The sequence below is a fragment of the Methanobrevibacter sp. UBA212 genome, assembly GCF_905233225.1.
In the GTDB taxonomy this organism is placed as follows: Archaea; Methanobacteriota; Methanobacteria; order Methanobacteriales; family Methanobacteriaceae; genus Methanocatella.
Genome location: NZ_CAJODJ010000016.1, coordinates 1 through 57,671 on the forward strand (window position 1 = coordinate 1; position 57,671 = coordinate 57,671).

The 57,671-nt window shown below is 37.2% G+C and carries 59 protein-coding genes and 1 pseudogene (1 of these 60 running past the window's edge); 19 read left to right on the forward strand and 41 right to left on the reverse strand.

The features are described 5' to 3' along the window. Positions 1 to 298: 298 nt before the first annotated feature. From QZ138_RS05290 to QZ138_RS05315, 6 genes are all read right to left on the reverse strand, one after another. Entirely contained in the window at positions 299 to 547 is a 249-nt protein-coding gene (locus QZ138_RS05290; RefSeq protein WP_292600429.1) for a hypothetical protein, read from the reverse strand. A gap of 360 nt (positions 548 to 907) precedes the next feature. Then, positions 908 to 1,498, reverse strand: coding sequence for a DUF998 domain-containing protein (locus QZ138_RS05295; RefSeq protein ID WP_292887106.1), 591 nt, complete (start codon positions 1,496 to 1,498; stop codon positions 908 to 910). Beyond that, positions 1,495 to 2,433 carry an SAP domain-containing protein gene (locus QZ138_RS05300; protein ID WP_292887109.1) on the reverse strand — a complete coding sequence of 313 codons (939 nt, stop codon included), beginning with the start codon at positions 2,431 to 2,433 and terminating at the stop codon, positions 1,495 to 1,497. Before QZ138_RS05300 ends, QZ138_RS05295 begins: the two co-directional genes overlap by 4 nt. Next, on the reverse strand, positions 2,426 to 3,541 hold the full coding sequence (locus QZ138_RS05305) for a low temperature requirement protein A (protein WP_292887111.1): 1,116 nt from the start codon (positions 3,539 to 3,541) through the stop codon (positions 2,426 to 2,428). Before QZ138_RS05305 ends, QZ138_RS05300 begins: the two co-directional genes overlap by 8 nt. Before the next feature lie 181 nt (positions 3,542 to 3,722). After that, complete coding sequence (locus tag QZ138_RS05310; protein WP_292887113.1) at positions 3,723 to 5,012, reverse strand: hypothetical protein; 1,290 nt, start codon at positions 5,010 to 5,012, stop codon at positions 3,723 to 3,725. Between the two features lie 253 nt (positions 5,013 to 5,265). Further along, a complete protein-coding gene (locus QZ138_RS05315; protein ID WP_292600437.1) occupies positions 5,266 to 5,523 on the reverse strand; it encodes a hypothetical protein in 258 nt (85 codons plus the stop codon). A gap of 50 nt (positions 5,524 to 5,573) precedes the next feature. Here QZ138_RS05315 and QZ138_RS05320 point away from each other — a divergent pair, with 50 nt between their 5' ends. Continuing rightward, positions 5,574 to 5,735: a hypothetical protein gene (locus QZ138_RS05320; protein WP_292887116.1), complete on the forward strand. Its 162-nt coding sequence runs from the start codon at positions 5,574 to 5,576 to the stop codon at positions 5,733 to 5,735. On the opposite strand, the gene QZ138_RS05325 is transcribed toward QZ138_RS05320, so the two are convergent. Further along, positions 5,730 to 6,056, reverse strand: coding sequence for a hypothetical protein (locus tag QZ138_RS05325; protein ID WP_292887119.1), 327 nt, complete (start codon positions 6,054 to 6,056; stop codon positions 5,730 to 5,732). The two genes, QZ138_RS05320 and QZ138_RS05325, sit on opposite strands and share 6 nt — an antisense overlap. Before the next feature lie 140 nt (positions 6,057 to 6,196). On the opposite strand from QZ138_RS05325, the gene QZ138_RS05330 reads away from it, so the two are divergent. Both QZ138_RS05330 and QZ138_RS05335 read left to right on the forward strand, forming a co-directional pair. Next, positions 6,197 to 6,664, forward strand: coding sequence for a MarR family winged helix-turn-helix transcriptional regulator (locus QZ138_RS05330; protein ID WP_292887121.1), 468 nt, complete (start codon positions 6,197 to 6,199; stop codon positions 6,662 to 6,664). A gap of 1 nt (position 6,665) precedes the next feature. Beyond that, positions 6,666 to 8,030: an MATE family efflux transporter gene (locus QZ138_RS05335; RefSeq protein WP_292887124.1), complete on the forward strand. Its 1,365-nt coding sequence runs from the start codon at positions 6,666 to 6,668 to the stop codon at positions 8,028 to 8,030. A gap of 29 nt (positions 8,031 to 8,059) precedes the next feature. Here QZ138_RS05335 and QZ138_RS05340 read toward each other — a convergent pair whose 3' ends face one another. Then, positions 8,060 to 8,419, reverse strand: coding sequence for a hypothetical protein (locus QZ138_RS05340; protein WP_292600446.1), 360 nt, complete (start codon positions 8,417 to 8,419; stop codon positions 8,060 to 8,062). Then, on the reverse strand, positions 8,409 to 8,729 hold the full coding sequence (locus tag QZ138_RS05345; protein ID WP_292600448.1) for a hypothetical protein: 321 nt from the start codon (positions 8,727 to 8,729) through the stop codon (positions 8,409 to 8,411). Before QZ138_RS05345 ends, QZ138_RS05340 begins: the two co-directional genes overlap by 11 nt. Positions 8,730 to 9,044: 315 nt before the next feature. On the opposite strand from QZ138_RS05345, the gene QZ138_RS05350 reads away from it, so the two are divergent. Then, entirely contained in the window at positions 9,045 to 9,566 is a 522-nt protein-coding gene (locus tag QZ138_RS05350) for a hypothetical protein (protein ID WP_292887126.1), read from the forward strand. Here the strand turns inward: QZ138_RS05350 and QZ138_RS05355 are convergent, their stop codons facing one another. The 11 genes from QZ138_RS05355 to QZ138_RS05405 all read right to left on the reverse strand — a co-directional run bounded on the left by QZ138_RS05355 (position 9,567) and on the right by QZ138_RS05405 (position 19,109). Further along, on the reverse strand, positions 9,567 to 10,589 hold the full coding sequence (locus QZ138_RS05355) for an alcohol dehydrogenase catalytic domain-containing protein (RefSeq protein WP_342765668.1): 1,023 nt from the start codon (positions 10,587 to 10,589) through the stop codon (positions 9,567 to 9,569). Beyond that, entirely contained in the window at positions 10,576 to 11,286 is a 711-nt protein-coding gene (locus tag QZ138_RS05360) for a 2-C-methyl-D-erythritol 4-phosphate cytidylyltransferase (RefSeq protein WP_292887129.1), read from the reverse strand. The genes QZ138_RS05355 and QZ138_RS05360 overlap by 14 nt, the downstream gene beginning before the upstream one ends. Before the next feature lie 6 nt (positions 11,287 to 11,292). Further along, complete coding sequence (locus QZ138_RS05365) at positions 11,293 to 11,880, reverse strand: class I SAM-dependent methyltransferase (RefSeq protein ID WP_292887132.1); 588 nt, start codon at positions 11,878 to 11,880, stop codon at positions 11,293 to 11,295. 90 nt (positions 11,881 to 11,970) lie between these two features. Continuing rightward, positions 11,971 to 12,573, reverse strand: a complete 603-nt coding sequence (locus tag QZ138_RS05370) for a class I SAM-dependent methyltransferase (RefSeq protein WP_292887134.1) — start codon at positions 12,571 to 12,573, stop codon at positions 11,971 to 11,973. Positions 12,574 to 12,816: 243 nt separating this feature from the next. Then, positions 12,817 to 14,079 (reverse strand): bifunctional ornithine acetyltransferase/N-acetylglutamate synthase, encoded by a 1,263-nt coding sequence (gene argJ, locus QZ138_RS05375; protein WP_292887137.1) that lies wholly within the window; start codon positions 14,077 to 14,079, stop codon positions 12,817 to 12,819. 15 nt (positions 14,080 to 14,094) lie between these two features. Continuing rightward, the gene (locus tag QZ138_RS05380) at positions 14,095 to 14,502 is read right to left on the reverse strand and encodes a hypothetical protein (RefSeq protein WP_292887139.1); all 408 of its coding nucleotides are present in this window, start codon (positions 14,500 to 14,502) and stop codon (positions 14,095 to 14,097) included. 21 nt (positions 14,503 to 14,523) lie between these two features. Then, positions 14,524 to 15,726: a hypothetical protein gene (locus QZ138_RS05385; protein ID WP_292600463.1), complete on the reverse strand. Its 1,203-nt coding sequence runs from the start codon at positions 15,724 to 15,726 to the stop codon at positions 14,524 to 14,526. Next, a complete protein-coding gene (locus tag QZ138_RS05390) occupies positions 15,719 to 16,744 on the reverse strand; it encodes a Zc3h12a-like ribonuclease (protein ID WP_292887142.1) in 1,026 nt (341 codons plus the stop codon). The genes QZ138_RS05385 and QZ138_RS05390 overlap by 8 nt, the downstream gene beginning before the upstream one ends. A 63-nt stretch (positions 16,745 to 16,807) precedes the next feature. Next, positions 16,808 to 17,551 (reverse strand): metallophosphoesterase, encoded by a 744-nt coding sequence (locus QZ138_RS05395; protein ID WP_292887271.1) that lies wholly within the window; start codon positions 17,549 to 17,551, stop codon positions 16,808 to 16,810. Positions 17,552 to 17,556: 5 nt separating this feature from the next. Continuing rightward, complete coding sequence (locus QZ138_RS05400) at positions 17,557 to 17,907, reverse strand: nascent polypeptide-associated complex protein (RefSeq protein ID WP_292600467.1); 351 nt, start codon at positions 17,905 to 17,907, stop codon at positions 17,557 to 17,559. A 62-nt stretch (positions 17,908 to 17,969) separates the two neighbouring features. Further along, positions 17,970 to 19,109, reverse strand: a complete 1,140-nt coding sequence (locus QZ138_RS05405; protein WP_292887145.1) for an aldo/keto reductase — start codon at positions 19,107 to 19,109, stop codon at positions 17,970 to 17,972. A gap of 111 nt (positions 19,110 to 19,220) precedes the next feature. Here QZ138_RS05405 and QZ138_RS05410 point away from each other — a divergent pair, with 111 nt between their 5' ends. Further along, positions 19,221 to 19,757, forward strand: a complete 537-nt coding sequence (locus tag QZ138_RS05410; protein WP_292887147.1) for a DNA-3-methyladenine glycosylase I — start codon at positions 19,221 to 19,223, stop codon at positions 19,755 to 19,757. Between the two features lie 55 nt (positions 19,758 to 19,812). Here QZ138_RS05410 and QZ138_RS05415 read toward each other — a convergent pair whose 3' ends face one another. From QZ138_RS05415 to QZ138_RS05465, 12 genes are all read right to left on the reverse strand, one after another. Then, complete coding sequence (locus QZ138_RS05415) at positions 19,813 to 19,953, reverse strand: hypothetical protein (protein ID WP_292887150.1); 141 nt, start codon at positions 19,951 to 19,953, stop codon at positions 19,813 to 19,815. Between the two features lie 25 nt (positions 19,954 to 19,978). Beyond that, positions 19,979 to 20,119 carry a hypothetical protein gene (locus QZ138_RS05420; RefSeq protein WP_292887153.1) on the reverse strand — a complete coding sequence of 47 codons (141 nt, stop codon included), beginning with the start codon at positions 20,117 to 20,119 and terminating at the stop codon, positions 19,979 to 19,981. A 140-nt stretch (positions 20,120 to 20,259) separates the two neighbouring features. Further along, positions 20,260 to 21,294 carry a sulfate/molybdate ABC transporter ATP-binding protein gene (locus tag QZ138_RS05425; RefSeq protein ID WP_292887156.1) on the reverse strand — a complete coding sequence of 345 codons (1,035 nt, stop codon included), beginning with the start codon at positions 21,292 to 21,294 and terminating at the stop codon, positions 20,260 to 20,262. A gap of 28 nt (positions 21,295 to 21,322) precedes the next feature. Beyond that, a complete protein-coding gene (gene modB / locus QZ138_RS05430) occupies positions 21,323 to 21,997 on the reverse strand; it encodes a molybdate ABC transporter permease subunit (protein ID WP_292600479.1) in 675 nt (224 codons plus the stop codon). 88 nt (positions 21,998 to 22,085) lie between these two features. Then, positions 22,086 to 22,913, reverse strand: a complete 828-nt coding sequence (gene modA, locus QZ138_RS05435) for a molybdate ABC transporter substrate-binding protein (RefSeq protein WP_292600481.1) — start codon at positions 22,911 to 22,913, stop codon at positions 22,086 to 22,088. A gap of 297 nt (positions 22,914 to 23,210) precedes the next feature. Further along, positions 23,211 to 24,596, reverse strand: coding sequence for a glutamate synthase-related protein (locus QZ138_RS05440; protein ID WP_292887160.1), 1,386 nt, complete (start codon positions 24,594 to 24,596; stop codon positions 23,211 to 23,213). Positions 24,597 to 24,645: 49 nt separating this feature from the next. Continuing rightward, positions 24,646 to 25,365, reverse strand: coding sequence for a carboxymuconolactone decarboxylase family protein (locus QZ138_RS05445; protein ID WP_292887171.1), 720 nt, complete (start codon positions 25,363 to 25,365; stop codon positions 24,646 to 24,648). Between the two features lie 100 nt (positions 25,366 to 25,465). Then, positions 25,466 to 26,989 (reverse strand): MFS transporter, encoded by a 1,524-nt coding sequence (locus tag QZ138_RS05450; protein WP_292887173.1) that lies wholly within the window; start codon positions 26,987 to 26,989, stop codon positions 25,466 to 25,468. Between the two features lie 1,107 nt (positions 26,990 to 28,096). Further along, a complete protein-coding gene (locus tag QZ138_RS05455) occupies positions 28,097 to 29,266 on the reverse strand; it encodes an MFS transporter (protein ID WP_292887175.1) in 1,170 nt (389 codons plus the stop codon). Positions 29,267 to 29,316: 50 nt separating this feature from the next. Then, positions 29,317 to 29,430: a symporter small accessory protein gene (locus QZ138_RS11380; protein WP_330024877.1), complete on the reverse strand. Its 114-nt coding sequence runs from the start codon at positions 29,428 to 29,430 to the stop codon at positions 29,317 to 29,319. Then, entirely contained in the window at positions 29,430 to 31,040 is a 1,611-nt protein-coding gene (locus tag QZ138_RS05460) for a sodium:solute symporter (protein WP_292887177.1), read from the reverse strand. Before QZ138_RS05460 ends, QZ138_RS11380 begins: the two co-directional genes overlap by 1 nt. Before the next feature lie 106 nt (positions 31,041 to 31,146). Beyond that, on the reverse strand, positions 31,147 to 31,947 hold the full coding sequence (locus tag QZ138_RS05465) for a lipopolysaccharide assembly protein LapB (protein WP_292887179.1): 801 nt from the start codon (positions 31,945 to 31,947) through the stop codon (positions 31,147 to 31,149). Positions 31,948 to 32,175: 228 nt separating this feature from the next. Between QZ138_RS05465 and QZ138_RS05470 the strand changes: the two genes are divergently transcribed. Together QZ138_RS05470 and QZ138_RS05475 are read left to right on the forward strand one after the other, a co-directional pair. Further along, complete coding sequence (locus QZ138_RS05470) at positions 32,176 to 33,477, forward strand: phenylacetate--CoA ligase family protein (RefSeq protein WP_292887181.1); 1,302 nt, start codon at positions 32,176 to 32,178, stop codon at positions 33,475 to 33,477. An 8-nt stretch (positions 33,478 to 33,485) separates the two neighbouring features. Further along, positions 33,486 to 33,898: pseudogene (locus tag QZ138_RS05475) on the forward strand (amino acid-binding protein). Between the two features lie 59 nt (positions 33,899 to 33,957). On the opposite strand, the gene QZ138_RS05480 reads toward QZ138_RS05475, so the two are convergent. The 4 genes from QZ138_RS05480 to QZ138_RS05495 form a co-directional block, all read right to left on the reverse strand. Then, positions 33,958 to 34,236 (reverse strand): hypothetical protein, encoded by a 279-nt coding sequence (locus tag QZ138_RS05480; protein WP_292600499.1) that lies wholly within the window; start codon positions 34,234 to 34,236, stop codon positions 33,958 to 33,960. Positions 34,237 to 34,289: 53 nt separating this feature from the next. After that, positions 34,290 to 34,874, reverse strand: coding sequence for an indolepyruvate oxidoreductase subunit beta (locus tag QZ138_RS05485; protein WP_292887183.1), 585 nt, complete (start codon positions 34,872 to 34,874; stop codon positions 34,290 to 34,292). Between the two features lie 4 nt (positions 34,875 to 34,878). Next, positions 34,879 to 36,771, reverse strand: coding sequence for an indolepyruvate ferredoxin oxidoreductase subunit alpha (iorA, locus tag QZ138_RS05490; protein ID WP_292887185.1), 1,893 nt, complete (start codon positions 36,769 to 36,771; stop codon positions 34,879 to 34,881). 107 nt (positions 36,772 to 36,878) lie between these two features. Beyond that, positions 36,879 to 37,565 (reverse strand): hypothetical protein, encoded by a 687-nt coding sequence (locus tag QZ138_RS05495; RefSeq protein WP_292887187.1) that lies wholly within the window; start codon positions 37,563 to 37,565, stop codon positions 36,879 to 36,881. Between the two features lie 163 nt (positions 37,566 to 37,728). Here QZ138_RS05495 and tfrB point away from each other — a divergent pair, with 163 nt between their 5' ends. The 5 genes from tfrB to glyS are packed head-to-tail and all read left to right on the forward strand — an operon-like array spanning position 37,729 to position 43,271. Then, on the forward strand, positions 37,729 to 39,204 hold the full coding sequence (gene tfrB / locus QZ138_RS05500) for a fumarate reductase (CoM/CoB) subunit TfrB (protein WP_292887189.1): 1,476 nt from the start codon (positions 37,729 to 37,731) through the stop codon (positions 39,202 to 39,204). Positions 39,205 to 39,216: 12 nt separating this feature from the next. Beyond that, a complete protein-coding gene (locus QZ138_RS05505) occupies positions 39,217 to 40,125 on the forward strand; it encodes a TrmJ/YjtD family RNA methyltransferase (protein ID WP_292887191.1) in 909 nt (302 codons plus the stop codon). Further along, entirely contained in the window at positions 40,122 to 40,949 is an 828-nt protein-coding gene (locus QZ138_RS05510) for a DUF362 domain-containing protein (protein WP_292887193.1), read from the forward strand. The genes QZ138_RS05505 and QZ138_RS05510 overlap by 4 nt, the downstream gene beginning before the upstream one ends. A gap of 27 nt (positions 40,950 to 40,976) precedes the next feature. Then, entirely contained in the window at positions 40,977 to 41,561 is a 585-nt protein-coding gene (dcd, locus tag QZ138_RS05515) for a dCTP deaminase (protein WP_292604176.1), read from the forward strand. Positions 41,562 to 41,576: 15 nt separating this feature from the next. Then, complete coding sequence (gene glyS, locus QZ138_RS05520) at positions 41,577 to 43,271, forward strand: glycine--tRNA ligase (protein ID WP_292887195.1); 1,695 nt, start codon at positions 41,577 to 41,579, stop codon at positions 43,269 to 43,271. An 8-nt stretch (positions 43,272 to 43,279) separates the two neighbouring features. On the opposite strand, the gene QZ138_RS05525 is transcribed toward glyS, so the two are convergent. Further along, entirely contained in the window at positions 43,280 to 44,056 is a 777-nt protein-coding gene (locus tag QZ138_RS05525; protein WP_292604172.1) for a winged helix-turn-helix domain-containing protein, read from the reverse strand. A 186-nt stretch (positions 44,057 to 44,242) separates the two neighbouring features. Here QZ138_RS05525 and QZ138_RS05530 point away from each other — a divergent pair, with 186 nt between their 5' ends. Continuing rightward, a complete protein-coding gene (locus QZ138_RS05530) occupies positions 44,243 to 44,998 on the forward strand; it encodes a TatD family hydrolase (protein ID WP_292887198.1) in 756 nt (251 codons plus the stop codon). Beyond that, positions 44,999 to 45,904, forward strand: coding sequence for a TDT family transporter (locus QZ138_RS05535; RefSeq protein ID WP_292887201.1), 906 nt, complete (start codon positions 44,999 to 45,001; stop codon positions 45,902 to 45,904). It begins immediately after the preceding gene. A gap of 19 nt (positions 45,905 to 45,923) precedes the next feature. Here the strand turns inward: QZ138_RS05535 and QZ138_RS05540 are convergent, their stop codons facing one another. Both QZ138_RS05540 and QZ138_RS05545 read right to left on the reverse strand, forming a co-directional pair. Then, positions 45,924 to 46,454 carry a cell division protein SepF gene (locus QZ138_RS05540; RefSeq protein WP_292887204.1) on the reverse strand — a complete coding sequence of 177 codons (531 nt, stop codon included), beginning with the start codon at positions 46,452 to 46,454 and terminating at the stop codon, positions 45,924 to 45,926. A gap of 5 nt (positions 46,455 to 46,459) precedes the next feature. Continuing rightward, complete coding sequence (locus QZ138_RS05545) at positions 46,460 to 47,512, reverse strand: DUF1611 domain-containing protein (protein ID WP_292887206.1); 1,053 nt, start codon at positions 47,510 to 47,512, stop codon at positions 46,460 to 46,462. 194 nt (positions 47,513 to 47,706) lie between these two features. Here QZ138_RS05545 and QZ138_RS05550 point away from each other — a divergent pair, with 194 nt between their 5' ends. Both QZ138_RS05550 and QZ138_RS05555 read left to right on the forward strand, forming a co-directional pair. Further along, the gene (locus tag QZ138_RS05550; protein WP_292887208.1) at positions 47,707 to 48,651 is read left to right on the forward strand and encodes a 3H domain-containing protein; all 945 of its coding nucleotides are present in this window, start codon (positions 47,707 to 47,709) and stop codon (positions 48,649 to 48,651) included. Then, positions 48,644 to 49,225 (forward strand): ZPR1 zinc finger domain-containing protein, encoded by a 582-nt coding sequence (locus tag QZ138_RS05555; RefSeq protein WP_292887211.1) that lies wholly within the window; start codon positions 48,644 to 48,646, stop codon positions 49,223 to 49,225. Before QZ138_RS05550 ends, QZ138_RS05555 begins: the two co-directional genes overlap by 8 nt. Positions 49,226 to 49,236: 11 nt before the next feature. Here the strand turns inward: QZ138_RS05555 and QZ138_RS05560 are convergent, their stop codons facing one another. Further along, complete coding sequence (locus tag QZ138_RS05560; protein WP_292887214.1) at positions 49,237 to 49,662, reverse strand: hypothetical protein; 426 nt, start codon at positions 49,660 to 49,662, stop codon at positions 49,237 to 49,239. Positions 49,663 to 49,928: 266 nt separating this feature from the next. Next, a complete protein-coding gene (locus QZ138_RS05565; RefSeq protein ID WP_292887217.1) occupies positions 49,929 to 54,854 on the reverse strand; it encodes a hypothetical protein in 4,926 nt (1,641 codons plus the stop codon). A gap of 461 nt (positions 54,855 to 55,315) precedes the next feature. On the opposite strand from QZ138_RS05565, the gene QZ138_RS05570 reads away from it, so the two are divergent. The 3 genes from QZ138_RS05570 to pyrH form a co-directional block, all read left to right on the forward strand. Continuing rightward, the gene (locus QZ138_RS05570; protein WP_292887220.1) at positions 55,316 to 56,449 is read left to right on the forward strand and encodes an adhesin; all 1,134 of its coding nucleotides are present in this window, start codon (positions 55,316 to 55,318) and stop codon (positions 56,447 to 56,449) included. A 20-nt stretch (positions 56,450 to 56,469) separates the two neighbouring features. Continuing rightward, the gene (locus QZ138_RS05575; RefSeq protein ID WP_292887223.1) at positions 56,470 to 57,153 is read left to right on the forward strand and encodes an MIP family channel protein; all 684 of its coding nucleotides are present in this window, start codon (positions 56,470 to 56,472) and stop codon (positions 57,151 to 57,153) included. Positions 57,154 to 57,273: 120 nt separating this feature from the next. Continuing rightward, positions 57,274 to 57,671, forward strand: the 5' portion of a protein-coding gene (gene pyrH, locus QZ138_RS05580) for a UMP kinase (protein ID WP_292604149.1). 280 nt of this gene lie beyond the right edge of the window; 398 of the gene's 678 nt are visible here — the first part of the coding sequence; it begins with the start codon at positions 57,274 to 57,276; its stop codon lies off the right edge, out of view.

Sequence of the window (57,671 nt, forward strand, 5' to 3'; positions counted from 1 at the left end):
TAAAACACAATAAAATTAATTAAAAAAGACAGTACACCCAATAGTGCAATTCATCCACAACTTGCAGAAGTTGTGGTATTCTTGCATTTTAAAGATAAACTGTTAAAAAAACATTGCTGTTCAGCTTAAAATTTGGAATATACTTTAATTTTTATCAAGGAAAATATTTATATGTACCTATTTAAGGAAAATAATGTTTAAAATTACAAAAAAGAACAAAATAATTAGTTAAAATAGGAAAAAGAATAAAATAATTTGAAAAATTATTAAAAAAAATAATAGGAGTTTAATGAAACTCCTATAATCCGCATTTGAATTTAAACCTGTATTCCTGGTTTACTATTTCCATTCCAATGAAGGAACCTTTTAAAATGTCTGCGACTTTTTGTAAGTCTTCTGCTGTTATTGCCTTACCGTTTGCCAATGGAGAGAAAAAGGTAATCTCATCATCAGTTATAAGATAGTTTAGAAGTTTTGTGTTCTCTTTTTGGTATTTTTCAACAATAGCTAAAATTTCTTCTTCAACAGATTTGTCAAGGTTTGTCATAATATCACCTTTAATTTAAATTAATCGATGTAGTATTTAAACTTTTCCTTAAAAATTTAGGCATACCTAAATATTTATATGTAATGAATAATATACTAATTAACAAGAACCAAAACCAGGAGGTAAAACATGATTATTGGAATTGAAAACCTGAAAGAAAAACAAAAAGAAAAAGAAGAATCAGAATAATGTATGAACTATCACTACATTATTCATTCTAAAACACCACATGCATATCCAACAAAACACACCCATTAATTTTTACAAAACACTTAAGATAATCAAATATCCAATCAAAATGATGATAAGCCACTTGCTATTATGAAATATAATTAAAAGAGAAATTAAGGAAAGCATGCCTTAAGATTTTACCAGAAATAGACCGGTTATAAAACTCCAAATGATCAGGGTGTAAACTGAAAGTCTCTCGAAAACAGGCATGTAGGCATTTCCAATGATGAAAAACATTATCCAGAAGGAAATCAAACCGAATATTCCCAAAATGAGAGTTGTTTTTTGATAATCTCCAAAATCATCCATGGACCTTGAGATTAAAATAAGCATGACATTTCCGCCTAAAATCGCCATCACAGCTCCCAATGTGTGATATCCGGAAGTGAGAGGGTTTCCGCCATGAATCATGCCCACAATGATGACTCCCAAACCTGTGATTAATGTAAAAATAGAAATGATGGCCTTATTTTTAACGATGAAATCCTTGAATCTGTAAAAATATCCAAATATCAAAGCCAAACCGACCAATATGAAAGCGGAATTCATCAGCCAGAACAAAGGGGAATTAAGATTTGGAATTCCCAACTCTGAAATGGCATGAAAAACATAAGCATTAGAAAATGAAGCATTGAAAAAAGTTGCAGAAACAGCTTCCGCTACAACATAGTACAAACTACCTATTATAAGGGCGATTCCGGCAACTTTGGACTTCATCATTGGATACCGAATTTCTTATTGAAGAATTTTTCTCTCAACTCAAAGTTCAGCTCTTCAATATCTGCACCGTCAATGGCTTTAAGCAAGGTCTTATAGCAGGTCTTTTTAGGTACAGTGACATTTTTGATATGGGATTTGTTCCAGATCTTATCAAATCTTTTCTTCAGGCTGCCCATCTTAAGCTCTTTCAAAACGTTCCTTAAGTTAATCACATTGTTTTCGTTGATGATTTCATATGTGGCATAGCTTTGAGAATCCAGGGAAATCGGATTCAGTCCTAAAATAAAATGCTGCAAATCATAGTCAAGGAAAGATTCATAATCACCAGCATATGCATAAACATGAGCCTTTGCAGACAATGCAAGTCTGAACACATCAAAATGATTGTTCACCAATGCCCTTGAAATAACTTCATCACAGAAATTCAGGCCTGTTTCAATCATTCCAGCAGAAGATCCTTCAACATAAGTTTCATAATCCTCAAATCTGAACTGTATAAGAGCAAACAGGTATAGGTCTATCCACTCGTTTTCCTTTAAAAACTCATGTGCCTTGTCGGTTAACTCCAAGTTTTCAAATGACTTGTCATTGCTGGTTGACACATTCAAATTGCTTGCATCTTTAGCTTCCTTCAATAAAGGCAAAACCCTTTCCACGAGTTCCTGTTTTTTACCTGAAACTTTCAAGCCGTTTTCTCTCAAGATATCCTTTAGCTCGGAGACAATATATTTTTTGGAAATGTGTTCAGCAGTTATTTCAACGTCAGCTGTTACTTCAACATCCCCTTCAAGATAGCCTTCATCAACCAAATAGCTGATGCATTCCTCAGCTGATGAAAAAGTTCCGAATTCGCCTTCATTTAAAATATTTTCCAATTCATAACCATTATTTAAAAAATTCAATACATTGAATATTTCTAATTTTTGTTCACTCACTTAAACACCTTTTATACTTCATTTGCAATATTGAAAAATTGCCAAATGTTATGATTAAGCTTCCAATCAAGAAAGCATATAAATTTGAAATAAATGTCAGAATAATAGCTATTCCAAACACAAAAACTATTGTCATCTTTAATATATCTTTTTTAGTTAATTTAATGTTTTGCTTATAATACTCCTTGTTGACCAATATCGAAACATAGAACACAATCAGTGAGACAATCATGAGCCCACTTGCAAAGGCAGGATTTACCTCACCGGAATGGATTAGCTCCAATGAAACCGTAACCAGGTTAATGCTGATTACAATGAAATAGTGGCTGAACATCAATCTCAATGACCTCTCAACCCTTTGGTGGTCCATCAGACGATGAATCTGAATGACATATGAACCGAACATTGTCAAGATTATCAAAAACAATAGGATTGGAACCATATTGAAGTGGGACACATCAAAGAAGTGGGTAAGACCCACAATAGCTTCGCCGAATGTGATGATTGTCAGAAGTTCAAACCTCTCAACCAGATGGGGAAAATTGATGATGCTTTTGTCGAAATTCCCTCTAATGAAAAACGGCAGGAAAGCACCTGCGAGAACCGCCAAAACATTAATCCAAAGCACAAAATCTGTGAAATTGAAAACTGAACATAGAATGGCTATAATGTAAATTGTACATACAATGCTCAGAATCGTAATGGAATTGCCTGCAGCTCCTTTAAGTGAATTTTCCCGTCTTGCATGAACCGAATACAGAACAACAATCGTCAAAAGGATTATCAGCATGGACACGTCAAATGCAAAATACATCCTTGCCCAATTAAGAGAAATCGTATTTGCCATGAAAATAACGGCAATCATGTTAATGCCGACTATCAGATAATCCTGCCATTCCCACTGCCCGTAGCGGTTAACGTAATTGGTGAAGTATAGCCATGCCTGCAATATTACAAAGCATGTAATCAAATAAGCAAAAAAGTTATATGGAGGTATTATGCCTCCAATAGGTTCGTTTATTAGGCCCGTCAGCTGTGATATTGCATATACAAATATCAAATCATAGAACAATTCTATCAGTTCAACGGGCTTTTTAGCTATTTCCATATGTAATTATATATACATTATTATTTTTAAATTAAAAGGATTAGCAAAAAGCAAGCAATAACTACTGCAAAAAAGACTATAAACATCGGCTGATTTTTCCATGTCCTGTTTTTAAAGAGCAGAATCGCTGAAAAAATAATTAGAAAAATGTTAAATATCAAAAATATATCCAACATCCCCCTCACCTTTTCATTAATGAAGATAAAATCCGATAGGCAAATCTGGAGTCCTTTTTCTTGCTTGGATAAGTCTTTGCAAATTTCTTAAGCAAATCCTGAATGCTGGCATCAGGGTTTTCTCGAATCAGTTCCTCGCAGATATTCTGAAGGCTTTTTGGAGGAACCTTGGAATCCCAAACCTCCATGAAAATCTTTTTGATTCTGCGGCGTGTTCTCGGATCTTCAATCTGCTCGTATGTGAACTCTTCCCTCAGCTGATGCTTAACATATTTGATATAGTGGGTTTCGTCCTCATCATAGATTTCCCTGACCTGTGATCCGTATTCATCAAAGTATTTCTGGATTTCCTTTAATATGAATCGGCGGGGAACGGAATCAAGGGTTCTTGCCTCCATTTCAATGTCTTTCGGCTTGATTTTGAGATACATCTGTCCGCCTTTGAAATGCTCCCCGTTGATGACGACTCCCTCAACGACCCTTCGGCCGTTATGCTCCATGTATTCCTTATTTATCTTTTCCAATAGTGATTTCACCTCATTGACTGCATCGAACAATGTTGGAAATGTTTGGTCGCTTGTTACTTCATAGTTTTTCAGCTTATGATTTACGCCGCACCATTTTACTGAAAATGAGCTTTCATATGGGTATTTTTCGATTGTGTAAATTGTTTCGGGTGTCTTGAAATCCTCCAAATCGCAATAGCATTTAATGGCAATGTAGTTTAGAAATGTCTCATCAACATAAGCTCCGATTAACCTGATGTCGATGTAGGTGTCCATGTGAGCGATTTCATGCTTGTTCAATATTCCATACAATTCAAACATCAGAGTGTCATTGGAGTGATTGTTGTTTTTGAAAAACTCTTCGATTGCCTTTTTATCAACCAGCTTGAACATTTCAAGTATATGCTCATCAGCCACGGCCATTGAGCGAGTTTTAGGTACAAGCTCAATGGTTTGGCCCATATCATCCTTTAGAGCATAGATTATCAGACAGGTTCCGTCAAGCTTTTCCTGGCAGTGATAAATCAGGCTTTCCTCATCTTCCTTTAGCTGATGTCTCCTATCCCAGTAATGTATTTTTGGAAATGACTGCACGAACTGCTCTGTATCATAGCATTTCCCATCTTTTTGCGTAATGTGAGTTATTACCATAGACCCCAAAAATCTATTCGGTTTTCTTGACAGATACCCCTCAATGACATTTCCCTTTGGAGTTCTTGACTTGAATTTGCTCAAATGCTTTGGCTTTACGGTGCCGTTAAAATATTTCTCGCATAACATTTCCTTCATGGATTTGCCCTCCTTCAAGATTATTGTTATTAATTTGTGGTTAAATTTTTTGCTCAAAATCCAAATCTGAAACAATAACATATTTAAAATTTCAAAAAATGAATTCATTAAAGCATATTTAATTAATAAAGTAATATGAACCCAATAGTATTTAAAATAAGCAGTTTTAAACGAGAACAATTTTTTAAACTCAAATCAACATTACAAAATGAGGGCAATTTTACAAAACCGGACAATCAAAAAAATAAAAAAATTATGGATTGCATGCCTCGTCAGCCGCACCCATAACAACTCTAACTTCATCAGATAAGTTTATTTCTGATATTTTTTTATCGGATTCCAGCTTGGCAGTGTAGTATGCCTGTGCAAAATTCATTGTAACAAACATTACTTCCTTGAAATCGATTATAAAGTCATCCTTAGGGATTTTATTTAAAATGTCAATCAGCTCTATCGCATCGTCACTGGATTCCAAATGAGTGCCGAATTCGGCACCTAAATTAATCATCATTTTAACACCTACATTAATATTTAAGATTAATAATTAATATAATAATTCACATGAAATGTCCGAAATGTGAGAGAAAACTGAAAAAAGTGTTTCACGGCGCAAGCGATGAAATGGCAATAGAGTCATTGAACGGAGAAGTGATACTTGGAAACTGCTGTGAAAGCGAGTACAACTACTACTGCGAGAATTGCGACGAGTTCTTTCAATTATAATCCTAAAACATCCCTGTCAGGATTTGAGTTTTTGAACAGATTGATGTTTATGTCCCTTCCGTATGTGAATTTCAGAAGACCTGCATGGATTGACTTTAAATCCTCATCGGAAAAGCCTTCAAGATAATAGATTTTGCCTTTTTCACCCACATTCATCAGAAAACGAATCATATGCCTGTAAACCATGATGGAATGAGGCCTATACACTATAATATCATCGGTAATATATTCAACAAGCATATCCATCTCCAAAAAGTCAGGTTCAATCACTTCAACATTGCAATTTGGAAATTTCTCTTTTATAATAGCTTCATAGTCCACTGCATCACCTAATAAAGAATTTTGAAAACAAACATTATAAATATTTCAGATTATTGTTTATCGATAAACAGTTTCCGAGGAAACATTTATATATCATCCCCTACAAAATAATTTTGAAGACTGAAAAATCTTACATAAAAATGCTAGTTGAAAACATGACAGATGAAAATAATACTGATAAATTTGATTCAATGCCTTTTATTGCATTAATTGAACACATTTCTAAAAACAGACTGAAATACTCTCTCAGAAATCCGAATCAAATAGATATGATTCATGAAGGTCGCTATCTACTGGAAATACACAAAAGAAGTGGTTTATCACAGGATGATTTGGCAAACACATTTGGCCAAAGCAAAGGAACCATAGCCAAGGCATTAAAGAAATTTGAAGATAAGGGTTATGTTGAACGAAGTGTTGATGAAAACAACAGAAGAAAGTACATTTTGAAAGCAACAGAAAAAGGAGAAGACCTGGCTATCCAACTAAAAAACGATCTGGAAGAATGGGAAAAGAATGTTGGAATTGATGAACTGGATGAAAGAACAAAAGACCAGTTAAAAAACATAGCCAGAAAAAGTGAAGATATTTTGAGGGACAGTGATTGATATGGCAAATAAGAACGTTGAGTTGATGAGGGGAGAACCGGAAAGGGCAGTTAAGAAGCTTGCCATTCCGATAATGATATCAATGATTTTAACCGCATTGTACAATATCGTTGACGGAATATGGGTGGCAGGTCTCGGACCGACTGCAATTGCAGGAATAGGATTCGTAACACCAATTTTCATGATTTTGAACGGAGCAAGCGTCGGACTTGGAAACGGTGCTACAAGCAGCATTTCCAGATTCATTGGAGCAAAAAACAAGGAAATGGCAACCGAATCCGCAAAACAGTCCATGTTCATATTTCTGATAGCCTCAGTCGCCTTAACAATCATTTTTCTGATTATACAGGAACCATTGCTTAAAAGCTACGGTGCAACAGGACAAACATTAAACGAGGCCATTGCATATGCTACACCACTGTTTTTAGGTCTTGTTGCCTTGATGTTTGGAAACGGATGCAGCGGAATCCTTCGTGGCGAAGGGGACATGAAACGTGCAATGTATGTTGTTGTTGCTACAGTCATTCTAAATGCAATCCTTGATCCCATATTCATCTACACTTTAGGCTTCGGTTCAGCCGGAGCATCACTTGCAACAATCGTGAGCTCAGCAATATCAGCAATAATAATCCTGTACTGGATTCTGATTAAAAAGGACACTTATATTGACGTTACCCTTAAAAACTTCAAGTTCAACCAAAAACTGGCAAGAGACATTTTGAAGGTTGGAATTCCCTCTGCACTGGACATGCTCATTATGGCGATTGCGATGTCAATCTATCTGATAGTGATATCCCAGGTCGGAGGGGACTACGGAATAGCAACATTCACCTCAGGCCAAAGGCTATACCTCTTTGCAATAATGCCACTTACGGCTATCGGATCAGCGGTTATCGCAGTGGCCGGAAGTGCATATGGTGCCCGAAACGGAGATTACCTTTCAAGGGCACATAAGTTTGGCTCAAAGTTCGGTTTGGCATTGGGAACAGTCATTACATTAATCCTTGTGATATTTGCAACTCCGCTCGCCACAATATTTGCATATACTCCCGAAACTGCAAATCTGGTTCCTGGAATTGCACAATACCTCCAGCTGGTATGCCCATGTCTGATTTTAACCGGAATCGGAATGCCTTCAAGCTTCTTCTATCAGGGAATCGGTAAGGGAATATATAGCCTCATGTTTACAATACTTAGGGAAATCCTCTTCGTTGTTCCATTGATTTACGTGTTTGTATTCATCTTAAATATGGATTTGGTCGGTATCTGGCTGGGATTATGTATCGGAAGGGCAATAGCAAGCATACTCAACTATGCATTTGCAAGATACGAGATTAAAAGAATAAGAAAAAACTTTGGAAATTGAATAGATTAGAAAATATTTTCTAAATCTATTCAAATCAATGCAAGATTAGTTTCAGAAACAGAAAATGGTAAATCATTTAAAACCTTAAAATTAACCAGTTCATCACCATCTTCAAATTTAAATAATACATTAACTTCAATTACATCTGAACCAACAATGACTGTGACATTACCATTAGGATTGCACAAAGATTTTTTATCGGCATTGATTAGTTTTGATGCACTGATAATTTCAAGATTAATTGGAAGATCATTTTGATTGAAATCCATGAATACACCAAATTCCAGCTCAATAGTTTCTTTATGAGGAATATCTTGCTTTACTTCAATATTGATAACATCTAAATTACTATCATAAGTATATTCTGCATCATATTCTTTAATTTCCATAATGACACCTCTTATTAATTTTTTTTCCGATAATAGTTATAATTACTATTTCTTCCTCACTTAATATATTTATAACTATTGCCAAATCATGAGTTTCAGTATGTTCATACAATAATTGGAATATACTGTTTTCATTTAATGATTTCTCAATTCCTACAAGACTTCCATGACCTATATAATTATTCACATCATTTAAATTAATATCTCTTAATTTTGCTCGATTTACTTCATGAAAAGAATCTTTAATCCCATAGGGATTCCTATTTACATTATCCAATACATCAATTACATCTTTTACATAGTAATCCATAGATTCATCTCCATTAACATTTTAAATTTCAATATTACATTAAACAAAGACGTATATAAAACTAATTATTTTTAAAAATCAATATTGATTTTAAAATATAAATATACAAAATAAGATAAAATTACAAATATAATTCAAAAATGACAAATAAATATAATCATTACATACATATAAAGACATGTTCAGTATAAAAAAATTGATTTTACTTTTTAAAATTGATTTAACCTCTTTAAATTGCTTTAATTTAAAACTTAACCATTTATAAGCGATGAAAACTAATATAGAAAACACAACTAAATTTTAGAGGTTAAAAAAATGAATAAAACAGAATTCGATTTTAAAAGCAGAACAATAAGAGAAGTCTTCAGCGACACAAGAAAAATATGCATCGCCCCAAAACATGAAATAATGCTTGATGAAGGAGTTCATCCTGGAGGCGACATTTTTACAACTGAAGACGGAGAATACATTGATTTTGAAACCCAATTAAAAGACTTTGATGCAGAGGAACTTGCAAAATATGTTGAATTTGCGGAAAATCTCTATGAAAAACATCAAAAAAAGGTATCCGTCTACATCCTATGCCCAAAAAACATCAGCGTTAATGTCAGGGAATGTCCATTGAAATCAGATGCTGATTTCACAATTAAGCTTGCATGCTCACAGGACGACATCTGCCATCTGATTTTAAACCGCATCAAGAACAAACTTAAAAACGAGATTGCTCTTGACTGTGATGACATCAATGCCGTTGAAATGCTTCCAGTAATGTGCAACAGATACGACAGGAACTATTTCAGGGTGGAATCAATAAAAATTCTGAATATGGTCTATTGATTATTTGTTCCATTTCAGGACGGTTTTGCCGAAGTGTGAAATGTAATCCTTATCAAAGGCCTCCTTCAAGTCGGCCAGAGTGTTTATTTCACAGATGTTTGTAACCAGCTTTTCAAGATATTCAAAAAGCTGAGGATTTTGTTTGAGGGTCTCCACCACTCCAACAAAGTCTTCCCTTTCGGACCTGCTGTTTCCCTGTATGGTCAATCCCTTTTCCAAAACCATTCTTGTATTGACGGGTATAGGATATTCGCTTACTCCAAAGAGGTTTATTGTCCCTTGAGGATTGATCAAATCGATAATCTGTTCGATTGCTGATTGGGAGGCGCTTGATCCTACACATTCAAAGCCGTGGTCGATTGCAAGGGTATCGGGAACATTGTGTATCTGATGGCTCTCATCTGCAAATGAAAACAGGTTCAGGTTTTCAAGGTGCTTTCCGAAAACTATGACTTTGGAATCCGGAAACCTATTCTTTAAAAGAAGTGCAGTTATGAAACCAAGATTTCCGTCACCCCAAACTCCCAATGTGTCCTTTGGGGTTATTGCAAGTTCTGAAAACTTGGAAATGCCCTGGTAGGCAACTGTTATAAGTTCTATGAATGCTGAAACCCTCGGGTCAAAATCATCAGGGATTTTGACGACACGGCTTGAATCGAGCTTTATCAAATCGGACGTAAAACCGTCAAATCCGCTTCCTCTGAATTTGGATTTGTATGAATAGTTGGCTCTGCAGACATCTTCTCCCATAGGAGTGTTTGGAATCATGACAACCTTGTCCCCAGATTCAAACTCGCCTGATTTGTCATATATCACTTCCCCAATTCCTTCATGAATCAGTGCCATCGGCAATTTTTCTTCAAGAACCTCAGCAGGCCTTGAACCCTGATAGTATCTTTGGTCAGCCTGACAGATTGAAAGATAGGTCGGCCTTACAACCACACCGTCAAGTTCAACCTCATCAATCGATTCCTCGAAAAATTTTGGGGATATCAGCCTATAAACAATGTTAATCATTTCCATCCTCAAGTATTGTATTTGCTAATTTCAAGTCATAAGGGTATGTAATCTTGATATTTGTCACTTCACCATCAACCAGATGTACATCTTCATCTTTAAGTGTGAATATCTTGCATGCATCTGTCAGTATATTGGTTTCAGCTTCCGTTAAACTGTTGATCAAATTGAAAAGTTTCTTTATATTGAAGCTCTGTGGCGTTTGGCCTTGGTAATAATAATCCCTCACAGGGATGCTTTCGATGGTCTCACCGTTGACGCTTTCGACAATGGTATCGGTAGCCGGAATGACCGTATCGCAGGCACCATATCTTCTTGCCGCATCGATATTGTCCCTGATGATCCTGTGGGTTACAAACGGACGCACTGAGTCGTGAGTAATGATGATTGACTCGTCATCGATGCCGAAATTGTCTTCAATATATCTGATGCTGTTCATGATTGTGTCATTTCTGGTTTCTCCACCTTCAATGACGATTATGTCTTCATTTTCACCGATATATTCATTGATAAGATTATTGGTATGGTTTATAAAGTTTTTTGGAATGAGAACAATTGTTTTGTCAATGTTTTCATTGATTACAAACTTTTCAATAGTATGAATAATTACAGGCTTATTTCCCAAAGTCAGAAATTGTTTGGGAGTGTCTGTACCCCCCATTCTTGAACCTATTCCGCCTGCAAGTATAGCTGCAAAAATCATGTGAATTTACTCCTTTTTAAATATAATCATGTAGTGGGATTTGCCTTGGGGATTTTCTTCACCAATGTCAACAGTCAAATGGTCCCTTTTAAGGCCATACCGGTTGAATATCTTTTCCATCTCGACATGTGAAATTCTGATGTCTATAGGTGGACCTTTAGTCATTTCTATAGGCTTGAAATCCATTATGGCAATCCTGCCGTCTGATTTGGTGATTCTTTTTAATTCATTAATGACATCTTCCTTTTGGCCGGATTCCCTGAATCCATGGAAAACATTAAGCATCAAAACAACATCGACAGATTCATCGCCTAAACCGGGAATGGTTTTGGTAATGTCCGCTTCGATAGGAATCAGATTTTCAATATTGTTCTCATCAACGTATTCCTCCAATTCCCTGACAGATTCCGGATAAGCGTCAACTGCATAAACTTTTCCTTCGGGAAGATAATCCTCAATTGCCTTTTTAGAAATATAACCATCACCACATCCCGCATCCAAAAAAGATTCATTGCCGTTGAGATTTAATTCTGTCAATATCTCATCAGAATCCAAGAAATTTGCACTTGATTTTCCATGATGTCTATGCTCCATAATTACACCTTTAATAATAATCTTTAAAAAATAGTATTTAAAATTTTCAAAAAAAGTTCGGGAGAGTTAAAAACTCTCAATCAAAAAAAGCTATTCCTTTTCAAACATGATTAAATAGTGGGATTTTCCTTCAGGAATATCTTCACCTATCTCTTCATTTAAATAGGTCATTTTAAGGCCATGTTTATTGAACAATTGCTCCAATTCTTCAGGAGAAGACCTCACTGGTGTTGGAGGTCCTTTTGGAACATCCCAAGCCTTATAGTCCATGATTGCAATTTTTCCATCATTTTTGATGATTCTTGAAAGTTCAATGACTGCCTCATCAAGTTTTCTTGACGCTTTAAAACCGTGGAAAACATTCACCATCAATACGACATCAACGGATCCGTCATCGACTCCGGGAATCCCTTCTGTAATGTCTGCTTCGATATTTATCAGGTTTTCAACATTGTTTTCTCTTTTGTATTTTTCCATATCTTCAATTGAGGCGTCATAGACATCAACTGCATAGACTGTTCCCTTGTGATTGTAATCTTCAAGAATCTTGATTGCATTATGGCCATCACCGCATCCGGCATCCATAATTGTTTCATTTCCATTTAAGTTTAGCTCTTGAATGATTTCATCTGAATCCAGGAAAAATGCGCTTGAAAATCCATGAGCCCTGTGTCCGTTTTCAGGCATCATCATATTATCACCTAAGTAATAATATCTAAAAAATAGTATATAATTATTGTCAATGTGAAAATTAGTAAATAACACTTAAAAATTAGTTAAAATAAGAAAAAAAAGTTATAAGAGGATTATTTTTTCCAGGTTTGTTTTACTCCTCTTCCTCTTTTACTACCAGGTTTGGTATAACTTCTTTTTTGTCTGGTTCTTCTGTTAGTTCCTTTAACTTTTGCCATATTTTCCCCTCCTTAAAATTTATCATTACAAAATTAGAATTAAATCTATAACAAAAAAATATTTGTTTTCGGTGTATTCTGCATTGATTTTAACATAATCGTAAGTTAAATCACAACCCCATGCAGTAGCTTCGCCATCACCCAAATCCATGTCAATGTTTACTGTGATGTATTTTGACTGCATTATCTTTTCAGCCCTTTCAAGATAAGGTGTGTCTTCAAATGCAAGGATTTCACCGTTTTTGACCAAATCAACATCATCAGCGTCATCTGCAATGGATATTGTTACAATATCTGGATTCAAATCGCATCCTGAGTATCCGATAGCTGATACGATTCTTCCCCAATTTGGATCGCCTCCGAATACTGCGGATTTAAATAAGCTTGAAGATATGATTGATTTTGCTGCAAGACGTGCATCCTCATCATTTCTGGCATTGTAGACATTGGCTTCAATGAATTTGGTAGCTCCTTCACCGTCACGAGCCATCTTTTTGGCAAGGTCAATGCACAGGTAATCCAACGCTTCCTGGAAGTTTGAATCTATTTCCCCATCCTTTACGACTTCAACGCCTGATGAGCCGTTTGCCATCATCAGACATGTATCGTTGGTACTTTCATCACCGTCAACGACAATCATGTTGAAACTGATATTGGCTGATGCCTTAAGTGCCTTTTTGATTTCATCTGCAGGAATTACGGCATCGGTTACGATGAATGAGAGCATTGTACCCATATTAGGAGCAATCATTCCGCTTCCTTTGGTGATTCCGGCAATTCTGACTGTTTCACCGGAAGTTAATGTGACTTCCAAAGCGCATTCCTTTGGAAATGTATCGGTTGTCATGATGGCCTTGGCGGCTGCAAGTGAGTTTTCAGGATTGCTTCCAAGCTTGGATAAGGATTCATAAGCCACCTTGGAAATGATGTCTATCGGCATTTCACGTCCTATGACTCCTGTTGATGAAATTGCTATTTCATCCTTAGGTATTTTCAAGTCCTTGGACACCAATTCGACTAAAGTCTCACAGTCTTCAAATCCCTGTTGGCCTGTAAAGCAGTTGGCATTTCCACTGTTGACAAAGACAGCTGAAATGATGCCCTTCTTTAAAACATTCTGAGTGTATTTTACAGGAGCCGCAACAACTTTGTTTGAAGTGAAAACCGCTGAAGCAGTACTGTTTGGTGAAACAATTATAGTAACACCATATTTTCCTTCACGAGCCCCGGATACCTTAAGATTTTCAATTACTGAAAATCCTCCATCAATTTCCTTAATAAAATTCATATAAATCACAAAAAATTACTTTTCCTTGCTTTGTATATACTGCATGTCAAGTTGGGAAGTTCCATTTTCGTTAAAGTCCTTTCCATCAACTGCCTTATCATAAGTGACTTCATTTGCACTTACGTTTTCTGTCATTTCTTTCGTTACATTTTCATAATGAGGCTGACTGCTGTCATCATTGTCAAAACTTAAGGAGACGCCTATTCCTGCACCTATGACAAAGGCGACCAATGCAAGTATCACAATGAACATTAGAGTTCCGCTGCTTTTTCTCGGTTGTTTAGGTTTTCTCTGCCTTTGCTTTCTAGGAGCTGATGGACGATTAACGAACTTACTTTTATTTCTTCCGAATTTTCTATTGGAAGTATTTTGGCGACCATTGCCTGATCTTAAAACTCTTTTATCGTCTTTTCTTCGTCTCATGTTTTTTCTCGTCTTAATTGATTAAGTGATAACCGCATAAACTAAAGCCAGGATAATTCCTATAAAACTGAACATTCCAAGTCCCAAAATTGACATCACATAAGCGAATATGAATACGAATGCAAATACCCCAATCAATTTCGCCTTCTCATTCTCAACCAGATTGATGAGAGTCCTTATGAATTCGGATGGAATGTTATAAGCATATAAACCGTTGGCCAATTCAAACACGACAAGTGACAATGGAGAAGTTGAATCCAAATCATCTACAAGTTGAGCCCTTTCTCCGGCTTCACGTCTGCTTCTTCCAACACCTGCCCTGATTTTTGCACCGTTGTCCAATGCAAACCAAGCGGCATCAAGACCTGCACGAATTGCCAAATCCTTTGATGGGAATTTAGCAATGAAGTCATCTCCGCCTTCACGGTAGCCTTCAAGTTCCCCTTCACATTCTGTTTCGATGAAATTTTTGATTCCTGTCATCAATTCCACCAGCTGATTCCTTCCGTTCTTGTTGATGAACTTGGTGGAATCAATCAAATCAATGAAGAGATAATTTTCCAAGTCAACCGGCCTTGATTCCTGAAGAAGGAACGGTGAATCAAATACCAGCGCATATTCTCCACCCAATTTGGTGAATGCGATACCTGGAAAGCTTCCAACGCTTTGAGTATAGTGAATCGCCCTTTCAATTGAAGCGGCACCTGTCATTCCCACAGCGGAAATTATTGGAATTCCTTCGGACAATCCTATTCCAATGAGTTCAATAGCCACACGAATTGCATCGTTTTTACTTAGCATTCTTGCAACAAGCTCTGTAGCTGTCTTTTCCACAATTTCCCCCTTTTCATTCTGAATGATTTTGACAAAAATATCAATCAAACGGGACGGATGGGGAAGTTCAATGTAAAAATAACGGTCACTACCCATGATAATGTTACTTACCAATGCATACTCCTCAATCTTATTTTCAGCAGGTTTCAATTCATGGAATGTATAATCCTTCGGAAGGTTTTCAGCACCCACGTCACGAACGAGGTTTTCCAGAATAGTGTCGGATGTGATTTCGGCCTTTTCTAGTTCAAACAGAATGGTTTGAGTATAGTTGAATAGCTCCACATACTCTGTTTCCAGTGAGTTTGTTGGAAAAAATTTAGTTCCGACCGCAATTGGAGTGAGCCTTGTGGAAAGTCTGATAATGAATTTAGTTAAACTATTAACCATCCAGGTCTCCTCCTCTTTCCAGCTCTATTTCAAAATCTCCAGGTTTTTCCAAAAGCATGTCCGGTTTCACGGATACGAATGGGAATTTCCAAGATCCGAGCCTTCCGGCAATGGTACTTGCAATATTTCTTGAATTCCTTTTGATGAACACTTCATCATGCTCGCTTACGCGCACCTGAATATTATATGGTGCAGTTTCGGTAACTTCATCTGCAAGCAGTATGTTCAGTTCAAAGGTGCCCGGTTTTGTAAACAAATCATTTCTTACTGCGATTAAAGGTTTTTTCTCAAGACCTAACCTGTCTGCAACTGTAACTGAGATGTTACCTGCATTTTTCACAGCAATCTTATAATCTTTAGGATGCACCAATACGAAAATAACATATGGAGCGGCGATTTCCACATCGTCCACCATCTCTACAATCTTGTTGAACATAGGTATTTTGGAAAAGATGTTTTCCAACTTGGATTCAGCATTATTTTCATTGTCGATGCGGATGATAGCCTGTTTGGCTATGTTTAATGGGGAAATTTCCAGACCTTCCTTGCCTGTGTAGATTTCCCATTTTTTGAAGGTCAATTCCTTGATTATTTCGTCACAAATGTGCTGTAGGATGTTTCTATCTTTTTTAGGTTTTTTCGGTTTTCCAAAAGTGAGCCTGCCGTTGTCAATTATGAATGGTATTCTCATTGAAGCGATGTTCCTGAATTCGGCAGCATAATCTCTGAATTTGTCATTTGATAGGATTTTTGCTTTTTCACGAGTTGCAATTTCCAATATGAAATGATCCGCATCATTTCCTGCCGGAACTTCCTCTACATTATCGCTTTCCAGCAATTTTGCAAATTTCTCCTTATCATCAATATCATGACGAAGTGATGCATCAGCAATAATTACAAATTCATCTTCACTTTCTTCCAATGCTTTAACAGCAGCAAGCACATTGGACATTTGAGGCTGTCCGTTTTGATTTTTAACATGATAAGCTACATTAGAAGCATCTACAACCACTTTCATAATATCACCTAAAAATTCAATTCAGTTTATTATATATATTTTATTCTTATATTTAAATTTAATTTATAATTTATTTCTTGGATATTTTCCAAATAAAAATCTTTCGCCATTTACTTCATTCAAATAGATTTCAATCTCATTTTCTGAGATGTTATAAACATTATATGAGTTTTTGTTCTTGCCCCTCAGTTTTAAAGAAGCAAGAGACCCCGCATTGACAATAACGGTTTCATTTAATTTCCATATATTCGGAACATGCTTATGTCCTGACAAGACCAAATCGACCTCATGAGTTGTCAGAGTCTTTAAAACATCCCCTGCATCAGACAGGACATTACGCTCACGTCCTGTTTGAGGCAACGGCACAACATGATGGTGCAGAGCAACAATGGAGAAATTTTCATTGATTACACATTCATCCAACTGATGTTCAAGCCACATATGCTGAGGAGTTCCGACATGACCCTTGTCCTCATCCGGAGAACTGCTGTCAAGTCCCATTACAGTGAAATTACCATCCATTGTTAATTTCCAACTCTTTTCGCCGATTAATTCTTCAAATGTCTGATAACCCAAATTACGGGCATCATGATTTCCCGGAACTGCAAATAATGGAGCTTCAAACATTTCCAAATATTTTGTTGCCCTTTCAAATTCAACATAATATCCGTGTTCAGTCAAATCTCCGGTTAGGATTATCATATCCGGCTGCAAATTGTTAATTTCGCTTACAGCCTTCAGGAACTTCTCCTCATCAAAGGTTGAATCGGAAATGTGCAAATCGGAAATGTGTGCAATCAAAGTCATGTTATCTATTGATTCAATTTCATGATGGCTTCTGCAAGATCGCCTTGACATTCCTCTAAAGCCTGTCTTGCCTCATCTTCACTGACGCCTGCGCTGTTAGCCACCATTTCCACATCTTCATCAGGGATTTCAATTTCGTATTCCAATTCCACTTCACGGGCCTTACCTTCGATTTGATAGGTTTCCTGTCCCATCACATTCATTAGACTAACACTAGGATCATCGATGACTAATTCCTTATCTTCAAAACGGATTATGACTTCAAGGGCACCTGGAAGGTCTTCCATTTTCATGCCCATCTTTTTCATTTGTCTTTCCATCTGCTTCATCTGTTTTTTGTTCATGCCAGGTATCATAATAAAATCCTCATATAAACTAACTATTTATAAATATATAGTTTAATATTATTAAAAGTTACTTAATTTTCAAAACCATAGATTTGAGTTTCGAAGGTTTTTGCAACATCCTTCAAAACATCCGGAATATTGATGGACTGAGGACATTCCTCCATGCATACTTCACATTCGATGCAATCGGAAGCTATTCCTACGCCTTCAAGCTTGGAATAGTTGAGATAGGCATTTCCGAATTGTGTCCATTCATCTATTTTCAGCATCTTGTGCTTGTTGTACAAGTCAAAGAGTCTTGCGATGTCTATTTCTTCACTGCAGGACTCGACGCAGTATCTGCATTTTGTACAGTCAACAGTGATGTTGCTGTTGATGATTTGTGAAACCTCATCAAGGATTTGCAGTTCCTCATCATCCAAAGGATCGGCATTTCTGAATTCCTCGATGTTGTTTTCAAGCTGTTCAAGATTGCTTGCACCTGTCAGGACAACGCATGCATCCATATTGGCCACGAATCTCATTGCCCATGAAACAACTGACCTGTCGGGATTGTGTTGCTTCATCAGTTTTTCAGCCTCTTCAGGAACATCAGCCAAAAAGCCACCCTTATACGGTTCCATAATCATAACCTGCTTGTCATATTTTTTGGCGACTTCCAGACATTTCTTCGCTTCGATGTTTTCGTCTTCCCAGTCAAGATAGTTTATCTGAAGCAGGACAAATTCGAGTTCAGGATGCTCGAATAGGATTTCCTCTAAAAATTCGGCATTTCCATGAGTGGACAAACCTATGTGCTTGATTTTGCCTTCCTTCTTTTTATTTTCTATAAAAGAGTATAAATCAACATTCTTCCAGGCGGTTTCAGTGAATCCGCTCACGTTATGAAGCATGTAATAGTCAAAATAATCCACGCCACAGTTTTCAAGCTGCTGTGCAAACAGAGGCTCCAGCTGGGATTCCTCTGTGATGACAAACAGCGGAAGTTTTGTAGCAATCTTAAATGAATCCCGTGGATATCTGTCAACAACGGTTTTTTTGAATGTCGGTTCGCCTGCCCCTTCATGATAAACAAATGCAGTGTCGAAATAGTTGAATCCGGCATCCATGTATGCATCTACCATCTTATTAACATGTTCTATGTCAATGCTTGTCTGATCATTTTCATCCAAAAGTGGAAGTCTCATCATTCCCATACCTAGCTTAGTCATATTAATCATCCCTATATATTATTATGTCAATTAACTTAATTAATGTTTCAATGGTTAAAAAACATCACCTGTTGAATAACTATTTAAATAACATTTATGATAAGTATCTTCATGAGCGAAAATCGATGCACATGGGCAGGAAGCGACGAGGTTTATGTGAGATATCATGATGAGGAATGGGGAGTTCCAACCCATGACGACCGGGAGCTGTTTGAGATGCTTGTTTTGGAGTCATTTCAGGCAGGACTGTCATGGATTACAATCCTTAAAAAGCGTGAAAACTTCAAAATGGCCTTTGATGATTTTGACGTTAGAAAAGTGGCAGGTTATGATGAGGCAAAGGTTGAGGAACTGCGGATGAATGAAGGCATAATCCGCCATAAGGGAAAAATCAATGCAGCCATCAACAATGCGCAGGTGTTCATTGAAATACAAGATGAATTCGGAAGCTTTGACGAATACATCTGGGGATTTACAGACGGTGAAATCATTAAAGCGGAGTTTTTGACAGAATCAGAATTGTCCAGACACATCTCAAAGGATCTGAAAAAGAGAGGCATGAAGTTTGTCGGCCCGACAATAATATATTCCTATCTTGAATCCATTGGCGTGATTGACAATCATCAGGAAGGCTGCTTTAAATATTGAACTTCGAATCCATTGCAATAATTAGATTTAAAGAAAAAATCTATAGAAATTATATTTAAAAAGGGACAAATCTTTGAGACCTGATTTCTTTAGCTAATTCTTTATATTCATCACTTGGTGATTCAGACATCTCTTTAATAATTTTAATTGCATCACCACCTTCAATTACAGGTGATGGATTAATAGGTTTAGCCATATTTAACACTCCTCCATTAAATGGTCTAGAATAAGACCCTTCGTTGAGATTTAATTTTTTCAACCAATTCTTTTTCTTTTTCAGAAGGAGGCTCATTCATCTTTCTTAAAACCCTAAGAGCATCTTCACCTTCCAGGTCAGGTGTTGGTCCAATCGGTTTAGCCATTTTAACACATCCTTTCAATAGTTTTTAGTCAAAATACTATTGATTTTAATCATTTAAATTATTTTCCTTTGATTAGAAAGCAATTTTACAAAATAAGAACAATATTACGAAGTGAAAGCAATTTTTTAAAGTCAAATCAATTATTCCTCAAGCAGGATTATGTTTTCAGGATCAACCTTCAAATACTCTGGAATGACGAAATCATGCTCATGAATCTTCTTGTCGACCTTCCACCACAAACCGTTTGCCAGGGTTATTTCCCATTCAAAAGGCTTTTCCAGCTTGCTTGAATCATTTGTGCCAAATACGTTCACCTCATCTTTGCCTGCAGCTGAAAAATCGTGCGCCCTTATTCCAATATGAGTGATTTCAGGGGAAATTTTCTCAGACACCTCGAATTCAACGCCCCAATCAATGGATTTGACATGATAGTCATCTATAATCTCGACTCTGGAGATGTTCTTGCATCCGGTAAGCCTTGCGACCTGAACCTTTCCGGGATTTTCAAACACCTCATGGGTGGGGCCCTGTGCAATGACCTTGCCCTTGTCCAGTATTATAAGGTCGTCACAGAACTGGAACACCTCATCACGGTCGTGGGTCACCAGAATTGAAAATCCGTCAAAATCCTCCAGCAAATTTACAAGTTCCAAGCGCAGCTGCTCCTTCAGGAATGCATCCATAGCACTGAACGGCTCATCCAGCAATATAACATCAGGACCATATGCCAGAATACGTGCCAGGGCCACCCTTTGCTGCTGGCCTCCGGACAACTGTCGTGGGTATCTTTTTTCAAGCCCCTCCAGATGGAAGCGCCTTATCATTTCAGAAACCCTTTTTTCATCACTGTCCTTGGACAATCCGCAGGCAACATTTTCCTCAACGGTCATGTTCGGAAACAGAGCATAGTTTTGAAAAAGGTAGCCTACATTCCTTTTTTGTGGTTTCAAATTTATTTTATTATCTGAATCAAAATAAGTGGTTTCTTCATTTGTCTTTAAGCTTATAATGCCTTTATCCGGATTCACAATACCTGCAACGGATTTCAGCGTCATGCTTTTCCCGCAGCCGGAAGGACCTAGAATGCCCAGACATCCCCTTTTCAATTCGAAATCAACTTTCAAGTCGAATTCATTGAGTTTCTTTTGGATATTTACCTTTAATGATTTGTCCATAATAATCCTTCCTCAGATATTTCTAAATTCATTTCCATTGCTTTTCCTTTCGCAATGAAACAAAATCCATGATAAAAATGGCTATAAATGCTATAACGACAATAAATATTACATAATTGAATGCATCTCCCATATTTCCTGCAGCAACCTCTGAGTATACTGCCATTGGGAGAGTTCTGGTCTGGTCTGCAATGTTACCTGCAAGCATTGCTGTTGCACCGAATTCGCCTAATCCCCTCGCATATGCAAGGATTCCTCCGCTGATGATTCCGGGCAGTGCATTTGCAAACAATATTTTCCAGAAGATTTTCCACTCAGACATTCCCAAAGTGCGGCCCGCATCCAATAGGTTGGAGTCGACCTGTTCGAATGCTCCCCTGGAGGAACGATACATCAATGGAAAAGACATGACAACTGCTGCAATGACTGTTGCAGGCCATGAAAATGCTATTTTAAATGCAAAAAAGTCTATGAAAAAGCTTCCGATCGGTCCTCTGACACCGAAAATATACAATAAAAAGAAACCCACTACTGTAGGGGGCAGCACAATCGGCAATGTGAAAATTCCGTCAAGCACTATCTTTATTGTGTCGTTTTTCATCTTTACAATGCCCCAAGCAACAATCAAACCCACAAAAAAGGTTATCAAAATTGAAACGCTTGCTGTTTTCATTGAGATGAAAATAGGGGACCAATCCATCATGTAGTTTCTCCGTTAATTTCTATATTATTCATTTGAACAATATAATATTAAAATTTATTCAAAAAAAAGTTTTTCATGAATAGAAAATCTATTCATGAAGGGTGAATCCATATTCAACGAATATGTCTTTGGCTTCTTTGGTTTGCAAGAAGTCCATAAATGCTTTTGTAGCATTTGAATCTGTTGAATTTTTAAGTGCAGCTACAGGATAAATAACTGGAGTTTTTAAAGTGTTATCAGGGGCTTCACAAACTACTTTTACATTATCATTGGATTTGGCGTCAGTAGCATATACAATACCGCATTCAGCAGATTTTTGAGCAACCTGGTTTAATACTTCAGTCACATCTTTACCCAATGACAGTTTAGATTCCACGTCAGTCCAAATACCGGTATTGTTCAATACTTCTTTACCGTATTGACCTGCAGGCACGGATTCAGGATCACCTATAGCAATGTTACCGTTAACGTTTTTCAAATCATCAAATGAAGAGATATTAGCGTTTGAGTCTTTTGGTACAATTAAAACAACTTTGTTTTCTAAAAATTGAAGATTGGTTTTATTGTCAACTAAATTTTCATCGGCTAAAGCGTTCATCTGTTTATTGGAAGCGGACATGAAAACATCAGCCTTCAAACCGTTTTCAATTTGAGTTTGCAAATCCCCACTTGAAGCGTAGGTCGGTGTAACTTTTACACCAGGATATTTTTGTTCAAACATTGGAATTAACTTTTCATCAAAAACATTTTTTAAACTAGCAGCAGCGGCTAAATTTACTTCTTGTCCATTTAAACTATTGTCAGAAGAATTGCTTCCTCCCAAAAAGTCAAATAACCCTGCAGAACATGAACCAATAGAAACAACTGCAATGGCAATAGCTATAATGGCAATTATTGCGATTTTATTAGATTTCATAATTATTCTCCCATATATAATAATACAAACCAGACAATTAAATGCAATAATCCATGAATGATGAAGCAAAAAGAACATCATTACTATTCGATGTAATTTATCCATTACTTCCCATTCATTAAAAAATCATTAATTGCACTTCATTCATCATGATTGGCAATAATATTTATTATAACAAGTGATATATAAATATTTACATATCGATGTTAATGCATTCATATCGAAAAAAAATGAAAAAAAATATCAAGGGATTACCCCTGACTGACAATATCCGATGATTCAATCATATGCCGAATATTAAACATGTTTTATATCCGTATAATCAGATATTTCAGAATTTAATGTGCACAAATCATCCGTATTCAAGTCATGCACATCATCATGGCCCGTGATTCTTGCAAAGGTCTTCAGCTCTTCGGTTGAAACCCTCAAGTAGTTTTCAACCCTCTTTGAAGCGGTTTCTATTTTCAGTCTTTTTCTCAGCTCATCATCCTGCGTTGCAACACCAACCGGACAGTCCCCGGTGGCACAGATTTTATACTGCTGGCAGGCTGCTGCAATCATTGCGGCAGTACCGATAGCTATTGCATCTGCACCCATTGCAAGGGCCTTTGCAAAATCAGAAGAAACTCGCAAACCCCCAGTTATTGTCAAATCTATTTCGCTATCATGCTCATCCAAGTATTTTCGAGCCCTAGTAAGAGCATAGATTGTCGGAACTGATGTTGAATCCCTGATCAGTTTCGGGCTTGCACCGGTTGATCCTCCCCTTCCGTCGATTGTGATGAAATCAGGTTCGGCATACAAAACATGACTCAAATCATCTTCTATTCTCCCTGCTGCAAATTTCAATCCTATCGGACGGCCATGGGATTTCATTCTCAACTCATCAACCAGATTTTTCAAATCCTCCTTTGAGTTGACTTCAGGAATTGTGGCAGGAGAGTGAATGTCTTTGCCCAATGGCTTTTTCCGGATTTGTGCTATCTCTTCGGTTACCTTTTCGCCCTGCAGTTGTCCGCCAAGGCCGGGTTTTGTTGACTGGCCGATTTTGATTTCAATAGCATCAGCATTCTTCAGATTATCCCCAGTTGCAGAGTACTTGTTCGGAACATATTCAAAGATGTATTTATAAGCGTTTTCCATCTCTTCCGGCAGTATTCCACCTTCACCGCTGCACTGAGCGGTTTTAACTGCAGCACTGCCTTTGGCCAAAGCTATCTTGGTCTCTCTTGAAAGTGCACCGAATGACATGTGGGTTATGTAGACCGGACTTTCAATGACCAGAGGTTTCTTGGCGCTTTTTCCGATGACGGTTTGTGTGTTTACATCCACATCAGATTCCAATGGCTGCGGATTCAACTGATTTCCCAGAATAAATATTTCATCCCAATTTGGCATCGGCATGTCAGTATACATCGCAGACACTATGGACTCACCGGTTATTGCCATTTGATGGATTGCATCCATATATCGAATGTCCCTGTTGCTTTTTGCATATTTTTTGTCATATGCCAAATCGGAGTCGGACCCCTCTGCCTTTTGAGTTGACTGTGAATTTTCAACCTCAACGAATTTGGAGATAGGCTGACCGCATATTGGACATTTGTCCAGGTTTTTCAAAAGTATCCCTGTTGATTCCTCATCATGGATATGACCACAGATAGTGCATTTGTATATCATAATATCACCTTAATTCTTTTAATGGTTAGGTGAAAGCATATAAGTTTTTCTATTTGCATATTTCATTAACGATTCCCAAAGCATTCAGCGACCTTGGAAAACCGATATACGGCAATATGACAGTTATTGCTGAAATCAGTTTTTCCTTATCATTTCCCACACTTAAATTACCCTGAACATGTCCTCTAAGCTGGTTTTCACATCCGCCCAATGTTGTGATGAACACAAAAGTGATCAGTTCCCTTTCGCTGTCGTTCAGGCCGTCACGGGTGTAGAAATCACCGAAGCAATATCCTTCAAGAAAAGTGTTGAAGTGCTTTTGGCCTTCGGGAGCATTGTCATTCATAGCCTGAATCATCTCGGCTCCAAAGTACCTGTCCTGAATTTCACGGCCCAATTTATGCCTGTTTTCTGGAGTGGTGTTTGACCTGCTTTCCAAGGGCATTTCAATTCCTTTTTTGTCGAATACTTTGATTACAACTCCAAAGAAATTGTGTGCACGTCCAAAGCCCACATATGGCACAGACTGGTAGAGCAATTCTTTTACCTCTTCGGGAGTTACGTATTCATTTACGGCTGAAAGCAATATCTTTTTGAATGCCTTTGGTGACTGGCAGGCTATCAGTGATGCCAATGTAACCAGAACAGCTTCCTTTTCAGACAATGTTGAGTATTCATAGACTTCATCAAATGCGAAGTTTTTAAATATCTCATGAAATTCGGGGTCATTTTTCCGGATTCTTGCGAAATTGTCAAATAATTTATTCATAGGAATTATTATGAAAACAGATTTATAAAAAATTTGTCAAAAAAAATCTAAATCCAATATCGTATTAAACTGAAAAAAAATGGAAATGAGAGATGAACTCTCATTGTTTATTTATCTTTTTATTCTGCAGCCGCAATGTCAGAAGGAAAACAATTCCCATCAGGATAGCAGTTACCTGCATTACGAATGCCATAGTACTCTGGACAATGATGTTTACAATATCAACAACAGTACTATTGTCTTTAAGATTATCTATATTACCCACTTTCTGGAAGTAATTAGCGACTTCCAGCTGAAATTGTTCGTCTCCGGAATGGTCAGGGGCATGGACATCAACTGCGTTACTAATACCACCCATAACTCCAAGAATCAGAATAATACCAATAATTGCTGTACCCATTGATTCCCCTAATGACTGACCGGTTGAATTAACACCGGATGCGTTATTTTGACTTTCCTTAGGAATATTGACTAATGCAATATCCGTACATAATGCCATAATGAAACCGAGTCCTGCCCCCAATACAAAGAGACCAGGGACTAAAGTCATTATTGATGTATCCAGTCTGAACTGATTGCTTAACATCAGACATCCGACGATTGCCATTATACATCCTATTGCTATGATTACCTTGTGACTCAATTTTCCGGCCAAACTTGGAGCTATTATTGCAAATATGAGCAAACCTATAGTCATAGGAAGAGTGGTCAAACCGGTATTGAATGCATTTAACTGCAATACGCTTTGCAGATACAGGGAAACAGCAAACAATGCCCCTCCCATTGAAAGATAACTCATTAACAAAATTAAAGTTCCTACACGTAAATTTCTATCTTTGAATAAGTCCATATCAAGCAATGGCACTTTGCCTCCCCTTTTTCTTCTGATTTCAAAGTATGCAAAGACCGCTAATGCAATTAGGCCTACAACTATTATAATTATACTATTATTGAAATCTTTAGACAGTGATAAAATACCTAGAACCAGCAGAACAAGACCTATAAATGAAATTATAGATCCGGTAATGTCCAAATCGCTTCTTGATTCGGTAGGTGTGAAATCAGGTATCCTATTACGCATTATCAAAATAATGAAAACGATTAGCAATTCACATCCAAATCCATATCTCCAACTTAAAAATGTTGTCATGACCCCTCCAAAGAGCGGACCGATAGCAGCCGCAACTGCACCCATTACACCAACAATTGCCAAAGCAACTGTACGTTTTTCACCAGAATATGTTCCACTTATAATGGAAATGGTAGCCGGCAGCATTAATGCCCCAGCAATACCCTCTATCACTGACCATCCGATAAATAACATTAAAGCACTTGAACTTATTGCCGCAGTGAATGTGCCTAGACCATAAAGTGCAGCACCGATTAGAAATAGTTTCTTTTTACCGACTATGTCCTGAAGCTTTGCACTGAGCAGCATGAATGCCGCAGTGATGAGAGTATAAAATGACATGATCGATTGAATCGTACTCACATCAGTATGCAGGTCCACAACAACCTGGGAAATACTAACATTCATGAATGTAGCGTCCAAAGCTATAATAAAGGAAGCGAGAGCCACCACTATTAGTGGAATCCAAGAGTGTTCCTTAACAGTTTCATTCATCTTAATTATCCTCCATATTTAAATATCAACAAGACAAACTTTTGTCATGTTATTATGTGTTAGATATATTAATAATTTTATATCTAATTATTATTCTCTTTTTGTTGTTTTATATATTTATGCGACCTTTCCAATAAGGAAACAAAATATGGTGGATTTTGGAATTTAAGTCTAAAAATTAATTATGTATCGAGTATCCGAAAAGTTTGATATTTTTGATGACTATCCATTTCACCAAACATTCTACGACTAAATTATATTTTTAAACATTTTTAAATTTTTATTTCATAATCAAATTCAAAAACATGTTTAAAAAAAGAGATAAGTAGATTGAAATTTAATCATTAAAAATTAGCAGGTCCATTAAAAAACAAGTTAAAGTTGAAATTCAATGTCTACAGCATGTTTTCACATGTTGGAACAGATAGACATTGAAACACATCAAACTAAAGTTCAGAATTTATATATCCAAATATGGATTTAAACTCTAATGAATAATATGAAACAAATTATATATAAAGTTTATTGTTTTTTAATTTATAAAATGTAGGAAGTGTTAATTACAAATATACAAACCAAACATAGCCGGTTAAGGATATCAATAAACAATCATTGCAATATTGAAGATTCCTACACTTTAAAGGAGAAATCAATTATGACATCGGATTAAGCATAACTAATCCATATGATAACAAATGCCAGACACCACGTGACGATGGTGTATATGAGCATTGCGACCCAAAATTTTCTTTGGATACTCATAAGGATTCCTCCCTTCAATTTGATGTGTTTGCCAAGAGGAGAGGTCATTAAAACAAGTGTCTTAAATCCCATCATCGGCAATATTATCCTGTTCAAGATAAATATCACCTCCTTTGGATCAAGAGTTTAGTTAATTATAATATTTAATTTAATACTATTTAAGTTTTCTATTCATTAAATTAAGGCCTAAAAATTGTTTTAAACGTGAAATATTGCTTTAACTTCGTAAAATTTACTTCAATATATAACTCACAGGATTGCTAAACCTGACATGAAAAAATTAGAACAATCCAAATCAATTACGTATGATTTGTATCCTAAGATACGTTCCATTTATATATTAAATTACGATTTCAAGGAGTACAAACAAATCGGCAAAGCCAAAAGGGTAATTATCGAGGATATGAAATAGACCGGAGCATATCCTGTAGCCACTGATACGAATGAACCAAGAAGTGCAGGTCCAAAGCCCATTGTCGCATCACAGAATATGAAAAATGTGGATATTGCATATGACCGGCGGTGTTCTGATACCTTTCTGGTTATGATTGCGGTACTGGCCGAATTAAGTGTTCCGAATCCCAGAGCAGCACATATTGCACAGATTATAACCGTGACGTTTGACGGGTAAAGTGCAATCAGCATCAGACCTATTGACTGGGCAATGATTCCAACCACACAAACAATCCTGTCTCCTCCATTGTCCTGGATTCTGCCGGCAAGCGGCCGTGTGGCAACAAGACAGATTGAGTATATGATAAAAAACCATGAAAATACCCCAGTCAAGTTAACCTCAACTGCATACAGCCTGTAAAATGAAAGTATTGACACATAACCGAGACTTGTGAGAGCAGTGAAAAGTGAAACCGGCACGGCACTGAACTCTATTACCTTTTCAATTCCGGAATATGACTTATCACCGGAAGTGTTATCCTTTGTGTCGTATTTATCGACATCAATGAGAATTATGAATATCAAAGCCAGAAACGAGAAGGCAGAAGCTGCCGCAAAGCATCCCACAGATCCGAATGAATCATACAGGAATCCTCCGATGAATGGTCCAAGACCCACAGCTATTGTTGTTCCAAGCATAAAATATCCAAAGGCTTCGGAAAATCTCCCTTTAGGCAATATTGCCGTTGCTATTGTCACTATCGCATTGGCTGACGCCCCGAAACCTATACCGTGTAGGAATCTGACAATTATGAGTAAGGTTATGTTATCTACAATAAAATACAGTAAACAAGCCAGAAAATGGATTCCCATGAAAACAAGCGCTATCTTTCGCCAGCCTATTCGCTCCAGCGCATCGCCTGAATATATCCTTGAGCACAGTCCTCCAAAAATGTATATTCCGGAAACCAGTCCTGCAATTGTTGCAGTTGAGCCCATTGTTGTTGCGTATTCTGTCACCGTCGACATCAGCGCATACATCACAAGAGCAGTAAAAAGTAGCGCTCCAAATATCAGGAAAAATGATTTGGTAAAAATTCTATCGGATTCATCAGCGTTCATCGTTAATGAATTTGTAATTAATTATATAAAAAAAGATAAGGTAGGAGAACTTAATCCCCCTTGTTCCAGTTTACAATACCATAGCCAACACATAGAAGTGTGGACAGGATAATTCCAAGGTATACTCCCCAAATCCATGGGTCTTCAATTCCTAAAATTCCCATTATGCATCACTCCCTTTTGAACCTATGTTTTCAAATGCCTTATCAACGACCTCCTGTGCAGGAGGTTTGGTAAGTAAACTTACTACTATTGTAAATATTGCAGAAACTGGCACCGCTATCAGCATCACGTCAATGAATGGCCATGGTGCTGCCGGAAGCAGTGTTTCCACACCTAATAAGAATTTACATATTCCAAGACCCACTGCGGTTTTCTTGAATACGAATGTCAACCAGAACAGACTGACGAATGTTCCGGAAACTATTCCCGCAATCGCTCCAGGCCTTGTGATTCCTCTCCAGTAAAGCGCTCCTAAAAATACAGGCAGGAATGCTGCTGCACAGATTTCAAAGAAGAGACTTGTACCGAGTGCAACCACACTTCCAGGAAGTGCGTATGCCATTACCAATGCAAGAATAATGGCTATAAGGATACCTACCCTTGAGATGCTTACCTGGTCGAGTTTCTGTTTGGTCTTTTTCCTTATTGTTCCGTAGATATCCACACCGAATGCGGTTCCCTGAGTGTGCAGTTGTGAGGATATTGTTGACATCGCAGCCGCAATCAGGGACAGAAGGAAAATGTACACGAACCATTCCGGAAGCGCCATTGTGATGAAAGTCGGAATGACCTTATCGATGTTTCCTCCAACCACATCAACAGCGATTTTGCCCAGCTTGTCAAAGAAGTATACGTTTGAAAGGGATCCTACGATATATGCGGTTGTCGGCATGATTGCAATGAATATTCCTCCAATCAAAACTGATCTGTTCAGTTCCTTGTCGGATTTAACTGTCATGAACCTTACGATAAGTGAAGGCTGTGCTAAAACACCGATACCTACACCGATTAATGTAGATGATACAAGTGACCACCAGAATGGTGTTCCAAACTCTGGGAAGGCCGTCCAGCCCGTACCTCCCGTTGCAAGCGCATCGGCAGGATACAGATTAACCATGTTTGTCAATGCGGTGTTTGCTGTGCTGACTCCTCCAAGCAGCCAGTAGACAAATACTAAAAGGAATACCATTGCAACTACCATGATGGTTCCCTGAAGTGCGTCAGTATACATTACACCACGGATTCCACCGAACAGCACATAGAATGTGATAATGATTGATAGAATCATCAATGCGATACTGAAATTAATCATCAAGGAAGATTCCAGAAATCTTGCAGCACCGATCAATACAACTGCCGCATATAAAGGCATTGCACAGAAGATTATCAATCCTGAGAAGTAATGGATGAATTTTGAGTCGAAACGTTTTCCCAAAAACTCAGGGAATGTCAGGGAATCCAAAGCATGCCCCATTCTACGTGTTCTTTTTCCTAAAAATACAAATGCGATAAATACACCAATGATAATGTTTAAGAATGCCAACCATAAAACACTCATACCATATTCACTAGCAACCCCTCCAAAACCAACAATAGCTGCTGTCGAAATAAAAGTAGCTCCATAACTCATTGCCATGATGAATGGATGTGTATCTTTACCAGCGATCATGAAGTCTTCAGAGGAATTAGTCTTTTTGTATGCGTAATAACCTACAAAAACCAGCGCGAATATGTAGATTATAAACACTATTGTTAAAATCATTACGTCCATAATTAATTACCTCTAAAAAATATTAAATAACTTAATACCCACTTTAATTTATTATGTTTAATGTTTATAAAGCTTACTAAAATACATTGATGTACTTTTTTGTACATTATTTGCGTTTGACAATCAAATACCTTGCACCATTAATTTCGCCATGCTTGATTCCATCATAATGATACCTGAAGAAAAGGTCCAAAACCTCATCAACTGTCATCTCAATCGGTGCAGAAGTCCTGATTTCTATGTTCAAATCCTCAACCATTGACTTATAGATTGCTCCCTTAAACATCTCATCCTGCGAATCGTCCAATACGTTGACCCCGTTAACTATATCCAAACAATCCTTATACCTTCCAGAAAACAATTTAAGCATGAATGGAATCATCACCTTATAGATGTCATCGTCATAAAGCTTTAAAAGCCTGTCTGCACAGTCGCTCATCATATCACGATCTTTAAGGGAACTTGCAATCATTGCCTTTTGGCGAACGGCATCCTCAAAATCTTCGTCAATCTCCAATGCCATATCACAATACTTCAAGGCCTTTTCATGATTGTCGAGCAGTTCAAACTCCTCAGCAAGAAAAACCAGGGCATGCTTTTCATCCTTATTGACAATGCGTTCAAGTTCCTCCAGGGATTTGACAGCATTCTCCTCATCCCCATTGAAATAATGGCACTCGACCCTTCGGGACCATAGAAAATCACTATATGGAAATTTTTCAATATTTGAATCAATTACACTCAAAGAGTCATCATAACGCTTCAATGCCATCAAACTGGCAATTCTAATCATGACAGCAAGCTTATGATACTCCCCTTCAACTTCAAGGCTATCCAATATTTCCAATGCCCTTTCATAATTTTTATCATCAAATTCGTTTTTTGCCTTTTCAATTTCTAAATTCAAATTAATCACCAAGTAAAGCTTACAATAAACTAGTATAAATACTTGGCAGACGAAATAAAGTAAAAATTGATGTTGATTTATAATTTGACGAGCATAAATCAATATTTAGTTGACCTCGTTAAAAATTAATTAAAATTGAAATCGGAAAATTAAACAGTTGAGTAAAATTATATATTGAATAAGTTTCATAATTAAACACATTAAAAAACTTAATCAAATAGGGATATCATGTTTTGGGATGAAAAAGCCGAATGTATGGAAAAAGAAGAAAAAGAAAAAATACAACTAGAAAGACTGCAGAAGACTGTAAAGCTCGCATATGAAAATGTAGAGTTTTATAAAAAACGATTCGATGAAATCGGATTGAAACCGGAAGACATAAAAACATTGAAAGACATCGAAAAAATTCCATTTACAACCAAAAGTGATTTGAGGCAAGCCTATCCTTTAGGATTGCTTGCAGTTCCTCGTGAAGAAATTGTGGAAGTTCATGCATCTTCCGGAACAACCGGAAAACCAACAGTTACCGCATACACTCAAAATGACTTGGACATTTGGGGAGAATGCATTGCACGTGGACTTAAAATGGCCGGTGCCGAAAAAGATTATATTATCCAGAATGCATACGGATACGGGTTATTCACAGGAGGATTCGGTATCCACCACGGTGGAAACAGAATGGGAGCGATTACAATCCCAATATCTGCTGGAAACACCCAAAGACAACTTGACACAATGGTTGACTTCCAAAGCGAAATCCTGACATGCACCCCATCTTATGCAATGTATCTCGGAGAATCCAGGGAAAAGGCAGGCATCTCCCTAGAAGACATTAATTTAAAAATAGGAATCCATGGAGCTGAAATGTGGACCAATGAAATGAGAAAAAGGATTGAAGAATCCCTTGGAATCAAAACCCACAACATCTATGGTTTAACAGAAGTCATGGGACCTGGTGTCGCTCAGGAATGCGATTTCCAAAACGGAATGCATATCCAGGACGACCATTTCTATCCGGAAATCATAAATCCGGAAACTGGTGAAACTTTGGATTACGGTGAAAAGGGAGAATTGGTATTGACTTCCCTAACCAAAACCGGAATGCCTATCCTAAGATTCAGAACCAAAGATTTAACTTCCATTATTGGAGACAAATGCGACTGCGGCAGAACAACCGTCAGAATGACAAGAATCACCGGCAGAAGCGATGACATGCTGAAAATCAAAGGAGTCATGGTTTTCCCATCACAAATCGAAAAGGCATTGCTTAAAGTGTCAGGAGCAAGCCCTAACTACATGATTCATGTAACAAGACCGGATATTTTAGATGAAGTGGAGGTTAAGGTTGAAGCTACAAAAGAATTGTTCTCAGATGAAATGAAAGAGATGGAAAGAGTGGAAAAACAAATACAAGCATCCATCAGATCAGAAACAGGACTTAGAGTGGACGTAAGTATTGTCGAACCGGAATCACTTCCAAGAAGTGAAGGTAAAGCTGTTCGTGTAATTGATGAAAGGAATTTTGAATAGGTGATAAAATGGCAGTTAAACAAGTATCAATTTTTGTCGAAAACAAAGAAGGAAGAATTAAAAAAGCTATTGACACATTAGCAAAGCATTATCAATAGCAGATACAACAAAATACGGAATTTTAAGATTAATTGTATCTGATAATGAAAAGGCAATAGCTGCTCTTGAAAAAGACGGATTTATCGTAAAAGAAAATGAAGTCATCATTTTGGCAGTGCCTGATGAACCTAACGGATTGAATTCAACTTTGGCTGTTTTCGATGAAAAAGGCATTAATCTGGAATATTTATACGCTTTCGTTAGCAGCAAGACCGATGAGGCAATTGTTGTTATGAGACTGGAAAATATGGAAAAAGCTGTTGATGCCTTAAATGAAAGCAACATCAAAATACTGGATGCGGAAGACATAAAAGATTTATAGAAAAGATTAACTTCTTTTCTACAACTTATTTTTTAAAAAAAATAGTTAAAAAAGAATATCTAAAATTCTTTTAATAATTTAGATATATCTTCTTTTGAATAACCTAAACGTACGAAAAGGCTTTTTAATGGTTCGTTTTCAGGAATGGTTCCCAATTCTCTCCAGTTCTGGAAGTCATTACTTAAGATACCATTGATTAAAAGCTGGATTGTGATTAAATCATCACTTTTAATTGCAATGAATGCATCTTCATCTTTGAAAACGTTTTCTGGATCAATTAATGTTATTCTACCGTCCCTATCTTTTTTTACAATAGCATTGTCAATTCTGTAAGCCATAATACCACAACTGTTTATATACTTAATAGTATAGTATAAATACTATTTAAAATTTAACCTTTGATGGATTCATACCCACTTTCAATTGCCTTTAAATTCATTTCATGGAATTTAGGTTTCAAGTTATTCTTCATTGCTTCAATGACAGATTCTTTTGTAAGTGGAAACTTGTCATCCGCAGTGACCGCTCCTAAAAGAACCATGTTTAATGATAAAACACTTCCGGCCTCAATAGCCAATCTGGTCCCGTCAATTGGAAGCACATGCTTAAAGTTTTCTTTTAATGTTTTTGTTATGCCGTCAACACTTGGATATTCCTTGTCTGTTGAAGATGGAATAATCGGATGAGTATTGTAAACTATTTTAGTTTCTGAGTTTACCTTATCAAGTCCTCTTATTGTTTCAACAGGTTCAAAGGAAAGCAGCATGTCTGCCGCCTGATTGGGTATGATTGATGAGTTGTATCCTCCGATTTTAAGCTCTGTTGAAACGGAACCTCCCCTTTGAGACATTCCATGAATCTCACTCATGACCACGTCCAAGCCTTGGTTCATTGCGGCTTCACCGATGATTGTTGAGGTCTTGATGATTCCCTGACCTCCTACACCGCAAATATAAATACAATAATGATTATCCATATTATCACCTACCTGCCTCTAAAGCGCCATACTTACAGACCTGTATACACACGTTACATCCGTCACACTGTGCTTTGTCGATTGTAATTTTTCCATCAACTTTGGAGATGGCAGGACATGCAAGTTCGCTTACACACTTGTCACAGTAGTTGCAGTTGCCTTCAACAAAATTGACCGGCGGCTTTTTAGTCAAGCCTTTAATTAATGTACATGGAGCTTTTGATATGATTACTGCAGTATCGTTTCTTTCAAATGCCTCTTTATAAGTTTTTACAACCTGTTCCAGATTGAATGGATTGATTACACGAACATAATCGCATCCGCAAGCCAATGCAAGTTTACGGATTGAAACCTCAGGAGCCTCATCTCCCATTCCGTCAACAGGAATTCCAGGGTTAGGCTGGCCTCCGGTCATTGCGGTAATCCTGTTGTCAAGAACTGTCAGAACAAAGTTGTGCTTGTTGTGAACCGCATTGATTAGAGGTGAAACGCCACTGTGGAAAAATGTGGAGTCTCCAATGAAGCTTGCCACCTTCTGGTCGGTTGAAACTGAAAATCCGCAACCGTCCCCTACGCTTGAACCCATTGACAACAGGTAATCAGCGGCATTGTATGGAGGATTGATTCCTAATGTGTAACATCCAATGTCTGATGCGAAAATAACGTCTTCAGGTTTTAGGCCCAACTCTTCAATTGCAAGGTTGATTCCATAATACATTGCCCTGTGAGGACATCCCGCACACAATACAGGAGCTCTTGAAGGGATATTTTCCTGCAGTTCCTCCAAGCCTAAAGAATAACTGACTGCTGTCTTTTCATCGAAGTTTAGAACCTTATCCAAACCTTGTGCAACAATGTCTGAATTGAATTCATGGTAGAGAGGGAATGTTCCATCCAGTTTACCGTGAACAATGACATCAAGGTTTTTGGCACCGATTGCAGCAAGCACATCCCTTTCGATAATCGGATCGACTTCCTCAACTACAAATACCTCATCCAAATCATCTATGAATTCCACAACCTTGTCCTGTGGGAAAGGATAGGAAAATCCCAATTTCAGGATATTGACATCCAAATCATTGAATTTTACAACGTCATGAGCATAGTTATATGCACTGCTTGAAGCAATCAACCCATAGGATTTTTCATCACTAAAATCGATTTCACGGTTGAATTCACTTTTTGCAGATATTCCTTCGATTTCATTGATTTTATCCCATAATCTGATATGCATGTCCCCTGCAAATGCAGGAACAGGAACATATTTTGAAGGGTCCTTTTTGAAGTGACCTCTCTTCCAGTGATTATCATTGTTTGATGAGTTGTCATTTACATCTCCAAATTCAACTACTCCCCTCATGTGGGAAACACGTGTGGTTGTCCTGACAATTACAGGAATTCCAAACTGTTCGGACAAATCGAATGCATATTTGACCATGTCCTTTACTTCCTGACAGTTTGACGGCTCCAAAATAGGAACGTTAGCGATTCTTGCATAGTTACGTGTGTCCTGTTCGTTTTGAGATGAAAAGAGTGAAGGATCATCTGCTACTAAAATCACCATTCCACCGGTTACCCCTGAGTAAGCGGTAGTCATGAATGAGTCTGCTGCAACATTCATGCCGACATGCTTCATGAAAGTAAATGACCTCAATCCTGAAGCAGCTGCGGTGGCCGCAACCTCCATGGCAACTTTTTCATTGGTGGAAAACTCAAAATAAATATTGGCGTCCTTGGCCAATACTGACAATACATTTCCAATTTCTGATGAAGGAGTTCCAGGATATGTAGCTGCAATGGAAACTCCTGCCTCTATCACTCCTCTAACGGCAGCTTCATTTCCAAGCAAAAACTGTTTTTCACCTGATTCTCCTGTAACTAATTCTTTTAAATTCATTATGATTTCCTCAAATATTATCGTTAATACATATATAATATAATAATTCAAAGTATAAGTATTTTTCAAAAAAAAACAAAGTTGAATCCTCAATCAGAGAATTCAAATTAAAATCCCATTAAAACCATGGCATAACCGAATACATCGGTGGCCACATGAGTTATATAGGAAACTAAAATATTCTTGGTCTTTATATATCCGATAAACTCAAATATTGAACCTAAACCCTGTATGAAAATTGCATACACAAGCATGTTCAAGTTATATGCATGCAAAGATGCAAAGAACAGCATTACCAATGCCATCGATACAATCACTGATAACTTACGATTATTCGAAAATTTAAATGCCACCCTCAAAAAGAACATGAACGGGATGAACTTAAGAAACTCTTCAACCATCAATGAGAAGAACAATGGGGGAACGTCCATCCATGTGGGTTGGTCTCCCATAAGGTTTCCTCCGACTATACCGAAATGTCCTAAAACAAAATCCATTGCAATGGCATACACTATATATCCTGCAAAAAGAGCTAACGCAAGAGCGACATCCTTAGCGGAAAGTTTTTTAAATATTGCAGTATAATCCCATTTCAAAAAGTATAATACGGGAACGATAATCACTGCACATGCTAAAATAAGGACTATAAGATTGGAACTAATGGATAAAATTAATCCCATAATCATTGCAAATAACAAAACAATCCAACCCCATTTAGGAATGCGGGGATTGTTGTTGTAGAATGGAAAATCGGAATCCTTGTTTTCAAATCTAAACCGGTCAATGTTTGACATATGGTAATATTTGGGTTGAATGATTAAAAACATTTATGTAATAACCATCCGACAAAAGGAAAACTGATTTGATTTTTTCAAAAATAGTAAGTATAATATATTCGATAAGACACAAATATTATATTATAATAATTTATAAACTAACAAGCTTTAGAGGGATAAAATGATTAAGGTTTATGTTTCAAGATTCGACAGTGAAACTGACACGGAACCACATTTGGAGTGCTATGAAATCGAAAAGACACCCCACATGAAAGTTCTGGATGCTCTTCAAGTCATTAATGACAAATATGATGCAGACATCAGTTTTCAAAGTTCATGCAGAGCGGGACAATGCGGATCTTGCGGAATACTTTTTAATGGAAACGGAGCTCTGGCCTGTCAAAAAGAAATTAGCGATGGTGCAATTATAGAACCTCTTAATTTCCCTGTGATTAAGGATTTGATCGTTGACAAGTCAAGCATTGAAGCTAAAGTCAAGGATTTGGAATTATCCATTCACTGTGACCATAAATGCGAAGAATTGGACAACAGCATTACCAAGCAGGATTCGGCCGAAACCAAAAAGGTCAGAAGTTGCATTGAATGCTATTCCTGCTATTCAACATGCCCTGTCGTCAACATTGCAACAGAAGAGTTTGGCGGACCATATCTCATGAGATACATCAGAAAATTTGATGCAGACCCTAGAGATCAATTTGACAGATTAAAGGAAGCATTGGATGACGGACTGTACAACTGTACCAGCTGCGGCAAATGTCTGGCAGTATGTCCTAAAAACATCAACACATTCGGAGATGCAATCGAAAAAATGAGGGCAATTGCAGTTGCAAACGGTTCAGGACCGCTTCCGGAGCATGTTGCATTCAAGGAAAACATCCTGAAAAGCGGAAGGTCAGTTACAACAGACAAAAAATCATTTATCGAAGAGGCCGAAAACGAAACCGGTTCAAAAATCGCATTCTTCACAGGGTGCATGGTCGATTACAAATTCCCTGAAACCGGCCATAAGCTTGTTAAGATCCTTAAGGAAAACGGCATTGACATTGATGTGCCTGAAGGACAGGTATGCTGCGGATCACCTCTTTTAAGAACCGGTCAAACCGATATAGTTCAGGATCTTGTTGATAAAAACAAGGAAGTCTTTAAGGATTATGACACTGTCATTACAATATGCTCAGGCTGCGGAGCAACATTAAAAAATAATCATCCCGAATTTGGCTCACAATTGAATGTGATGGACATCAGCGAGTTTTTAGTCGATAAGCTCGATGCATCCAAATTGAAGGAACTGGACATGAAAGTCACATACCATGACCCTTGCCACCTGGGAAGAGGCCAGGGCATTAAAGACCAGCCAAGAGAAATCATTGAAATGATTCCCGGTGTCGAACTTGAGGAGATGAAATATCCTTGCCAATGCTGTGGCGCAGGTGGCGGAATCAAATCCGGAAAACCTGATATAGCAATGGATTTATCAAGATCAAAAGCTGAAATGATTAAGGACACAGGTGCCGATGCGGTAGTTACAATCTGTCCATTCTGTAAGTTGAACCTGCAGGACGGATTGGATGACATCGGTTGTGAAGATGTCAAAACAATGCATATACTTGAGTTATTGGATAAAGCTTATGAATAATTGAGATTGGAGTTGATTAAAATAGGAGATGCTGCAGTAAGTGAAGAGAAAGTGGTTGAAACTACAACAATGTCTTCACCTGAAAATAAAGAGGAAAGCAAAACCGAGAAAAAGTCAACTTCAACAAAAAAATCAAAACCCAGAAGCCAATCCAGAGGCAGTGCACGTGCAAAGCTCATAAGAGAAAAGGAAGATGAAAAAATTAGCCTTTTTAAGGAGAACATTTATATTGTTTTTGTCGAGTGCGAAACTCCTGGAAACATAGGTTTTCTTGCAAGAACAATGGCCAACTTTGGATTGAAGAATTTGGTTTTAATCAATCCTCCGACATTGACAAACGAAGCATACTATCAGGCAACACACGGAAAATACATTGTTGAAAATGCAAAGATTTATCCAAGCCTGGATGACTTTTATCAGTCACAAAGAATTGATTTTAAAGTCGCTTCAACCGGAATGGCTGGGGGAAGTTATAATCTATCGAGAATTCCCATAAGGCCGGAAGAGCTTGGAAAATCAATGAACGTTTCAAATAAGATAGCAATACTATTTGGAAGGGAAGGTGATGGGCTTTCAAATAAGGAAATTGGAGATTGTGACATTTGCGTATCAATTCCAACCGACCCCACTTATCCCATCATGAACATATCCCATGCAGCGGCAATCATATTCTATGAACTGTTTAAAAACAAGCATGATTATGGAGTTGAAGGCCTTAACGAAAGCGGAGATTTGGAAAAAAAATATCTGGTCAAGGACATGGAAGAGCTGATTGACTGCTTGGACATCCCGGACCATAAAAAAAGGAATGGACTTAAAACATTCAACAACATTGTTTCAAGGGCATTCATTACAGGACGAGAAATACATACCCTTAAAGGGATATTAAGAAGATTGAAAAACAAGATTGGTGAACAATGAGACGACCTAGATTTGTAGACATTAGCATATTCACTCTCAAATATATCTTCAACTGGAGATTTTGGATAGCTGAGATTACCAAAAAATCAAAAATCTACAAAAAAGTCATTGATAAAATGCTGTTTGAAGACGATGAAATCGTTGTTGTACCAAACACTATCAACATTAATCAGAAAATAGAGTCCGAAGGTTCCGAATTCCTGCCGACTGACGTTATAAAAGAAGTAATTAAACGCAGCGACGATATTGTAATCATGAATTCCTGCCTGTGCAGGTCATCCAACAACTGCAAAGACTATCCTCAGGACATCGGCTGCATTTTCCTCGGACCAACAACCCGAAAGATTCCAAGGCACATCGGCCACACTGCCACAGTTGAAGAGGCATTGGCCCATGTCGATGAGGCAGATGCCGCAGGTTTAAGCCATATCATAGGCAGAAATAAGATTGATACCGTATGGATGAACGTTCATCCCGGAAAAGGATTGCTGACCATTTGTCATTGCTGCCCTTGCTGCTGTCTGTGGAAAGTCTATCCTAATTTGGATTCAGACATCAGCGACAAATTGGAAAAGCTTGACGGCGTCGAGGTAAAACTTCATGAGGACAAATGCCGATTATGCAAGAAATGTTTGGATGAAGTTTGCATGTTCCAGGCCATAAGCCTGAAAGATGATAAGATATCAATTGATTATGACATCTGTAAAGGTTGCGGCCTCTGTACAAATGTATGCAAATTTGGAGCCATTACAATCGACTATACCGATGAAACCATTGACAATGTCATCAATAGAATGGACAACTTACTTGAAATAAGAGAATAATATTTATTGAATTACTTGTGTGAAAATATGGCAATTTTAAGCGATAAGACTATAAAAGAATATTTGAAAGAAGGTAAAATTGGATTTGAACCCCTTCAAGATGAAAAACAGATACAGCCATCTTCTGTTGATATGAGATTAGGGGATGAATTTAAAGTATTCAAAGTGATTAGAAAACCATATATCGATCCCGAAGATGAAGAGGATATTGCATCATATATGGAATCGATGATTGTGCCTGAAGGCGAAGCATTCATAATTCATCCAAACGAATTTGCCCTTGCCACCACATTGGAGTACGTTAAAGTGCCTGATGACCTTGTTGCAAGAGTGGAAGGCCGTTCAAGTATGGGCAGATTGGGTGTTACAATGCATGTAACCGCAGGCTTTATTGACCCTGGATTTGAAGGGAAAATCACCCTGGAGATATCCAACATCGGCGCCATGCCGGTAGCGTTATACCCTGGCCAAAGGGTATGCCAGATTGTTTTTGAAACAATGACAACACCATCCGAATTGCCTTATGGACACCCGGAAAGGAATAGTAAATACATGGGCCAGACACGCCCTGAAAGCAGTAGAATTAAACAAGATTACGAATTGAAAAAATAATAGGAGTTAATATTTATGAATCATGATAAAATGTCTAACGTCAGTGCAAAGAGAGGATTTTTATGGCCGTCTTTTGAGATATATTCAGGAGTGTCCGGATTTACCGATTACGGACCCCTTGGAGCAAGCCTAAAGAACAACATCATGCAAAAATGGAGAAGGCAATACGTTTCAGGAGAGGGATTTTATGAAATCGAAGGCCCTACAGTAATGCCGAAAGAAGTTTTAAAGGCATCAGGACACGTCGATAACTTCACCGATCCGATGTGTAAATGTGAAGAATGTGGAGAAGTGTTCAGAGCAGACCACATCATTGAAGAGGTAATCGGTGAAGATGTGGAAAGCCTTGAAAACGAGGAGCTTGACCAAATCGTAGCTGACAATAACATAGTCTGTCCTGAGTGCGGAGGCAAATTGTCCAACATATGGAATTACAATTTAATGTTTAAAACCGAAATCGGTGCCAAAGGGGACAAAGTAGGTTACATGAGGCCTGAAACAGCACAGGGAATTTTCATCTTATTCAAACGTCTGGAAAGATTTTTCAGAGGAAAATTGCCATTCGGTGCAGTGCAGCTTGGAAAAGCATACAGAAATGAGATTTCACCAAGACAAGGAGTAATCAGGCTCAGGGAATTCACACAGGCAGAGGCTGAAATCTTTTTAAACCCTAAAGACAAGACCCATCCTAAATTCTCACAGATTGAAGATGTGGTTCTGCGCCTAAATTCACAGGAAGTGCAGGAAAAGAATCTGGAGCCTTTGGAAATAACCGCAAAAGAAGCATTGGATAAAGGAATTGTTGCCAATGAAATGTTGATTTACCAATTATACCTGGCACGCAAATTCCTGACTGAAATCGGAATTCCGGAAGACGTGTTAAGATTCAGACAACATCTGAAAGGAGAAATGGCCCACTATGCGCTTGACTGCTGGGACGTTGAAGTCCTGACCGACAAATACGGTTGGGTTGAAATCATCGGAATTGCAGATAGGGGAGATTATGACCTCTCTTCACACTCAGAATTCAGTAATGATGAATTGAACGTATTTGTGGAATACGATGAACCTAAAAAAGTCCAAAAAACCATTGTTAAACCTAACTTATCCAAATTTGGACCGATATTTAAAGGGGATTCACCAAAAGTTAAACAGGTCATTGAAGAGGCCGATGTGGACGAAATCAAGCAAGCCCTTGAAAATGACGGCAAGTTCACCGTGGAATTGGATAAGGTCTATGAGGTTACAGAAGACCTGCTTATCTTTGAGGACGTTGAAGAGGAGATAACCGGAGAAAAAATCGTTCCCCATGTTATCGAACCGTCATTCGGTATTGACCGTATAACCTATTCAGTCTTATTGCATTCATTTACCGAAACTGATGAAAAGGACTACTTCCAATTTGACAAGTCAGTGGCTCCGGTCCAATTGGGAATATTCCCTCTTGTAAACAAGGAAGGTCCTCGTGAAATAGCTCAGGAATTAACAGAAACCTTAAGGATGGCAGGTTTCACTGTTGAATATGATGCTACCGGAACAATTGGTAAAAGATACGCAAGAGCTGATGAAATTGGAGTTCCTCTTGCAGTCACAGTAGATTTTGATACCTTAGAAGACAATCAGGTTACTGTAAGGGACAGAGACAGTGAAGCTCAGGAAAGAATACCTATTGCCGATTTAAAGGATTACCTTGAAAAATATTATAAATGAGTTTACACTCATTTATTTTTCTTTTTAAAGTTTTTAAACAGATTATTTGCCCATTCAATGGCATCGCCATTTCTGGAAGTCACCAATCTGTTTTGATCAAAATGCCCGTTTTCCTTAAACAAACCGAAAATCATCATCTTATCGGTGACAATCAAAAGGAAATTGTTTTTTAATTTGAATGATGAAAGGTATTTTGATTCTGATTTTTCCTCATAAATCTCAAATATCTCATGAGAAACCATCATCTCAACATGTTTTCCTTTATTTACCAAGTAATTTAATTGCTTGTTGAAATCGAGGTGGTAAAACGGCAGTATGCAACGTACATCATTTGCATCAACCAATGCATCCTCTATGAAATTATAAATCTTATATGCATCAATGCCGCCGGATTCCAGCAGGTCTGAATTGCAAAGCATATGCAATTCGCCAACAGATTTCTTAGGAATCATATGAACCACATGGCCCTCGATTATGTTGAAAAACCTGCTCAGCAAATTTACAACATCCTTAAGTTCCAAAATGTGCTTCATTATCACCCTTAAAGAGTTGGAGAGATAATATTTGTTAGATTCACGATATACAAAATCTTTAAGCTCCAATCCATGGATTGTACTTGAAATAGAACTGTAGCTTAGTCTGGTCAGATCTGCCAAATTTTTCATATTCTGAGGTTTTTCAAACAATGCAGCCAATATTCTTAATCTTATAATGGAATTTGCTGCGAATTTAACGTCTTCGGACACAAAATCATAGTTTTTCAAATAGTTTTTATTTTCATTCACGATAATCACCTATGTAGTATTACTTACAACACTATTTTTTATTACTCAAGAATATAAAATCTCTTTAAGTGAACAAAAATGAAAAATCGCACTTGCTAAAACTTTAATAATAAAAAGAATTTTAGATATTTTTTTAAATTATGAAAAATATAATATAATCAATTAAATATTCACATAGGGATAAAAATGATAGATACACATATGCATGCCGATGCAAGAAGCGGAGAGGATTTTAGGGAAATGTACCTGGCAGGAATAGACTGCGCAATAACCTGCAGCTATTACCCATACAAGATACCAGCAGACATCGTGCTATTGAACCATTTGAATAGAATTCTTGAATTGGATACAAAAAGAGCTGCAGAATACGGACTTGAGTTGAAGGTTGCCTTGGGAATCCACCCTACAAATTCCTATGTCAATCCTGAAAAGATCTTTGAACAGTTATACAAATGGATTGAATCAAAGCAAATAATCGCCATCGGAGAAATCGGCCTTGAGGATTTGACAGATTATGAAATTGACATATTTAAAAGGCAGTTGGATATAGCAAATGAAACCAAATCAAAGGTAATTGTCCACACACCAAGAAAAAACAAAGCGGAAGTGCTTAAAGTAATTTTAGACATTCTTCCGCAACACATCGACGAAAGTCAGGCCGTAATTGACCACATCAATCCACAGGTCATCGGCGATGCCATTGACAGCGAATGCATGTTGGGCCTGACCGTGCAGCCCCAAAAGATGGACAAATTCGAGGCAATTTCCATTTTAGATGACTACGGCTTTGACAGGTTCCTGTTGAACAGCGACATAAGCAACAAAGCCTCAGATCCGCTTTCCGTTCCAAAAACCGTTCGCGAACTTGAAAGGCAAGGCTATAAAAAAAGCGAAATCGAAAAAGTTTCAAGCAAAAATGCCAAGGAATTCTTCAGGATATAAATGAACATCATCAAAAACCTCCCCATACCAATATCAGGATTAATTCTTGCAACGCTATCTCTGGGCAATCTGCTTCAGGACATCCATCCCTATTTCAGATATGCCTTTGGAACAATAGGAACAATTATTTTAATATTAATGATATTGAAAATTGTTCTCTATCCCCAAAGCATCAGGGAGGACTTTAAAAATCCCATCATTGTCAGCAGTTCAGGTACCTTTTCGATGAGTTTGATGATTTTATCTACATATCTCATACCATTTATGCCAAGTTTTGCATATGCTGTTTGGATTATTGGAATTGCCCTTCATATTTTGCTGGTAATCTACTTTACCTACCATTTCATCATACAGAAATTTGATATTTCAACAGTCTATCCAAGCTACTGGATAGTCTATGTTGGAATAACAATGGGATCCATAACCGCACACTTTCACGGCCTTCAGGAAATAGACTTCATATTCTTCATTATCGGATTTATGGGCATGTTGGTATCCACCCCATTAGTACTGTATAGAGAATTCATCTATAAGCAGATTCCCGACCCGAACAAACCGTTAACATGCATTTTCACAGCATTGTTCAGCATATTGATTTTTGGATATCTCAATTCCGCCCAAAACATTTCAAGCGAATTCGTTTTCGCCCTATATGCAATAGCCTGCCTATTCTACATATTCTCATTTTATAAGCTCATAAGCTATAGGAACCTGAAGTTCTATCCGAGTTTTTCAGCATTCACATTTCCATTCGTAATAAGTGCGCTTGCCACAAAAGGAATTGTCGGAAAAATAAGTTCAAATATACTATTAAATAACATTCTGATTTTTGAAACAGTGATAGCAACGGTTCTGGTGGTCTATGTGCTGATTAGATATGCAATATTTTTAAAAAAAAATAGTTAGAAAGTAGAGATTGCTCTACTTATCCCTTATTAAGCACTTGAACTTTTTTAGGAGATATGATAATTAAATTTTTATCATCAGAGCGTGCAAGCAATAACGCTTGAGCGCCATAATTTAATCTCATCTGATTAATTTTATCTGCAGCCAATTTAAAGTTAAGAGCACTTTCCCTTTCCAAAAAGGATAAATCCACAATAACAGGATTTTTCTCGCCAAGAACCTGGTCTACAACATAGTTAATGTCATCGATTGATTTTGGCCTGATTAAGACGATCTCATAATATGACTGTTCCGGAATAATCACAACATCATCATAATCATCATAGACCGGAGTCGGCCTTGGATGAGGAGATGTAGGCTCTTGCTGTGTTTTGGGAGTTGGCCTATATTGTTGTTGAGGATGTCCTTGCGGTGCATTAGAATCTTCTTTTGGTTTTAAAACATCCCGAATTGAATCAACAATGTTTGACAATTCATTTTTAACATTATTCTCGCCTGAATCTGTTTCTTCAAATCCCAAACTTCTTTTCAAATCATCTGTGAAACTCATTTAAACTACTCCTCTAAATATTCAAATATTGCATCCAACAGTTTAGAAGCACCATTCTTGTAAACATCTTCTGCAGGCAAGTTGTATGTATCCTCAAAGTATTCAGGACACATATCTAAACTAGCATTTTTAAGATTGATTGACAGTCCAACAACTTTTGTTGGCTCAACTGCCTCAATAGCTTTAATTTCTTCTTCAATTCCTTTAGGTTCCCTGTAAGGATGATTAGGCCTGTGTCCTACAATAACCGCATCAGGAGCAGCACCAATCAGGATAGCTGCAGACAATCCCCTTGGATGAGGATTTCCATTTTCGGTCAGACTGGATTGGCCTTCAATAAAAATGATATCAGGTTTTTTGGTTTCCTCAACATATTTAATAGAGCATAACACTGCTGATGGCACGTCCATAGCAGACAGACTTCCTGCTCTAAAGTTAAAATCAGTAGGTTCTTCCAATCCCATTTCATCAGTGGAAATAATTGCAGGGGTCAATCCCCTTTCCTTACTTGCTATACCGAGCATTTTTGTAGTTGTCCTTTTTCCGCATTCCTGTGATGTTCCTCCAACAAAAATTACCGGCGCTTTAGGAGTATAGGATATCTTAGGTAAAACTTCACATGATTTAGTTGGGGCAATACCAGCAATTTTTTCAACAACATCGAGTCTAGGACCTATTTCTTTAATAACAAGATTTTTTGAATCAGCAAATTTCTTTAAAGATAAGTTTTCACCAATAGATAATGATCTAAATGAAGTAACAACATTCAATCCTGCATCAATTGCCTGAACGGCATACTTTAATGCTGAACCTTCAGCACCAATAGGCAACATTATAACAAGTGATTTGGCATCAGGAGCTCCCTTTAAACATTCCTCCAAACTGCCTGATACTGTTTTACCACAGAATTGTTTTCCTTGCTTTTTAACATTGTCATCAATATATCCCACGGTCTCAATACCTTCGAGATTGGAGAATTTTTCTCCTCCACCTCCGCAACCAACGACAATGAACGGATTTAAATCCTGAATATCTTTTACTGATTTTACTGAATACAAAAACTTCACCCCTATCCTATAATTTATAACTTATAACTAATCACACAATTTATCATCATAATTTTTGATAAAATTTTTAAAAAAATGTTATTACTATTAATTATAATTTTTTTCATTAATAAAGTATAATGTTTTTTAAGTGAAAATCACATATATTATATTATCATTAAAAAAAATTTTGGGAGAGCATTAACATGAGAAAACCTTATGTTATACTAATTGGAAGTGCATCAGGGATTGGAAAATCAACCATTGCAGCAGAACTTGCAAAATCATTGAATATCAAGCATTTGATTGAAAGTGACTTCATAAGAGCAGTGGTCAGAGGAATAATTGGTAAAGAATATGCGCCAGCCCTACACAGCTCATCCTATGATGCATATAAAAGCATTAGAAATAAAAGCAGATACACAAGTTATGATGATTTGGTGGCAGCAGGTTTTGATGACCACGCATCATATGTCATTCCGGCATTGGAAAAAGTCATCCAAAGGGCAATCACCGATTTCGACGACATCATTATTGAAGGGGTTCACTTGGTCCCTGGACTGATTGACATTGAGCAGTTTAAAGAGTATGCAAACATCTACTTTTTCGTCCTGAGTTCCGATGAGGAATCCCACAAGGAACGATTTGTAAAAAGGGCTGTTCAAATACACAGAGGCGGAAAACAGCTGGATTTCTTTAGGGAAAATAGAATAATCCATGACCATCTGTTAAAGCAAGCACAGGAATATGATGTCAACATAATCAATACAGAATCCATTGACAAAACCTTAGAAAAGATACTGTCTGTAATAAACAAATCCTGCACAACAGCAAACCTGATAAACAGTGTTGATGAGCTGGAAGACGTTATAGACATCATAATTAATCAGAACAGCGGAAGCATTGAAAAGATAACCTACAACATCAAAGGATTTAAGGAACCTCTGGTTAGAAACGTTTCCGTTTCAGACAGTGAATCTGCCGAAAAGTTTATCGAAAAGATAAATGAAGACAAAAGCAAAAAAGAATACCTGACTGAATTATACAAATTATCCGAGTATAGGAAAACCGTAATCTGCGCTTCCAATCAAGAAAAACTAGATAAAATTATTAAGGAATTAACTGATAAAGGATATGTCTTAAATGAATGATGAAACAATAAACGAAATGATAATTAAATGTCCCGCATGTGCTAAAAACGGCGTTGCAAAATCCATCATGAAGGAAATAGAGATTCCTCACTTCGGCAAAGTAATGGAAACAACAATCCAATGCCCTGCATGTGGGTTTAAGCACTCAGACATTATTGCACTGGAACAGAATGAACCTGCAAAATATGTTCTTGAAATTAATAAGAGCACCCTGTCTGTAAGAGTGGTCAGGTCACAGTCCGCCACAGTCATTATACCTGAAATCGGCGTTAAGGTGGAACCTGGTCCAAAATCTGAAGGCTATGTGACCAATGTTGAAGGAGTTCTTACCCGTTTCGAAAGCGCTGTAAAAAAAGCATTGAATCTGTTTGATGATGAGGAATCACAAATTAACGGAAAAAAAGCATTGTATAGCATTCAAGAGCTGATAAATGGAAATGGCACAGCAACTCTTATTATCCTTGATCCATTCGGACAGAGCAATGTCGTGAGTGAAAAAGTAGAGATTTTAGAAATTCCCGAAGAGGAATTACGTGAATTAAAAACAGGTTTTAGTCATATTGAAGAAAATTAAAAAGAAGAAGTTTATTCTTCTTCGTCTTCTTCTTCATTTATTGAAAAGCTTGCAAAAGTATCTTCTTCAGCAACATCTTTTAATTTTAAAGTTCTTTGAACATCCATAGCTAATGCATTACAATCTGCTTTAATAGCTTCTAAATGTAATAAAATTCTTTCTTTTTCTTGATTGATTCTTTCAATGTTGGTGTATGGGTAAATTGACTCTTTAAGCATTTCATATTCAATAGTAGTGTATGGATATTCATTTAATTGTTTACATACGTTTTTTAATACTTCTCCTAAGAAAATGTTCATTTCAACTTTAACCCTTTCACGAATCATCTTGTCATCATCAAGATTTTCTTTCATCAAACGTACAACTTCAGCTTTAGCGAAAGGTAATTTTTCGTCGTCTTCTTCGATAATTTCTTCAAAGTTTTCTTCTTCAGCCATAATTACACCTCTTTTGATTAATTAATAATATTGAGTTAACTGCTAACTTTTCAAAAAAGTTATAATTACATCAATATCTAATTAAACATTTATTGGAAGTTTTATATAAAGGTTTTGATTATTTTAAAGAAACGGACAATTATTCAGCCGTTTTTTTCATGAACATGTAAAATAATTAATCGTGAAATCAATAATTTTAATACATGAAAAATTTTGAAAAACCGTTTGAAAAAAAATGAAAATAGTAGCACAAGTGCTACTTTAATTTAGTTTTTCTTTGAGATATCATTTCCTAAAAATGCAAGTGAAAATATTGCAAACATCAACATCAAAATCGGATTTGAGGTAGGATGCATCTCAAGAACACTTTGCAAGTCATCATTGGAATTATCCCGTGCATCAGGTTCATTTGATGGTTCTTCTGTTACATTGACAATGACATAATCCCTATTATTGGATTTTTCATAATCGAATGTGTCGCTGGTCACTTTGACTGTGTTTTTGATAATGCCTGTTCCTGTTGCGACAACCCTGATAATCAGTTTTGCTGATTCGCCATAACCAAGACTTTTGATGGTCCACATGTTTGAATGTGTGTTGAACTTGCCTTTTGTGGCTTTGAATGATTTCAATTTTAATAAATCATCCAATATTTCACTTACCTTTATATTTCGTGCAGTATCCGGACCGTTGTTAACCACTTCAATGACATACTCGATCACGTCACCGACACGGTAATGATATTTGGATACCACTTTAGTGATTGACAGATCACTTGCCGGAGCCACATGAATTGACTCACGTGCATGATTGTTGGATTTATCTAAATCAAGCTCATATGCCCAAACATCAGCAGCATTGTTTAAATCGCCTGTTGATGTTACCTTACAGACTATTTCAAGTGATTTTGACTCGCCAACATTCAAACTTGCAATTTTCCAGACGTTATTTGAATAGTCCCCATTTGAACTGATGAATTTCAAACCGCTCGGAAGAACATCACGAACAACGACATTATGGGCCACATTCGGACCGTTGTTGGAAACGATTAATGTCCATCTGACAACATCTCCAAATTTCGGATAATTATTATCCACAAACTTCTCGATTGCCACATCCGCAATAGGCCTTACGTCAATCATGTCCTCTGCATAATTGTTTTTCATGTTCCAGTCATATTCGCGGGAAGTGACTTCGACATCATTTATGATTTCACCCAATTTATCTGAGATTGTAGTGATATTGAGATAAACCACGTCTCCAACATTCAATGAGCCAATAGTCCAAACATCATTATCATAAATTCCTCTGCTTGACTTATATCCGTCAAATATTAATCCTTCAGGCAGAATATCATCTAAGGATACTCCGGTCGCATCGTCCGGACCATTATTTTTGACGCTGATCATCCATTTAACATTTTCACCGAACATAGGATTAGTGTTGTTGGCTTTGATTGTTGTCTGCAGGTCAACCGCCAATGGGACATCTATGCTTTCGTTATCCTTATTGTTGCTTTCATTGTAGTCATATTCATTGGCGTGGATTGTTGCCATGTTCATGATTTTGCCTGTTCTTTTAACCCTGCAGATTATTTCAAGTTTTTCGACATCACCGCTGTTTAAACAGCACATAGCCCAAATGCCATTATCATAAAATCCTTTTGTTGCATTATAGCTGACCAATATCATACCATCAGGCAATCTGTCTTCAACATAAACATCTGTTGCCTTATCAGGCCAGTTATTTGAAATGACCAATGTCCATTTTACCAAATCATTGTAATATGGAGAGGAATTGTTTACCAGTTTGATGACGGATACGTCTGCAGCCGGTTCAACATCAATTGTTTCATTGTCAAAGTTGTTGTCCAAATCATAGTCATATTCACTGGCATTGACGCTTACATTATTCTCTATCAGACCTGTTGCGTTAACCCTGCAATCCATGTTCAAGGTAAATGATTTGCCAATGCCCAATTCGTCAATAATGAGCACTCCAGCTAAAGGATCATATTTCATTGCGCTATCATCACCTATCCAAATAAGTGAATCCGGAAGCAAATCGCTTATTGTCACATTATGGGCAACATCAGGGCCGTTGTTTATGACCTCAATTGCCCATGTTATTATATCATTGAATTTAGGATTTGATTCACTAACGGATTTTGTAACGGACAAATCACATGCCGGATTGACAGATATTGGTTCGTCATCCTCATTGTTTGTCAAATTAAAGTCATAATTATCAGATGTGACATTTGCATAGTTTGTAAAGTTTCCTGTGCTGTCCACAAAGGTAATTATTTCAATGGTTACAGTTTCACCGACTTCCATCAGACCTATGTTGAAAATATCATCTATGCACTCTCCTTTACTCATGATGGAATCGACATATTCAAAACCGTCAGGCAGAAAATCAACAACCCTGACATTTTCGGCAATGTCCGGACCCCTATTTGTAACTGTCAATGTCCATTTTACGAAATCGTTATAGCCCACATTGCTTGCATTGACGGCTTTTACGATAGCCAAATCGCTTGCAGGATTAACAAACACCCTTTCGCTGTCATTGTTGTTTGACTCGTCATAATCGAACTCTGTTGCATTGACGCAAACAAAATTTTCAATCAATCCTGTGGCGTTGACGATGCATCGAATCTTGAGGGTCACCTTTTCGCCCTTTTCCAGAGTTCCGACATTCCAGATTCCTGAAGCTGGAGAATAATCCCTGTCGCAATCGACATAAATCAAGGATTTCGGAAGCAGATCATACATTACCACATCGTGAGCAGTGTCAGGGCCATTGTTGGATATCTCTATTGTCCAGGTTACATAGTCCCTGTAGTTTGGAGAAGCATCTGAAACGCTTTTAACGACTGCCAAATCGCTTGCAGGATATACAAATATGTTCTTTTCAGCATGATTGTTATTCATATTTGTATCGAATTCGTGGGAACTTACATCAGCATTATTCACTATTGTTCCTGTTGCGTTAACGACTGTAATCATCTGAAATGTAAATGTTTCGCCAGCCTTCAAATCGCCAATTGCCAACACTCCGGTTTTACGGTCATATCTGCCATTGTCAGTGGTATTGATTAAAATCAATCCTTTTGGCAAAACATCAACTACCTTAACGTCGGTTGAATCATTAGGACCATGATTTGTAACTGTTATTGTCCATGTCACAGTGTCTTCAAAATTCACAGTATCCCTTGAAACCGTTTTTTTAACTTCATTGTCCACTTTGGGATTGACAAGGAAAGTTGTTGCATTTGCAATGGCCTTGTAATAGTTATCTTCATAATGCTTTGCTGAAACATAATATTTTCCAGGCTTCAAATTGTCCAAATCAACATTGATTTCACCCAGATAAGTTGTACGGCCCACTTCATTGTAGACTACGGTTCCGTCTTCATGCTTAACTGTCAATAGGACAGGTATACTATATTCACGACTGTCCTGATATAGTTCTCCAGTATTTGTAGCGCCATGCAAGGGGTATTGTCCGTCAATCACTATATTTACATCTCTAGCGGCATTGTAGATTGCATTGGACACTTCCAGATTATCAAAGTCTCCGATATTGTTTCCGCCATAGAGAACAACCTTAATTTTTTCACTGTCCCCATAATAGATATCCCTGGCTTCAATCGGCAAATGATAAACCCATGCCTGATTCTGGAACAGTTCATTATTTTTTAAAGTCAATTTGTCGCCAGACTTATCATAATAGATTGCGCTGCCGTTTCTTGCAGTATTCAGCTTGAAAGAATTACCTTCCACAAATACCATTGTACTGTTGATATAAAGGGCACCTCCCAATCCGTCATCCAATTTGCTGACATCAGGAATCGCTTCATTAGCGAGAAATATGGAATTTATAACTTCCGTATTTTTGCCCTGAATATAAATTGCCCCTCCGTCGACATTGGCCTTGTTCGAATTGAATGTGGAATCCTTAACAGTTATGTCCTCAGCTTTGGCATGGATTGCCCCACCGTTTTCAGTCACGTGATTGTCCTTAAAAATTGAATCATCAATCACAATATTCAATCCGTTCGCCTGAATGGCTCCGCCGTTTGGTGCGCTGTTTCCATAAAAATTACAATTGGAAACTGTCAGCTCCATATGGTCATATAAAAATCCGGTTGACAGAGCACCTCCAAATTCGCCAGCAGTGTTATTAATAAATGTACAATTTCTAATCTCACCTGACCCGTGAAATGTCAATGCTCCACCTTCATCCGCAAAATTGTTTATGAAGATACAATTGGTGTAGGAAGTTCCGCTACGAATACATCCGGCACCGCCATGGGACGGATCCTCGCTTATTGCTCGATTACCCTTGAAGATGCAATTTGTCACCTTGTCATTTGATCCGGGCAAATCCAAACCGACTTGTATCGCCCCACCATAACAGGCGTATTTTCCTCTTACCCAGTTATCCTCAAAAATTGAATTTTTAACTTCTGAATCCTTACCATACATCGCCAATCCTGCAGCTGCGGAATAATACTCAAAGTTTGGACAATAAGCTGAATTCCTTCTGAATTGACAATTGTCAATAAGTAATCCTGACGGGATATTCAAATCATATGCAGTTTGAACTGCACCTCCAAGTTGAGCGTGATTATCTTCAAATATACAATTTTCTATTCTTACGTTCTTTGCATTGACCAAAATACCTGATCCGGTTTCTCCTTCACCATTGATAAATTTAACATTCTTAATTACAGTGCCCGCACCGCCATTACTTATAATAATTGCCTGAGACAGATGTTTTCCATCCAGCGTAGCCATTGAATTTGAAGTTATGGTCACCGGTTTATTGACAGTAATGACACTGCCTTTTGAATAATAATAACCATTCAGTAAAATGGTATCTCCAGGATTTGCAGCATTAATAGCAGATTGAATACTTGCATAAATATTTCCATCAGGCACACGTTGCTGGCCTAAAACTTCACTTGAATCTTGAGAATTCGCCTCCAAAACATCATTTTTTTGAGAATTTTCTAGTTCATTTATATCATTGGATTCCAATCCCATTTTATCTACGGTCTCATTTATGTCTGCAGCAAATGACTCTTCAACAAACAATCCGAATGCAGTAAACATTAAACAAATAACACATAGACCGAATAGGAAATTTCTTCCAACAATCATCTTTCCATTATTTTTTAACATTTTAAATCACCTAAATTGAGGACGATTCTAAATACTATTAATTAACAAAAAGCTATTAACTAGCAATTAACCTTTTTATTTCTCAGTTAAGACTTAAAAATGACAATCTAAATATTAAATTTAAGAATAACCCGCAAAAAGTAGGAAAATTATTGAATAACAACCTATCACAAATTATTTTCAAACAAATAAAATGCCCGATCACAGGTTAATTTTAATTTAATTATCAAAATCATAATTTATTAAATCAAAGCAAAATTTACCTTAAAATAAAAGATAATCTTTTTAAATCCTCAAAATACCTATTAAATGGTTTAATATTTAAAACTAACTGTTTAAAGACTGCAAAATTGTTTTTAGAATGAAAAATAATGTTTTAAAGTCAATATTGAAATTAGTGGGAAAAATATTTTATTGATGAAATAAATATAAATATATATTTAATATCAAGGTAAAGAGACATGAAAAAAGAAATAGCAATACTGATTATGGCCATACTAATATTATCTCCCGTGATACAGGATGTCAGTGCTGCAAAAACCGTTTTTATAACATCCGATAATATTATAGACCATGACAGCGACATAAAACTATTAAACTCATTAAAGAGCTATATTGAAGAATTGAGTGGGGGAGAATTGCAGGTTATTGTTGACAATCAATCTCCCGCACCAGGAGAAGGATGGCGATCGATAGAAGTGACAAGTGACGTGAGTGTCGATTTAGCTGCTTCGGATGCAGGAAATTATCTGCAATTAGCCAGTTCAACAGTAAATTCTGACAAACAAATTGTATTTGTCAATATAGGAAATTACGATTTAGACAATCATACAAATTTCTTAAGAAGAGCTTGGGATGATAACTATTCAAACGAATCTTTGGCAGGAATGCATGACCCTGGAACCTTCCTTAAAAATGCAGGAATATTTTACGTTCAGCCTGCAATAGAATTCCCAAATAATGTTCATAATGGTGTCATATCCAATTACGATGAAAACATGAACAAGCAAATCGCACAGGAAATCGTAGATATCATCAACACTCATGGAACTAATGAAAAAACATTAAGCGATGGATTGGTTACCCACAATATAATCAAACCATCAGTGATGGCTAAGGCAAGTCAGGAATTAATTAAAAGCGACGATAAAGAAATGAAAGGAACATATGGTAATTACAGTGCTCCTCAACTTTTATATCAAACCAGTTCATACTTAAATGGAAACGGATTGGACATTCCAAAATCCTATGACGAACCGGAAAACCCAATGGGAGTTTCCTTTATGGCAAAAGACACATACTCCGTTTATGACTATTTCAAGATGGGAGGAATAGTCAGGGAGTACATGGATCAAAACGGAAGGGCGCCGGATTCCATAGAATATGAAGGGGCACAAATCAGCTACTATGACTTAGTATACAACTTTGCAAAAATAACACAAAGCCATACCGATGTAAGCCATATGGGCTTTGAAAGCGAATATCACTTTGACAGAGTCAACGATTCAATATTACTACACATATTCCCATTCATATTGATATTGTTCGTGCTTTTCTTGGCATATTTATTATTAAAGCGTATAAGAAGATTTTAAAATAATAATGAGGTAGATTTATGAGAAAGTATATTGCAGAATTAATAGGAACAATGGTTCTTGTTCTATTTGGTTGTGGAAGTGCAGCCATAGCCGGAACAATGTTGGGCACTCTCGGCATTGCATTGGCATTCGGTTTATCAATTGTAGCCATGGCTTATGTTATCGGAGACATTTCAGGATGCCACATCAACCCTGCCGTTTCAATCGGTATGTGGATTGATGGAAGAATGGATTCAAAAGACTTGGTAATGTATATCATATTCCAATGTATCGGAGCAATTATCGGTATTGCACTATTGGCAGCAATCATCAACTCCGCCCCAATGCTTGGAGGATATGCAGCAACCGGACTTGGTCAAAACGGATTTGGATCCGCATCAAGTGTAGGGCTTGATGTAGTAGGAGCAATAATCGTTGAAATCATTTTAACCTTTGTATTTGTATTCACAGTTCTTGGAGTTACTAAAAAGGCAGAAAATGGTGCTGTTGCAGGTATCGTAATCGGTTTAACACTTGCATTTGTACACATTATGGGCATTCCATTAACAGGTACTTCTGTAAACCCTGCACGTAGTTTGGCACCAGCTCTTTTCCTTGGTGGACAAGCCTTACAACAGGTTTGGGTATTTATTTTAGCTCCAATAATCGGTGCAGTCATTGCAGGATTCCTATACAAAGGATTAACTTCAGAGGATTTATAATCCTCTAACCTTTTCTTTTTTTAGATTTTTTCAAATCATTTTAAATTAACACATTTTAAAAGCTTATCTTATTAAAATTTAAATAATATTTTAAAGAAAAATATAACATAAGGTGAATATATGAAAATTGTTGTTGCAATTGGAGGATCAATTTTACTTAAAGAATATGACAGCAAAAAATTCCAAGAATACAGCGTCATTTTAAAGGACTTATCCAAAGAACATGAATTATATGTTGTTGTAGGTGGAGGAAAACCTGCAAGAGAATATATTGGAGTAGTTCGTGATTTGGGTGCGGGAGAGGCACAATGTGACGATATTGGAATTGAAGTTACCAGAATCAATGCAAAACTGATGCTTTCAGCACTTGGAGATGCAGCTTATCAAAGAGTGCCCCACAATTTCCAGGAAGCTTTAGAGTTCTCAGCTACCGGAAAAATCATTGTCATGGGCGGAACAGAACCTGCACACAGTACCGATGCAGTATCAGCAATACTTGCAGAATACATTCAGGCGGA

Coding starts and splice junctions, on each gene's coding strand:
- tfrB (WP_292887189.1), top strand. CDS start 37,729: ATGATTAAGGTTTATGTTTCAAGATTCGACAGTGAAACTGACACGGAA.
- QZ138_RS05440 (WP_292887160.1), bottom strand. CDS start 24,596: ATGATATACAAATGCACTATCTGTGGTCATATCCATGATGAGGAATCA.
- QZ138_RS05365 (WP_292887132.1), bottom strand. CDS start 11,880: ATGGAGCATAGACATCATGGAAAATCAAGTGCAAATTTCTTGGATTCT.
- QZ138_RS11380 (WP_330024877.1), bottom strand. CDS start 29,430: ATGGGAATTTTAGGAATTGAAGACCCATGGATTTGGGGAGTATACCTT.
- QZ138_RS05320 (WP_292887116.1), top strand. CDS start 5,574: ATGAAATGTCCGAAATGTGAGAGAAAACTGAAAAAAGTGTTTCACGGC.
- QZ138_RS05510 (WP_292887193.1), top strand. CDS start 40,122: ATGAGACGACCTAGATTTGTAGACATTAGCATATTCACTCTCAAATAT.
- QZ138_RS05360 (WP_292887129.1), bottom strand. CDS start 11,286: ATGATTTTTGCAGCTATACTTGCAGGCGGAATAGGTTCAAGAATGGGG.
- QZ138_RS05405 (WP_292887145.1), bottom strand. CDS start 19,109: ATGACTAAGCTAGGTATGGGAATGATGAGACTTCCACTTTTGGATGAA.
- QZ138_RS05335 (WP_292887124.1), top strand. CDS start 6,666: ATGGCAAATAAGAACGTTGAGTTGATGAGGGGAGAACCGGAAAGGGCA.
- QZ138_RS05345 (WP_292600448.1), bottom strand. CDS start 8,729: ATGGATTACTATGTAAAAGATGTAATTGATGTATTGGATAATGTAAAT.
- QZ138_RS05565 (WP_292887217.1), bottom strand. CDS start 54,854: ATGTTAAAAAATAATGGAAAGATGATTGTTGGAAGAAATTTCCTATTC.
- QZ138_RS05400 (WP_292600467.1), bottom strand. CDS start 17,907: ATGATACCTGGCATGAACAAAAAACAGATGAAGCAGATGGAAAGACAA.
- QZ138_RS05450 (WP_292887173.1), bottom strand. CDS start 26,989: ATGAATGAAACTGTTAAGGAACACTCTTGGATTCCACTAATAGTGGTG.
- QZ138_RS05445 (WP_292887171.1), bottom strand. CDS start 25,365: ATGAATAAATTATTTGACAATTTCGCAAGAATCCGGAAAAATGACCCC.
- QZ138_RS05550 (WP_292887208.1), top strand. CDS start 47,707: ATGAGAAAACCTTATGTTATACTAATTGGAAGTGCATCAGGGATTGGA.
- QZ138_RS05290 (WP_292600429.1), bottom strand. CDS start 547: ATGACAAACCTTGACAAATCTGTTGAAGAAGAAATTTTAGCTATTGTT.
- glyS (WP_292887195.1), top strand. CDS start 41,577: ATGAATCATGATAAAATGTCTAACGTCAGTGCAAAGAGAGGATTTTTA.
- dcd (WP_292604176.1), top strand. CDS start 40,977: ATGGCAATTTTAAGCGATAAGACTATAAAAGAATATTTGAAAGAAGGT.
- QZ138_RS05460 (WP_292887177.1), bottom strand. CDS start 31,040: ATGGACGTAATGATTTTAACAATAGTGTTTATAATCTACATATTCGCG.
- QZ138_RS05385 (WP_292600463.1), bottom strand. CDS start 15,726: ATGGTTAATAGTTTAACTAAATTCATTATCAGACTTTCCACAAGGCTC.
- QZ138_RS05370 (WP_292887134.1), bottom strand. CDS start 12,573: ATGATGATGCCTGAAAACGGACACAGGGCTCATGGATTTTCAAGCGCA.
- QZ138_RS05380 (WP_292887139.1), bottom strand. CDS start 14,502: ATGAGACGAAGAAAAGACGATAAAAGAGTTTTAAGATCAGGCAATGGT.
- QZ138_RS05355 (WP_342765668.1), bottom strand. CDS start 10,589: ATGGAAATGATTAACATTGTTTATAGGCTGATATCCCCAAAATTTTTC.
- QZ138_RS05425 (WP_292887156.1), bottom strand. CDS start 21,294: ATGGACAAATCATTAAAGGTAAATATCCAAAAGAAACTCAATGAATTC.
- QZ138_RS05540 (WP_292887204.1), bottom strand. CDS start 46,454: ATGAGTTTCACAGATGATTTGAAAAGAAGTTTGGGATTTGAAGAAACA.
- QZ138_RS05415 (WP_292887150.1), bottom strand. CDS start 19,953: ATGGCTAAACCTATTAATCCATCACCTGTAATTGAAGGTGGTGATGCA.
- modA (WP_292600481.1), bottom strand. CDS start 22,913: ATGAAATCTAATAAAATCGCAATAATTGCCATTATAGCTATTGCCATT.
- QZ138_RS05330 (WP_292887121.1), top strand. CDS start 6,197: ATGCTAGTTGAAAACATGACAGATGAAAATAATACTGATAAATTTGAT.
- QZ138_RS05470 (WP_292887181.1), top strand. CDS start 32,176: ATGTTTTGGGATGAAAAAGCCGAATGTATGGAAAAAGAAGAAAAAGAA.
- iorA (WP_292887185.1), bottom strand. CDS start 36,771: ATGAATTTAAAAGAATTAGTTACAGGAGAATCAGGTGAAAAACAGTTT.
- QZ138_RS05395 (WP_292887271.1), bottom strand. CDS start 17,551: ATGACTTTGATTGCACACATTTCCGATTTGCACATTTCCGATTCAACC.
- QZ138_RS05310 (WP_292887113.1), bottom strand. CDS start 5,012: ATGAAGGAAATGTTATGCGAGAAATATTTTAACGGCACCGTAAAGCCA.
- QZ138_RS05410 (WP_292887147.1), top strand. CDS start 19,221: ATGAGCGAAAATCGATGCACATGGGCAGGAAGCGACGAGGTTTATGTG.
- QZ138_RS05560 (WP_292887214.1), bottom strand. CDS start 49,662: ATGGCTGAAGAAGAAAACTTTGAAGAAATTATCGAAGAAGACGACGAA.
- QZ138_RS05295 (WP_292887106.1), bottom strand. CDS start 1,498: ATGATGAAGTCCAAAGTTGCCGGAATCGCCCTTATAATAGGTAGTTTG.
- QZ138_RS05485 (WP_292887183.1), bottom strand. CDS start 34,874: ATGGATAATCATTATTGTATTTATATTTGCGGTGTAGGAGGTCAGGGA.
- QZ138_RS05350 (WP_292887126.1), top strand. CDS start 9,045: ATGAATAAAACAGAATTCGATTTTAAAAGCAGAACAATAAGAGAAGTC.
- QZ138_RS05575 (WP_292887223.1), top strand. CDS start 56,470: ATGAGAAAGTATATTGCAGAATTAATAGGAACAATGGTTCTTGTTCTA.
- QZ138_RS05455 (WP_292887175.1), bottom strand. CDS start 29,266: ATGAACGCTGATGAATCCGATAGAATTTTTACCAAATCATTTTTCCTG.
- QZ138_RS05555 (WP_292887211.1), top strand. CDS start 48,644: ATGAATGATGAAACAATAAACGAAATGATAATTAAATGTCCCGCATGT.
- modB (WP_292600479.1), bottom strand. CDS start 21,997: ATGATGGATTGGTCCCCTATTTTCATCTCAATGAAAACAGCAAGCGTT.
- QZ138_RS05340 (WP_292600446.1), bottom strand. CDS start 8,419: ATGGAAATTAAAGAATATGATGCAGAATATACTTATGATAGTAATTTA.
- QZ138_RS05305 (WP_292887111.1), bottom strand. CDS start 3,541: ATGGAAATAGCTAAAAAGCCCGTTGAACTGATAGAATTGTTCTATGAT.
- QZ138_RS05535 (WP_292887201.1), top strand. CDS start 44,999: ATGAACATCATCAAAAACCTCCCCATACCAATATCAGGATTAATTCTT.
- argJ (WP_292887137.1), bottom strand. CDS start 14,079: ATGAATTTTATTAAGGAAATTGATGGAGGATTTTCAGTAATTGAAAAT.
- QZ138_RS05315 (WP_292600437.1), bottom strand. CDS start 5,523: ATGATGATTAATTTAGGTGCCGAATTCGGCACTCATTTGGAATCCAGT.
- QZ138_RS05530 (WP_292887198.1), top strand. CDS start 44,243: ATGATAGATACACATATGCATGCCGATGCAAGAAGCGGAGAGGATTTT.
- QZ138_RS05480 (WP_292600499.1), bottom strand. CDS start 34,236: ATGGCTTACAGAATTGACAATGCTATTGTAAAAAAAGATAGGGACGGT.
- QZ138_RS05420 (WP_292887153.1), bottom strand. CDS start 20,119: ATGGCTAAACCGATTGGACCAACACCTGACCTGGAAGGTGAAGATGCT.
- QZ138_RS05390 (WP_292887142.1), bottom strand. CDS start 16,744: ATGAAAGTGGTTGTAGATGCTTCTAATGTAGCTTATCATGTTAAAAAT.
- QZ138_RS05570 (WP_292887220.1), top strand. CDS start 55,316: ATGAAAAAAGAAATAGCAATACTGATTATGGCCATACTAATATTATCT.
- QZ138_RS05495 (WP_292887187.1), bottom strand. CDS start 37,565: ATGTCAAACATTGACCGGTTTAGATTTGAAAACAAGGATTCCGATTTT.